51 protein-coding genes (1 of these 51 running past the window's edge) are annotated in these 57,671 nt (G+C 57.3%); 29 read left to right on the forward strand and 22 right to left on the reverse strand.

Annotation, left to right across the window (positions count from 1 at the left end; genetic code table 11):
* Positions 1 to 226: 226 nt before the first annotated feature.
* On the reverse strand, positions 227 to 1,105 hold the full coding sequence (locus tag ACR0AP_RS13490; RefSeq protein WP_480507131.1) for a LysR family transcriptional regulator: 879 nt from the start codon (positions 1,103 to 1,105) through the stop codon (positions 227 to 229).
* Between the two features lie 96 nt (positions 1,106 to 1,201).
* Between ACR0AP_RS13490 and ACR0AP_RS13495 the strand changes: the two genes are divergently transcribed.
* Entirely contained in the window at positions 1,202 to 2,509 is a 1,308-nt protein-coding gene (locus tag ACR0AP_RS13495) for an aminotransferase class I/II-fold pyridoxal phosphate-dependent enzyme (protein WP_480507132.1), read from the forward strand.
* A 41-nt stretch (positions 2,510 to 2,550) separates the two neighbouring features.
* Here ACR0AP_RS13495 and ACR0AP_RS13500 read toward each other — a convergent pair whose 3' ends face one another.
* From ACR0AP_RS13500 to ACR0AP_RS13520, 5 genes are read right to left on the reverse strand one after another with little or no spacing between them, the layout of a single operon-like run.
* On the reverse strand, positions 2,551 to 3,570 hold the full coding sequence (locus tag ACR0AP_RS13500) for an Ldh family oxidoreductase (RefSeq protein WP_480507133.1): 1,020 nt from the start codon (positions 3,568 to 3,570) through the stop codon (positions 2,551 to 2,553).
* A gap of 11 nt (positions 3,571 to 3,581) precedes the next feature.
* The gene (locus ACR0AP_RS13505) at positions 3,582 to 4,211 is read right to left on the reverse strand and encodes a DUF3726 domain-containing protein (protein WP_480507134.1); all 630 of its coding nucleotides are present in this window, start codon (positions 4,209 to 4,211) and stop codon (positions 3,582 to 3,584) included.
* Positions 4,208 to 5,896: a hypothetical protein gene (locus tag ACR0AP_RS13510; RefSeq protein WP_480483865.1), complete on the reverse strand. Its 1,689-nt coding sequence runs from the start codon at positions 5,894 to 5,896 to the stop codon at positions 4,208 to 4,210. The genes ACR0AP_RS13505 and ACR0AP_RS13510 overlap by 4 nt, the downstream gene beginning before the upstream one ends.
* 4 nt (positions 5,897 to 5,900) lie before the next feature.
* The gene (locus ACR0AP_RS13515) at positions 5,901 to 6,875 is read right to left on the reverse strand and encodes a membrane dipeptidase (RefSeq protein WP_480507135.1); all 975 of its coding nucleotides are present in this window, start codon (positions 6,873 to 6,875) and stop codon (positions 5,901 to 5,903) included.
* Positions 6,875 to 8,317: an aldehyde dehydrogenase family protein gene (locus tag ACR0AP_RS13520; RefSeq protein ID WP_480483867.1), complete on the reverse strand. Its 1,443-nt coding sequence runs from the start codon at positions 8,315 to 8,317 to the stop codon at positions 6,875 to 6,877. Before ACR0AP_RS13520 ends, ACR0AP_RS13515 begins: the two co-directional genes overlap by 1 nt.
* Positions 8,318 to 8,420: 103 nt before the next feature.
* On the opposite strand from ACR0AP_RS13520, the gene ACR0AP_RS13525 reads away from it, so the two are divergent.
* The 3 genes from ACR0AP_RS13525 to ACR0AP_RS13535 all read left to right on the forward strand — a co-directional run bounded on the left by ACR0AP_RS13525 (position 8,421) and on the right by ACR0AP_RS13535 (position 13,882).
* On the forward strand, positions 8,421 to 9,326 hold the full coding sequence (locus tag ACR0AP_RS13525) for a LysR family transcriptional regulator (RefSeq protein WP_480507136.1): 906 nt from the start codon (positions 8,421 to 8,423) through the stop codon (positions 9,324 to 9,326).
* Positions 9,327 to 9,422: 96 nt separating this feature from the next.
* Positions 9,423 to 12,698 (forward strand): adenylate/guanylate cyclase domain-containing protein, encoded by a 3,276-nt coding sequence (locus ACR0AP_RS13530; RefSeq protein ID WP_480507137.1) that lies wholly within the window; start codon positions 9,423 to 9,425, stop codon positions 12,696 to 12,698.
* Positions 12,699 to 12,718: 20 nt separating this feature from the next.
* Positions 12,719 to 13,882 (forward strand): hypothetical protein, encoded by a 1,164-nt coding sequence (locus tag ACR0AP_RS13535; protein WP_480507138.1) that lies wholly within the window; start codon positions 12,719 to 12,721, stop codon positions 13,880 to 13,882.
* Here ACR0AP_RS13535 and ACR0AP_RS13540 read toward each other — a convergent pair.
* The gene (locus tag ACR0AP_RS13540; protein ID WP_480507139.1) at positions 13,879 to 17,478 is read right to left on the reverse strand and encodes a flavoprotein; all 3,600 of its coding nucleotides are present in this window, start codon (positions 17,476 to 17,478) and stop codon (positions 13,879 to 13,881) included. The genes ACR0AP_RS13535 and ACR0AP_RS13540 overlap by 4 nt on opposite strands.
* A gap of 316 nt (positions 17,479 to 17,794) precedes the next feature.
* On the reverse strand, positions 17,795 to 19,372 hold the full coding sequence (locus ACR0AP_RS13545) for a DUF5928 domain-containing protein (RefSeq protein WP_209507257.1): 1,578 nt from the start codon (positions 19,370 to 19,372) through the stop codon (positions 17,795 to 17,797).
* A gap of 143 nt (positions 19,373 to 19,515) precedes the next feature.
* Between ACR0AP_RS13545 and ACR0AP_RS13550 the strand changes: the two genes are divergently transcribed.
* A complete protein-coding gene (locus tag ACR0AP_RS13550) occupies positions 19,516 to 20,334 on the forward strand; it encodes a sulfotransferase family protein (RefSeq protein ID WP_209599235.1) in 819 nt (272 codons plus the stop codon).
* A gap of 128 nt (positions 20,335 to 20,462) precedes the next feature.
* Here ACR0AP_RS13550 and ilvD read toward each other — a convergent pair whose 3' ends face one another.
* A complete protein-coding gene (gene ilvD, locus ACR0AP_RS13555) occupies positions 20,463 to 22,295 on the reverse strand; it encodes a dihydroxy-acid dehydratase (protein ID WP_480507140.1) in 1,833 nt (610 codons plus the stop codon).
* Positions 22,296 to 22,403: 108 nt separating this feature from the next.
* On the opposite strand from ilvD, the gene ACR0AP_RS13560 reads away from it, so the two are divergent.
* The 4 genes from ACR0AP_RS13560 to ACR0AP_RS13575 all read left to right on the forward strand — a co-directional run bounded on the left by ACR0AP_RS13560 (position 22,404) and on the right by ACR0AP_RS13575 (position 25,365).
* Complete coding sequence (locus ACR0AP_RS13560; protein ID WP_209507254.1) at positions 22,404 to 22,964, forward strand: helix-turn-helix domain-containing protein; 561 nt, start codon at positions 22,404 to 22,406, stop codon at positions 22,962 to 22,964.
* The gene (locus ACR0AP_RS13565) at positions 22,964 to 23,233 is read left to right on the forward strand and encodes a CBU_0592 family membrane protein (protein WP_209507253.1); all 270 of its coding nucleotides are present in this window, start codon (positions 22,964 to 22,966) and stop codon (positions 23,231 to 23,233) included. The genes ACR0AP_RS13560 and ACR0AP_RS13565 overlap by 1 nt, the downstream gene beginning before the upstream one ends.
* 93 nt (positions 23,234 to 23,326) lie before the next feature.
* Positions 23,327 to 24,181, forward strand: a complete 855-nt coding sequence (sseA, locus tag ACR0AP_RS13570; RefSeq protein WP_480483877.1) for a 3-mercaptopyruvate sulfurtransferase — start codon at positions 23,327 to 23,329, stop codon at positions 24,179 to 24,181.
* On the forward strand, positions 24,181 to 25,365 hold the full coding sequence (locus ACR0AP_RS13575) for an amino acid aminotransferase (protein WP_480507141.1): 1,185 nt from the start codon (positions 24,181 to 24,183) through the stop codon (positions 25,363 to 25,365). The genes sseA and ACR0AP_RS13575 overlap by 1 nt, the downstream gene beginning before the upstream one ends.
* Before the next feature lie 71 nt (positions 25,366 to 25,436).
* Here the strand turns inward: ACR0AP_RS13575 and ACR0AP_RS13580 are convergent, their stop codons facing one another.
* A complete protein-coding gene (locus tag ACR0AP_RS13580; RefSeq protein WP_480507142.1) occupies positions 25,437 to 26,762 on the reverse strand; it encodes an ammonium transporter in 1,326 nt (441 codons plus the stop codon).
* Positions 26,763 to 26,795: 33 nt separating this feature from the next.
* The gene (locus ACR0AP_RS13585) at positions 26,796 to 27,134 is read right to left on the reverse strand and encodes a P-II family nitrogen regulator (protein WP_209507249.1); all 339 of its coding nucleotides are present in this window, start codon (positions 27,132 to 27,134) and stop codon (positions 26,796 to 26,798) included.
* 259 nt (positions 27,135 to 27,393) lie between these two features.
* Here ACR0AP_RS13585 and ACR0AP_RS13590 point away from each other — a divergent pair, with 259 nt between their 5' ends.
* A complete protein-coding gene (locus tag ACR0AP_RS13590) occupies positions 27,394 to 29,568 on the forward strand; it encodes a transglycosylase domain-containing protein (protein WP_480507143.1) in 2,175 nt (724 codons plus the stop codon).
* 74 nt (positions 29,569 to 29,642) lie between these two features.
* On the opposite strand, the gene leuB is transcribed toward ACR0AP_RS13590, so the two are convergent.
* Positions 29,643 to 30,746, reverse strand: a complete 1,104-nt coding sequence (gene leuB, locus ACR0AP_RS13595) for a 3-isopropylmalate dehydrogenase (protein ID WP_480507144.1) — start codon at positions 30,744 to 30,746, stop codon at positions 29,643 to 29,645.
* A gap of 91 nt (positions 30,747 to 30,837) precedes the next feature.
* On the opposite strand from leuB, the gene ACR0AP_RS13600 reads away from it, so the two are divergent.
* Positions 30,838 to 31,365 (forward strand): redoxin domain-containing protein, encoded by a 528-nt coding sequence (locus ACR0AP_RS13600; protein ID WP_480507145.1) that lies wholly within the window; start codon positions 30,838 to 30,840, stop codon positions 31,363 to 31,365.
* Positions 31,366 to 31,368: 3 nt separating this feature from the next.
* Here ACR0AP_RS13600 and ACR0AP_RS13605 read toward each other — a convergent pair whose 3' ends face one another.
* Positions 31,369 to 32,262: a LysR family transcriptional regulator gene (locus ACR0AP_RS13605; RefSeq protein WP_480507146.1), complete on the reverse strand. Its 894-nt coding sequence runs from the start codon at positions 32,260 to 32,262 to the stop codon at positions 31,369 to 31,371.
* An 84-nt stretch (positions 32,263 to 32,346) separates the two neighbouring features.
* Here ACR0AP_RS13605 and ACR0AP_RS13610 point away from each other — a divergent pair, with 84 nt between their 5' ends.
* Positions 32,347 to 33,249 carry a Rossmann-fold NAD(P)-binding domain-containing protein gene (locus ACR0AP_RS13610; protein WP_480507147.1) on the forward strand — a complete coding sequence of 301 codons (903 nt, stop codon included), beginning with the start codon at positions 32,347 to 32,349 and terminating at the stop codon, positions 33,247 to 33,249.
* On the opposite strand, the gene ACR0AP_RS13615 is transcribed toward ACR0AP_RS13610, so the two are convergent.
* From ACR0AP_RS13615 to ACR0AP_RS13640, 6 genes are all read right to left on the reverse strand, one after another.
* The gene (locus ACR0AP_RS13615) at positions 33,246 to 34,274 is read right to left on the reverse strand and encodes an endonuclease/exonuclease/phosphatase family protein (protein ID WP_480507148.1); all 1,029 of its coding nucleotides are present in this window, start codon (positions 34,272 to 34,274) and stop codon (positions 33,246 to 33,248) included. The genes ACR0AP_RS13610 and ACR0AP_RS13615 overlap by 4 nt on opposite strands.
* Positions 34,271 to 35,101: a hypothetical protein gene (locus ACR0AP_RS13620; protein WP_480507149.1), complete on the reverse strand. Its 831-nt coding sequence runs from the start codon at positions 35,099 to 35,101 to the stop codon at positions 34,271 to 34,273. Before ACR0AP_RS13620 ends, ACR0AP_RS13615 begins: the two co-directional genes overlap by 4 nt.
* A gap of 333 nt (positions 35,102 to 35,434) precedes the next feature.
* Complete coding sequence (gene leuD / locus ACR0AP_RS13625) at positions 35,435 to 36,040, reverse strand: 3-isopropylmalate dehydratase small subunit (RefSeq protein ID WP_480507150.1); 606 nt, start codon at positions 36,038 to 36,040, stop codon at positions 35,435 to 35,437.
* A 41-nt stretch (positions 36,041 to 36,081) separates the two neighbouring features.
* A complete protein-coding gene (locus ACR0AP_RS13630) occupies positions 36,082 to 36,624 on the reverse strand; it encodes an HdeD family acid-resistance protein (RefSeq protein ID WP_209507240.1) in 543 nt (180 codons plus the stop codon).
* A 37-nt stretch (positions 36,625 to 36,661) separates the two neighbouring features.
* On the reverse strand, positions 36,662 to 38,065 hold the full coding sequence (leuC, locus tag ACR0AP_RS13635; protein WP_480483887.1) for a 3-isopropylmalate dehydratase large subunit: 1,404 nt from the start codon (positions 38,063 to 38,065) through the stop codon (positions 36,662 to 36,664).
* Positions 38,066 to 38,108: 43 nt separating this feature from the next.
* Complete coding sequence (locus ACR0AP_RS13640; protein ID WP_245220657.1) at positions 38,109 to 38,204, reverse strand: isopropylmalate isomerase; 96 nt, start codon at positions 38,202 to 38,204, stop codon at positions 38,109 to 38,111.
* A gap of 115 nt (positions 38,205 to 38,319) precedes the next feature.
* Here ACR0AP_RS13640 and ACR0AP_RS13645 point away from each other — a divergent pair, with 115 nt between their 5' ends.
* The 4 genes from ACR0AP_RS13645 to ACR0AP_RS13660 all read left to right on the forward strand — a co-directional run bounded on the left by ACR0AP_RS13645 (position 38,320) and on the right by ACR0AP_RS13660 (position 41,198).
* A complete protein-coding gene (locus ACR0AP_RS13645) occupies positions 38,320 to 39,672 on the forward strand; it encodes a mechanosensitive ion channel family protein (protein WP_480507151.1) in 1,353 nt (450 codons plus the stop codon).
* Between the two features lie 164 nt (positions 39,673 to 39,836).
* Complete coding sequence (gene rsfS, locus ACR0AP_RS13650) at positions 39,837 to 40,196, forward strand: ribosome silencing factor (protein WP_209599225.1); 360 nt, start codon at positions 39,837 to 39,839, stop codon at positions 40,194 to 40,196.
* Positions 40,197 to 40,240: 44 nt separating this feature from the next.
* Positions 40,241 to 40,711: a 23S rRNA (pseudouridine(1915)-N(3))-methyltransferase RlmH gene (gene rlmH, locus ACR0AP_RS13655; RefSeq protein WP_480507152.1), complete on the forward strand. Its 471-nt coding sequence runs from the start codon at positions 40,241 to 40,243 to the stop codon at positions 40,709 to 40,711.
* 1 nt (position 40,712) lies between these two features.
* On the forward strand, positions 40,713 to 41,198 hold the full coding sequence (locus ACR0AP_RS13660; RefSeq protein ID WP_480507153.1) for a flavodoxin family protein: 486 nt from the start codon (positions 40,713 to 40,715) through the stop codon (positions 41,196 to 41,198).
* A gap of 3 nt (positions 41,199 to 41,201) precedes the next feature.
* Here ACR0AP_RS13660 and ACR0AP_RS13665 read toward each other — a convergent pair whose 3' ends face one another.
* On the reverse strand, positions 41,202 to 41,549 hold the full coding sequence (locus ACR0AP_RS13665; RefSeq protein WP_480507272.1) for a hypothetical protein: 348 nt from the start codon (positions 41,547 to 41,549) through the stop codon (positions 41,202 to 41,204).
* 35 nt (positions 41,550 to 41,584) lie between these two features.
* Positions 41,585 to 42,295, reverse strand: coding sequence for a DUF599 domain-containing protein (locus ACR0AP_RS13670; RefSeq protein ID WP_480507274.1), 711 nt, complete (start codon positions 42,293 to 42,295; stop codon positions 41,585 to 41,587).
* Between the two features lie 80 nt (positions 42,296 to 42,375).
* Between ACR0AP_RS13670 and ACR0AP_RS13675 the strand changes: the two genes are divergently transcribed.
* From ACR0AP_RS13675 to ACR0AP_RS13705, 7 genes are all read left to right on the forward strand, one after another.
* Positions 42,376 to 43,815 (forward strand): FAD-linked oxidase C-terminal domain-containing protein, encoded by a 1,440-nt coding sequence (locus ACR0AP_RS13675; protein WP_480507154.1) that lies wholly within the window; start codon positions 42,376 to 42,378, stop codon positions 43,813 to 43,815.
* A gap of 48 nt (positions 43,816 to 43,863) precedes the next feature.
* Complete coding sequence (locus ACR0AP_RS13680) at positions 43,864 to 44,964, forward strand: FAD-binding protein (protein ID WP_480507155.1); 1,101 nt, start codon at positions 43,864 to 43,866, stop codon at positions 44,962 to 44,964.
* A 4-nt stretch (positions 44,965 to 44,968) separates the two neighbouring features.
* Positions 44,969 to 46,282: a glycolate oxidase subunit GlcF gene (gene glcF, locus ACR0AP_RS13685; RefSeq protein ID WP_480507156.1), complete on the forward strand. Its 1,314-nt coding sequence runs from the start codon at positions 44,969 to 44,971 to the stop codon at positions 46,280 to 46,282.
* 120 nt (positions 46,283 to 46,402) lie between these two features.
* On the forward strand, positions 46,403 to 47,194 hold the full coding sequence (locus ACR0AP_RS13690; RefSeq protein ID WP_480507157.1) for a trypsin-like serine peptidase: 792 nt from the start codon (positions 46,403 to 46,405) through the stop codon (positions 47,192 to 47,194).
* Positions 47,191 to 48,006, forward strand: a complete 816-nt coding sequence (locus ACR0AP_RS13695; RefSeq protein WP_209507230.1) for a trypsin-like serine peptidase — start codon at positions 47,191 to 47,193, stop codon at positions 48,004 to 48,006. The genes ACR0AP_RS13690 and ACR0AP_RS13695 overlap by 4 nt, the downstream gene beginning before the upstream one ends.
* 122 nt (positions 48,007 to 48,128) lie before the next feature.
* Positions 48,129 to 48,596 (forward strand): Hsp20 family protein, encoded by a 468-nt coding sequence (locus ACR0AP_RS13700; protein ID WP_209599221.1) that lies wholly within the window; start codon positions 48,129 to 48,131, stop codon positions 48,594 to 48,596.
* A gap of 170 nt (positions 48,597 to 48,766) precedes the next feature.
* The gene (locus tag ACR0AP_RS13705; RefSeq protein ID WP_480507158.1) at positions 48,767 to 49,693 is read left to right on the forward strand and encodes a DMT family transporter; all 927 of its coding nucleotides are present in this window, start codon (positions 48,767 to 48,769) and stop codon (positions 49,691 to 49,693) included.
* A gap of 170 nt (positions 49,694 to 49,863) precedes the next feature.
* On the opposite strand, the gene ACR0AP_RS13710 is transcribed toward ACR0AP_RS13705, so the two are convergent.
* Complete coding sequence (locus ACR0AP_RS13710) at positions 49,864 to 51,339, reverse strand: NAD-dependent succinate-semialdehyde dehydrogenase (protein WP_480507159.1); 1,476 nt, start codon at positions 51,337 to 51,339, stop codon at positions 49,864 to 49,866.
* A gap of 286 nt (positions 51,340 to 51,625) precedes the next feature.
* On the opposite strand from ACR0AP_RS13710, the gene ACR0AP_RS13715 reads away from it, so the two are divergent.
* The 6 genes from ACR0AP_RS13715 to ACR0AP_RS13740 all read left to right on the forward strand — a co-directional run.
* Entirely contained in the window at positions 51,626 to 52,705 is a 1,080-nt protein-coding gene (locus ACR0AP_RS13715) for a coiled-coil domain-containing protein (protein ID WP_267365200.1), read from the forward strand.
* A complete protein-coding gene (locus tag ACR0AP_RS13720; RefSeq protein WP_480507160.1) occupies positions 52,702 to 52,986 on the forward strand; it encodes a hypothetical protein in 285 nt (94 codons plus the stop codon). Before ACR0AP_RS13715 ends, ACR0AP_RS13720 begins: the two co-directional genes overlap by 4 nt.
* Complete coding sequence (locus ACR0AP_RS13725) at positions 52,979 to 54,097, forward strand: hypothetical protein (RefSeq protein ID WP_480507162.1); 1,119 nt, start codon at positions 52,979 to 52,981, stop codon at positions 54,095 to 54,097. The genes ACR0AP_RS13720 and ACR0AP_RS13725 overlap by 8 nt, the downstream gene beginning before the upstream one ends.
* Before the next feature lie 55 nt (positions 54,098 to 54,152).
* Complete coding sequence (locus ACR0AP_RS13730) at positions 54,153 to 56,084, forward strand: AAA family ATPase (RefSeq protein WP_480507164.1); 1,932 nt, start codon at positions 54,153 to 54,155, stop codon at positions 56,082 to 56,084.
* Entirely contained in the window at positions 56,081 to 56,413 is a 333-nt protein-coding gene (locus ACR0AP_RS13735) for a hypothetical protein (protein ID WP_480507166.1), read from the forward strand. Before ACR0AP_RS13730 ends, ACR0AP_RS13735 begins: the two co-directional genes overlap by 4 nt.
* 175 nt (positions 56,414 to 56,588) lie before the next feature.
* A protein-coding gene (locus ACR0AP_RS13740) for a DUF6638 family protein (protein ID WP_480507168.1) crosses the window boundary here: on the forward strand, positions 56,589 to 57,671 show its 5' portion. It continues 255 nt past the right edge of the window; 1,083 of the gene's 1,338 nt are visible here — the first part of the coding sequence; it begins with the start codon at positions 56,589 to 56,591; its stop codon lies beyond the right edge, outside the window.

A 57,671-nucleotide genomic window follows, 5' to 3' on the forward strand; every position in this document is an offset into this window, starting at 1 on the left:
TCCTTGATCATTCCAATAATCTGTTCGTCTGAAAATCTGCGTTTCATGGTCCATCCTTTTCTTGGACGGATTACTAACACCTCGATGGCCTGATTTCAGGGGGTTGGGTCACCTCTCACCGCAACCAAATTCCCAAAATCCCGTTCAATCTACAAACAGTCCACTGGACCGTTGGCTTAACGATCAAACCTCGAATACCTCATAACCTGATGGTCATTGGTTCCGCTCAACGGGACAACCAGGCGACAATCTGGTCCGTTTCCGGTCTTCTGCGAGTGCGTTGTGGCATTTGGATCACCAGAGATCGGTCGGTTCGGAAAGACCTGGTATGTGCAACTGTCAGCTCGCCAGAGGCTAGGGCGTCTTCGATCAGGCACAGGTGTCCCATAAGTATACCCGCGCCGGCCTTCGCCTCCTCAACAGCAAGACTGTAGAGGGAGAATTGAGCACCGCCTTTGACATTATGCAGGTCATAGCCAGAGTGCTGGGCCCATTTGGTCCAATCTTCACTCCACACCAGATCGTGCAGCAACGGTAAATCCCGAAAACCGTTTGTGGGGCAAATATGGTCCATTAGCGCCGGGGCACAAACCGGCACGATCTTGTCAGGGCAAACGACCACCTGATTGGCCGTGTCGTCCGGTGGAGCGAAGAAGATCGACAGGTCGAACAGTTCGCGCCCAAGGCTTGGCGGCGCTTCCATTGCGGTGACGGAGAAACTGATGTCGGGAAAATGAGATCGGATCTGGCGCAGCCTTTTGGGGAGCCAAAGCTGAGCAATGGCAGGCAAGGCAGCGATATTAAAATCTGCATTGGGTTTCAGGCTGCGCAGCGCCCGGGTCGCGTCGGCCAATTGGTCAAAAGCCCGGGTAAATCCAGCGACCAGCGATTGCCCCTCGGGTGTGAGTTCGACGCCCTGCGTTTGACGCCGGAAAAGGGGTGCTCCGGCCCAGCCTTCCAGCGTTTTGACGTGTTGCGAGATTGCACCCGGTGTGACGTTCAACTCTTCTGCCGCTGCGACAAAGCTGATGTGGCGCGCCGCCGCCTCGAAAGCGCGCATTGCGTTCAGTGGGGGCCCTTTGGGGCGCTTTGGGGAAACGCTCATCACCATAGCCTTAGTTTTTCTACGCCAAGAAATAACAAATCTGCTTTGCGAAGTCACGCAGCAGCAGTCACAGTGGAAGAAACAGGAGGATGTCAGATGACACTTGCACATAGAGACTGGGTGCCTGCCGCAAGCGAAACGCTGGTTCAGAATATCGCGACAAAGACAGCATCGGCATCGTCTGGCGACCTATTGGACCGGATCGTGCATCTGGCAGAGGAAAACCGCCGTATTCACGAGGAAGAGTGTTTCAACCTCAACCCCGCGACCAATGTCATGAACCCCAAGGCCGAGGCGCTTTTGTCGTCGGGCATCGGGTCGCGGCCTTCGCTGGGCTATCCCGGTGACAAATATGAAATGGGGCTGGAAGCAATCGAAGAAATCGAAGTCATCGCGGCCGAGCTTTGTGCAGAGGTCTTTGATGCCCGATTTGCAGAGGTTCGTGTGCCGTCGGGCGCAATTGCAAATCTTTATGGCTTCATGGCGACCTGTAAGCCGGGTGATACAATCATTGCGCCACCCGCAATGATCGGCGGCCATGTGACCCATCATACTGCGGGCTGTGCAGGGCTGTTCGGGCTGCGCACGATCGAGGCACCGGTTAACACAAATGGCTACACAGTCGATCTGGACCAACTGCGCGACCTGGCGCGGGCTGAGCGCCCCAAGCTGATCACGATCGGCGGAAGTCTGAACCTTTTTGAACACCCTGTTGCCGAGGTGCGGGCCATTGCGGACGAAGTTGACGCGAAAGTCATGTTCGACGCCGCGCATCAGTGCGGGATAATCGCGGGGCGTGCCTGGTCGAACCCGTTGAACGAGGGCGCGCATTTCATGACCATGAGCACCTATAAAAGCCTTGGTGGACCAGCAGGTGGATTGATCGTGTCGAATGATGTCGACATTGCCAAATCATTGGATGCTATTGCTTTTCCCGGGATGACAGCCAATTTCGATGCCGCCAAAACGGCCGCGCTTGCGGTTACCATGCTGGATTGGAAAGACTTTGGTCAGGCGTACGCGAACGAGATGATCGCACTGTCAAAAGCACTGGCCGCAGCGTTGGATGCGCAGGGTGTTCGCGTCTTTGAGGGTGCGGAAGGCTTCACCAATTCGCATCAGTTCGCGGTTCTGGCAGAGCCCTATGGCGGAGGGCAGGCGGCATCGAAGAAGCTTCGCGAAAGCGGGTTTCTTGCATGCGGCATCGGATTGCCTGTCAAGCCGGTTGAAGGGGACTTGAACGGGTTGCGGATTGGCACTCCTGAATTGGTTCGCTGGGGCATGACCTCTCGAGATGCTGATCGCCTCGCCGATTTGATCAGGCGAGGACTGGACGACGCGCCTGTCGCTTCGGAAGTCTCTGCCTGGCGTAGTGAATTCGACACGCTGCATTTCGTGAACTAGGCGCAAGCGGCCACCACATCCGCCCGGTCTGGTGGCTGCTCTTAACTGTTTTCCTGAATTATCGCGTCAATTCTGGCCAATGTAGCAGTGTTGACGGCGACACCTTTTTGACCTGCGGCAAGGCGACATGCACGGCGCCCATCTCCGGGCAGGTGCGCGCCGTCCTGATCTCTGATCGACGCGACCAGATCCGATATTGCGGTTGAAAACAGTCCATTTGACGAAACCGCAGGGTCAATAGCGATGAAGAACTGCCCGGTTTTCGGTGGACCCCCGACCGTTCCCGAGAACGGAGAGGCATGCAGCCCAAGAGTAGATCCTGTCAAAGCCGCCGCCATGATTTCAGTCAGCAAAGCGATACCCACACCTTTGTACCCGCCGGATGGGGCCATGCTTCCTTTCAGACCGACATTCGGGTCTGTTGTCGGGTTTCCGTCCGGGTCCAGTGCCCAGCCGACCGGGATGGCCTTGCCTTCTCTGGCGTGTTTCATCACTTCGCTTTTGGCGATGGTGCTGGCGCTCTGGTCAATCAGCAACGCGGGTTGCCCGTCTGGACCCGGTACCGCAACAGAGAACGGGTTGGTGCCGACAACGGGCTTCGATCCACCCGAAGGTGCAATGGATGCTGGTGCATTGGTGAATCCAAGACCAACCAGACCCGCCTGCGCCAGTCGATACGTGTGATAACCCAACACACCGCAATTGTAGCTGTTGGTGATCGCAAGGGCCGCGATGCCCTGTTCACGAGCCGCCGGGATCAATGCATCAAAGCCCATTTCAATGGCTGCATGTGCGAACCCGGTCGCAGCGTCTACCCGGATAAGGCCGGGGCGCGGCGTTTCCAGCGTCGGTACTGCCTGACCGTCGACTTTACCGCATTGTACATGTTCACAGTAAATCGGAATGTAAGCCAGACCATGGCTGGCCACCCCATCCGCTTCGGTTGCCGCCGTGGCCACGGCCAGAGGGCGCGCGTTTTCTTCACTTGTGCCAGCGGCAACCAACGCGGTGAAGGACAGCTTTTCGATTTCGGCAAGCGACAAGGTTTGGGTCTCGGTCATCTGATGATCCTTCAGTCATTGTCCGACAGGCCGGAACCAGCGCCAAGCAGTCGGGATTCTTCGGTTGCAGGGGCATATGTACGGTGCGCCATGGAGTTGAGGATCCGCCACACCTCTGCATTTGGAGCGGCACGGCTTTGCAGAGGACGACTGTTTTGAATGTGGCCGCCCTCAGTTATTTCAACATGATCAGCGCGGTCTAAATTGCAGTCTGCGCAGCTTAAATGAACACCATCAGTTGTCGCAGAATACCCGTCGAAGGTGACTTTTACTGTCTTTCCCAGCTTTTTGGCCCCCGCAGCGACAAAGGGCAGCAACAGCAGCGGTGCTGCGAGATTTGAAATCGCAATGGTGCCTTGGGACAGGACGGTCGGGGAATCCGATATCACAGCTCCGGTCATCAGGGGGCACAGGTCTTGTTCGCCAACCCATACTCCGTTCGGAAGCACAGGAATGTGGCGTTCCAGACAGGGCGCATATTCACGTTTGAGCAGTTGGGCCAGAATAGCGGGCCCGTCGAACCCTTGGGCGCTTAGCCAACGGGTGGCCTTTGCAGCCTCTTCCGCCACGCCCCAGGCATATCCGGCCCCGCGGGTTGCACGTTTGGCGGTTGCTTCGACTTCGTTCAATGAAAAAGTCATTGTGCAACCTCCGGATAAACCCACAAATCTGAGTTTGCGGTATTTAGCTCATCAGGGTAGGGGGCGCCGGCATACATGCAGATGCGGACCCAGCGATCTGAACGAGGGTCGAAATGCGTCGCGCCAAAGAAGGACAGCTTTGCGCGCAACATATCGATGGGCATCACTTTCGCGCCGATTGTGTTGTCATGAATCTCACCATATGGCGCGATACGGCTGATTTGGGCGCGGCGCACGGTGTGGCGGTGCTCGGGGTGGCGCAAAAGAAATTCTGCTATCGGCGCATCATCCGGCCAGTCTTGCAGAGCCCTGAAAGCCATCGCCGCATCACGCGCGGGCGCGAGCGGTTGTTCATAGTCCGCAATTGGTTCTTCAAACCGTTCACCCAGTCGGGGTTCAAGTTTCTCTTCGGAAACGTACCAGGCGCGCGCGCAGTTTTTCGGATCACTCCAATCAAGATCCAGCGCCCAGTCAAAACTGTTCCGGATCAAGGTACGCACCCCTGACACCGGCATTGTTCCATCAATAACCTGTGCAGCCGTGTTTGTGTCCGCCATGCAGCTGGACAGCCCATCCACGACATCTCCGTAAGGCTCAAGGATCAGCGAGGCCAGCAACTCCTGGCCTTCTTCGCTGAGCGCGGTTTCCGACCATCGGATCATGCGATCCCACGGATGGTCTCGTGTCAGGTCGTCTGTAGCCAGAAATACGTCGATCGAATTCAGGTCGTCCTTCAGTGCCGCCAGTTTTTCCACCTGTATCGGATGTTCGGATTGCCACCACGCGATTGACTGTTTGCTGCGCGCGAATACGTCGCGAAAGACGCACGCGTCTTTTTCGGTCGCTGTCTTAATTGACCGCACGCGCGAGATGGCCTCTTCCCGCGCCATGATCCAGTTGTTGAACAGAACGGGATGGTTCACGATGAACGGCGCCATTCCCAGTCCTGTGGAATTTCCGATGCCCAGCCAGCGTGCGATTTCAGGATCAAGCTCGGCGGTTTGATCCCCACCTTTGACCTGCGCCATATATTGCACCAGATCGCGTACAAAAATCCGGGTCAGGTACACCGACAGCATTTCGATCTGGAAGGGACCGCTGACCTCATCCCGGTCCGCCGTTTTCTCACGATCCGCAGCGCCGAATTTGCCCGACCCGTAAACAGCCGTGGTCCTCATCAGATAGCCGACCTGATAAATCTGTTCCAGGTCCGGTTGTTGGCCCGCAGCCAGACGATCCACCACATGAGCCCAGAGTCGCACGGAACGGTTGGCGCGTGACAGTGACAATTCGGTTTCGCTGACACGCCCTGCCTCTTGCAGCGGTACGTTCCGCGACAGCCGATCAATGTCTTCTAGCGTCGGGATACCGTCGAACAGCGCAAAGGTGGCGTCCCAGGCTTCGGCAATAACCCGGTCTGACCGTTGATCGGCAGGCAGGTCATGGGCAAATGCTACCAGCGAATAGGCGCGATCGGGGCCTTGCGCGGTATAGACCGCATGGCCGACACCTTTGTCGTCAATTTCGAATGCAGGTCGCGAGAAGCTCCAGTTTTCATCGGCCATGCGGCGTGTCAGTTGCCGCATAAAGCTGAGCCGGCATTGATGCAATGATCCCAGCCGTGACAGCCGCATGACCGTAGCGGTGTCACGTCTGGCGATCTCTGTCTGCGCGTGTGGTTCCATTTGGCTACCTTTGTGGGACGAAGTTCTCGGCAAAGAACCGATACCAGTTCCTGCCCATGATCCCGGCCACTTCGTCATCGTTCAGGCCGGTCGCGCGTAACCCTTGTTCGATGTTTCCAAAGTCTCGGTTGTCCTGAAACCAGCCCGGCATTGGTGGAAACCCCGGAGCAGAGGCCGAGCCTTCGCCATAGTCGATTTCTTTTGTCCACCGCCCCACACGCATCCATTCAACGATACTGTCAGGCTGATCCTGGCACAGGTCAGTGCCGATCCCCAGATGACTGGCCCCGTATTTGTCCGCAGTGCGGGCGATCATCTCGCAAAAGCTTTCCAGTGTGCAATCTGACTTGTCCTTCAAGTGGTGAGGGTAGACCGAAAAACCCAGCATCCCACCGTTTTCCGTCACGGCGCGGATAACATCATCTCGTTTGTTGCGCAGGGCCGGGGACCATTCGTGCGGATTGGCGTGCGTAATCGCGATGGGCCGGTCCGAGATTTCAGCCGCCTCGATCGTGGACCGGTCTGCCGAATGGCTCATGTCGACCACAAGGCCCACGCGGTTCATCTCTTTGATGACCTGCTTGCCCATGCGGGTGATGCCGGTGTCTTCGGCCTCATAACAACCGGTCGCCAGCAGGGATTGGTTGTTATAGGTCAGTTGCATGAACCGCGCGCCCAGATCGTGCAGGATTTCGACCAGACCGATATCATCCTCGATTGGAGACGGATTTTGAAACCCAAAGAACACAGCTGTCCGCCCGGTTTCGCGCGCGGTATCGATGTCGTTGGCCCACCGACCCTTCATGATCAGATCCGGATATTGCTCGAACCAGCGGTTCCATTTCTCGAAATTTAGAACCGTTTCGCGGAAATTCTCATGATAGGAGATGGTGACATGGATCGCGTCCACGCCCCCTTCGCGCAATTGGCGGAAGATCCTTTCCGACCAGTTGGCATATTGCAGGCCGTCGATCCGCATCAGACCGGGCCTGCGCTGATATAGGCGGTTTTGACCGTTGTATAGAATTCAGCCGCTGCCTTACCCTGTTCGCGCGGCCCGTACGAGCTGTCGCCCCGGCCACCGAAAGGCACGTGGTAATCGGTGCCAGCGGTGGGCAGGTTAACCGTCACAACACCGGTGCGCGCGTTGCGGCGGAAATGGGTGGCGCGGGCCAGCGATTTGGTCACGATGCCCGAGGTCAGGCCGAAATTGGTGTCGTTGACCACACTCAGCGCCTCGTCATAGCTGCTGACCTTGATGACGGATGTCAGGGGCGCAAACATTTCTTCGCGGTTGATGCGCATGTCGTTGATGGTGTTCAGGAACACGCCCGGCGACATGTAGAACCCGTCATGAGGCATCTCCAGGCGCTGACCGCCACAGGCCAGCTCGGCCCCTTCGGATTTGCCCAGATCGACATAGGCGAGGTTTTCATTCAACTGCTGCTGGCTGACGACGGGGCCCATCTGCACGCCTGCTTCCAGCGCGTGACCCACTTTCATTGCCTGCGCACCGGCAACCAGTTTCTCGACAAAGGCATCGTGGATGCCCGCATGAACCACCAGCCGCGACGAGGCGGTGCATTTCTGACCGGTCCCGCCAAAGGCCCCGCCCAGTGCCAGTGTCACCGCCAGATCCAGATCGGCGTCGTCCATCACGGCCAGCGCGTTTTTGGACCCCATTTCCATCTGCACCTTGGTCAGGTTCTGGATTGCTGCGGCGGCGATGCCTTTGCCCACGGGTACAGACCCGGTGAAGGAAATCGCATTGACCTTGGGGCTTTCCACAAGGCGCTGACCGACCGAACGGCCCGAGCCCATCACAAGGCTGAACAGACCTTTCGGGATATCCTGACGTTCGATGATTTCAGTCAGGGCCACAGCCGAGGCGGGTGTGATGTTGGCGGGTTTCCACACCACCGCGTTGCCATAGCACAGCGCCGGAGCAATTTTCCACGAAGCGGTTGCAGTGGGGAAGTTCCACGGACTGATGATCGCAACTACGCCAACAGCTTCGCGGCGCACATCCACTTCGATATCGGGGCGCACGGAATCGGCGTTTTCACCGATCTGGCGCAGACACTCGGCGGCGTAATACGTGAAGAACTGACCGGCGCGGTAAACCTCGCCCTTGCCTTCGGCCAGCGGCTTGCCTTCTTCGCGGCTGAGCAGAGTGCCGAGTTCCTCGGCGCGGGCCATCAACTCGTTGCCGATGGCGTTCAGGACGGCCTGTTTGCGCTCCAGCCCGTAGGCGGCCCATTCGGCCTGCGCGACGCGCGCCTGATCCAGAGTCGCCTCAAGCTGATCGGCGCTGGCTTGTGTGAACATGCCAACCAGATCGCTTAAATCCGAAGGATTGCGGTTTTCAATTTCGCTTTCGCCGGCCAGCCATTCGCCGGCAATCAGGTTCAGTTTGGTCACGTCAGGCCCCAAATTCGCAAATTTCGATTTGGGTCAGGATGGAACTTTCGGCTAACATCAGTCAAACTCAAATAACTTTAGGAAACTTCAGAAAGTTTGAAGTATGGCGATGAAAATCGAGATGCTGCGGTGTTTTTGTACCGTGGCCCAAACCGGAAACCTTGCCGAGGCTGCGAGCCGTCTGGGTCGGACGCAATCCGCCGTCTCAATGATGCTGAAGCAGTTTGAAGATCATCTGGGCAAGAAACTATTTGAAGGTGAACGGAAAAATCACCTGTCGCCGCTGGGTCAGCAGGTTCTGGACCTTGCTCTCAAACAAGTGCGCGATTTTGATCAGACTGTTCAGAACATAGAAATGGCGGCGCAGGCGGAACAAGGGTTGATCCGCATCGTATCCGTGCCGTCGGTGGGGGCCTTGGTCTTTCCCGCCTTGCTGGGACATATGACATCACGCTTTCCCGGGTTGAAGATCGAGTTGCGAGACGGGGATTCGCAACAGGTTCTGGACGCCGTTGCCGGGGATAAGGCGGACATCGGCATTGCATCCGGTCATCATCCCCTGAACGGGGTCAGTGCCGAGCCGCTGTTTCAGGATCGGTTCGGACTGGTCGCAGCTATTGATCATCCGCTTATGACACGGGCCAAACCGCCTGAAATCTGTGACCTGATGGCGGCGCCCTTCGTGCGAAACGCCTTGTGCGACTTTATCGAGTCCGCGCCTTTCCGAGAGATCCTGGACAGGGCCGAGGTTACCATTCACAACACGCATTCCCTGATCACGACTGTCAGGGCAGGCCAGTGGATCACGGTCCTGCCGCAGACCGTCGCACAGTTCATCCCGGATGCGGTCGCCTTTCGTCCGATTTCAGATTTGCCAGACAAGCGAGAGGTATATATTTACCGTCGGGAAAGAGCCCGCTTCCGCGAGATCACCCAGGCCTGCTGTTCGTATATCCTGTCGAGCGGTTTTGGAAACGCTGGCTTGGTGCAGGAGCCAGTTTTGGATTAACCCTGCTCAAAAGCATAAATTAAATAGGTTCTAGCAGACTCGAAGCGGCGCACATGCTAGGTTCCTGAATGAAGTGGGGGACTTCAGAGGGGCAACATGTCTCAGGACCTGAGGGGCTGGCTGAGCGCAATTGGATTAAACGAGTACGCGCAGGCCTTCGCAGACAACAAAATCGATTTCTCCATCCTGCCTGATTTGACGGCCGAGGATTTGATCGAAATTGGGGTGACGGCCGTCGGTGATCGGCGGCGGCTGCTGCGCGCCATCGAACAGATTGATGCCAGCCAAACCTCAGCAGAACCTGAATCTGCTGCACAGCTCGAGCCCGCGCGGCGACAGGTTACTGTGATGTTTGCCGATCTGACCGCATTCACGAAACTATCCAGCGAGCTGGATGCTGAAGATCTGCATGCGCTGCTGAATCAATTCTTTAGCAAAGTGGACAATGTCGTCGAAAAATACGGTGGTCGTATAGACAAGCATATCGGCGATGCGGTCATGGCCGTCTTCGGAGCGCCGATTTCACACACCAATGATACCGAAAGGGCCGCGCGTGCTGCTGCCGAGATACATGCAGCTCTGCCGACCTTGTCACCGCCGCTTTCCTGCCACATCGGTATTTCCTCGGGTCAAGTCATTGCCAGTACGACCGGAAGTCAGTCGCATACGGAATACACCGTTACAGGAGACGGGGTGAATCTGGCGTCCCGCCTGACGGATATTTCCGCGGGGGGTGAGACTCTGGTTTCACACGACATTCAGCGCGCGTTGGGGCCGCTATTCGTGGGCGAATCCATTGGTGTGAAGGCCATCAAAGGGCTGAATGATCCCGTTGAAATTTGGCGTCTGGATCGATTGGCCCGGAACATTCGCACACGGCGTCACAAATTCATCGGGCGCGAGCGGGAATTGTCGGTGTTTTCGGCCACATTTGACCGATGCAAGCGCCACGGCAAGGGCGAAGTCCATGTGATCCTGGGTGAGCCCGGGATCGGGAAAACTCATTTGTCCGAGCAAGTCGCTGAGCTGGCATCCGGCCAGTCCTACACGATCCACAACGGTGTCGTGATGGATTTCGGCGCGCGCGAAGGGCATTCGGCCATTCAGATGGTCGCCCGCAGCATTCTGGGTCTTGACCCGTCGGATGGCGCGGAAACAGTTGCCGCAGCGGCTAGGGACGCAATCGCCAGGGGCTGGGTCAGCCCCCCGAACGCCGCGCACCTCAATGCGCTGCTTGAGCTGGAGCAGGATTCGGGTCTGGCTGAGGTGTTTGCGGTGATGGACAATAAAACCCGCCTGCGCGGACGGCGGCAGGTCATTGAAGAGTTGCTGTCGGCCAGCAGCCAGGAAGCCCCCTTGCTGATCCAGATCGAGGACATCCACTGGGCCTCGCCCGAGATCCTGATGACCTGCTCTCATATAGCGGCGGCAACGCGGAATATCCCTTGCGTGTTGATGATGACAAGCCGGGCCGAAGGCGATCCGATTGACCGGGACTGGCAAATGGCAACCGATGGCGCGCTGGTGTCCAAGATGGAACTGGCGCCGATGGGGGAAGAACAGGCCAGACTGTTGGTCGAAGAATTCACGGCCATCGACCCCGAGTTGCTGGACACCTGTGTCAAACGCGCCGGGGGCAATCCGCTGTTTCTTGAACAGTTGTTGCGCAATACGGATGTACTTACCCAACAAAGCGTGCCCGGCAGTATTCAGGGGATCGTTCAGTCCCGACTGGATGCACTTGATCGAACCAGCCGCGCCGCCATTCAGGCAGCATCGGTATTGGGGCAGCGGTTCTCGCCAGAAGTTCTGAACTTCATTCTGGGTGAAGGGCATCTGGATACGACCAGCCTGATCCGATCCGCGCTGGTCCGAGAGGCAGGGCCTGACCTCATGTTCGCCCACGCGCTGATCCGGGATGGATCCTATGCGACGTTGGTCAAATCCGAGCGCGCGCGCCTGCACAGGCAGGCCGCCAAGTGGTTCGAGGATCGCGATGCGACCCTGTGCGCACAGCATCTGGACCGGGCCGGGGCGAATAACGCCGCGCAGGCGTATCTGGAGGCGGCAGACAAACTGATCCAGGCCTTCAGATTCGACGATGCCAGCCCATTGATCGAACGCGCCCTGGAACTGCCGTCCCCTGCAGGTGTCCGGTTCGACCTGCTGTGCGCTCGTGCTGAGACGCACAGGCTTCAGGGTCTGTCCGGCGACGCACTGCGTGAATTTCGGGAAGCTGCCCGGGTTGCCGAAACCGATGAGCAAATCAGCCGCGCGCATATCGGGCTGGCGCAGGCCGCACGGCAAGCCAGCCTGTATCAGGATGCCCTGGAGGCACTCGATATGGCTGAATCCGCCGCCGAGCGTTGCGGGTCAGAGCGGGATGTGGCTCAGATCAGCTACGTGCGCGGTAATGTTTATTTCCCTCTGGGCCGGGACAAGGAAGCGCTGAGCGCCAATGAACGCGCCCTGACGCTTGCCCGCAAACTTGGCTCTGCCCGCCTTGAGGTAGGGGCGCTAAGCGGATTTGGTGATGCAAACTTCATGAAAGCCACCATGAAGACAGCGACAGGCTTTTATACGCAGGCTGTTGAGCGGGCGCGCGAAAAAGGGCTGGTCCGCGATCTGGCTGCCAATCTGCACAATCTCAGCGTCGCGCGCAGTTACACCGGGGACGTCGCACAGGGCAAGGCGGACGCCATTGAGGCTATTGAAATCTCGCAAAAGTACTTTGCCTTTGTTCCGGAATGCGTTGCACAGACCTGCCTGGGCGTGGCCGAGACCTTTCTGGGCAACCTTGATCAGGCGCTGGACGCGTTCATTGTTTCAGCCGAAATTGCGGAACGCGTCGGGGCAAAACGTCTTGAGGCGCAGGCCCTTGAACACCTGGCGCGAACACAGGTTTATACCGGACAGTCAGACCGCGCGCATACGACTGGGCGTCGCGCGGTTGAAATCGCGCTTGAACATGGGCGGAACTTTGTAGGGCCCAAGGCTCTGTCGGCTCTGGCAATGGCCGAGACCAACCCTGATGAGCAAACGCGCTTGTTGAACCTGGGGTCTGAAATCATTGCCGAGGGATGTGTGGGGCACAGTCACCTGCACTTTTACTCGGATGCCAGCGCCGTCATGCTGGCGCGCGGCGATTGGGACGCAGCAATTGAATATGCAGATGGGCTTGCAGCCTTCACCACCACCGAGCCTTTGCCGATGGTCGATCTGTCCATTCGCCAAACACGACTGCTGGCTGAAAGCGGACAGCAGAACACTCTGCCCAAACAGCACGCGGAATATGCTGACCTGAAAACGCAATTTGCAACGATGGGCGTCACGCAATCCCTTGTGGGTTCAGTGGGGTTTCTGGCTGATTAGGCGACACCGCAGGAGGCTGAATGAGTGTAGAAAGAAAGGTGTGGCTGATTTCTGGCTTGCTGACCCTTGGGCTCGCCGGTCTGTTGCTCAGGCTTTGGATCGACTTGAACCATTTTGAGGGGGATCCAACGCAGCTTCCGGATCAGGCATCGGTGGATGCCTTTCTGGATGAGCTGGACTCAGCACCAGATTACCGCGTCAAAACGGGGATATTCATCAAATCGTTCAGCTTTCTTGGTGCTAGCGACGTTCAGGTCACCGGCTACATCTGGCAGCATTACGTCGAAGGTGAACATGACAAGATCCGTCCAGCCGAGGGCGAGATCGGTTTCCTTCTGCCCGAAGCGGTCGATACAGCAAATGGCCTGATCGAAGAGGCCTATCGGCTACCGCAACAGGATGGCCTACTGATCGGGTGGTACTTTGAACAAACCCTTCGTCAGAGCTTTGACTACACCCGTTACCCCTTTGATCACAAAACGGTCTGGGTGCGCGTTTGGCCCGCATCTTTTGACGTCAATATTGCGCTGGTTCCCGACTTTGAGGCTTATACCGCGACCGGGCCGGATGATATTTTCGGCATCGACAGTCAGATCGTGATGGGCACGTGGGAACGCGAGAACACCTATTTCGACTATAAGCTGTCAAACCTGGATACGACGTTGGGCATCACGCAGAACACCTATCAAACCAACATGCCCGAACTGCATTATAACTTTGTCATCAAACGCAATTTCGCAAACGCGTTTATCGTGCACATGGTCCCGCTGCTTGTCGTGACAATGCTGCTGTTTGGGGCGCTGATGACCGTCACACGCCGCGAGGGGCTGGCCGATCGGCATGACTTCAGCACCTCCAGTGTGATTGGAACATGCTCGGTTCTGTTTTTCGTGATCCTGCTGGCCCATGTGCAGCTGCGCGAAGGGTTCGCGGGCTCTCCCGTGATCTATATGGAGTCGTTCTTTTTCCTTATGTACTTCATGCTGCTGGCAGTTTCGGTCAATACATACCTGTTTGCGTCTGACGTAGAGTCGTCGTTTCGAATTATCCACTATCGGGACAACCTTATTCCCAAGGCCGGGTTCTGGCCGTTCGTGCTGCTGTGTATGGTCGTGATTACGGCCTATAACCTTAGCTCCAAGGAAAGCCCAAAACCGCCACAAGTCAGCGCAGTGGAAAACTAGAGTGCCGGCTCAAATCCGGGCTTGGGTTCACCCTGCGCCATATCCAGCGTGTAGTCGCTGATGACTTCGGATTTGCCGTCACGCCAGTCTTGCAGGTATTTTTCAGGATCGGCGATCACATAGGCGTAAGCGGGTTTCATCACCCCGTCCACAATCACGTTGATCTTTTTGCGGATATAGACGTTCTTGGGTGAGCCCGGACCATGATAACCTTCCAGTTTGTCCAATTCGTGCAGGCCCGATTCCGTCACCCGGTAAACCTCTCCGCTTACTTGTTTGCCCATGCCCTGCTGATCGACAAGGGTTGCCATTCGGTGCAGGAAGCCACAGTTCGGATTGTCGCAGAAGGGTTCATTTGGAACGATCAGCGGCATTGGTTGCCGCGTGCGGGCAGGCCCGACAAAGTCATTCAAGACCCGGCTGTGAGCCTCATGGTTCGGGAACCCCTGTTTCAGGGAGCCGTATGTGAAATACAGATAGGTGGGTTCCTGAACGGCAATAAAGGTTTCGTCACGTCCCTGTTCCACATCTTTTATCTTAAGATTGTGATCCTGCGCCCAAGCATCCAGCATGGTCCGGATTTCGGGTGCGATATCCACGCCCTGAACAAATTCAATGCACGAGGTTGCATCCATGCCTTTGGCGCGCAACAGGATGTCGACCATCCTTGGGGCTTTGTTCATCACAGCCACATGCAATGCCGTGAAACCGTGGTCGTTGACGATATTGACGTCGATATCGCGGTCAATCAAATCCTGTGCCGCTTCATAATCTGGCTTGCCCAGATCGTGACCGCCTTCGTTCAACTCTCCTTCGCCACCGGCCGCATAATGCAGCAATGAATCGCCATGGGCCTCGTCCACGATATTGATGCCCACGACACCTTCATCGATGGCGCGGAACACACGTTTCCATTCATTGATATCATCAGCGGCGGCAGCCTCTCGGGCCCATTTGCACACGCGGTATTTCTGGTCGTCCAGTTCTTCGAACGCTTCGCCCAGTGCTTCCATGATCTGGTCAGGTGTGGCCATCATGCCAATCCCCATCCGACCGTTTGACAGCCGGCCTTCCCGGGGACCTATGAAATCAATGCCCAGTGTCTTCAGTCTTGCGACATTGTTCTGGGTGGTGATGTTGTTCCACATATTCGTGTTACAGGCCGGGCACAGGATCACGGGCTTCTTCTGGTACTGCCACGCCACAAAGACCGAGGTCAGAAGATTATCGGCGATCCCGTTTGCCACTTTGCCCATGGTGTTGCAGGTGATAGGAGCGACGATCACGCAATCGGCCCAGTCGCATAGCGCCAGGTGCGACGCACGCACCGGCATGTCGAATTCCATGTAACGGAAGTTCCATTCATCATCGTCGCGGTAATAGTCGTTATGGGTGATCTTGGCGTCGATCCGTTCAGCGCCGAAGTCCCGAAAGAACTTTTCGGCCGAAGTGGAAGGGATCAGTTTGACATTGTGTCCGGCGTCGACGATGCGCTCAACCAGTTCGGGGATCTTGTCTGCCGCTGATGATCCGCAGGCACAAAGCAGCACGTTGCGTTTGCCGCTGCTTACCTCGTTCATCACACCTTTGGGATAGCCGAACATGTTCTTGTTCAGGCTGGGCGTCTCTTCAAGCTTGGAAACGGGAAGACCCGCTTCGATCATGCGGTCCTGAAGGTGACCCGCCTTGATCATGTCTACAATGTCTTCCAGCTTTTCGCCTTTGCTGATGCACTGGCCTTGGAAAAACAGGTAGGGAACTTTGGGTTTTTCACCTAAAGATATCAGCTGACGTCGCATCTTTATCGCGTTGGGGTCGCGACCGCCCACATCCACCTGCTTTACGCTGGTCGCACCGATGTTTGAAAGAACACTTCTGAGCATGTAGGACCACGGGTCTTCATCTTCATAAAACAGAACCATGGGGTTGTTCCTGATAATGCTGGCGACATCTCCGGGGTCTTCGGGCGGCTCAACCGTTTCGATCACCAGCAACGCCGGGTTTTCCAGATCGCGCAGGCCGCGGAAGATGTTGCCGCGAGGGGCTTGCCAGACCTGTGACGTTGCGGGGCTCATGTCGACGATCGTCACAAGGTCGGTTGCTTCATCATATGCGATACACAGGCACCAGAATTCTTCGAGCAACGCGGTTTCCCGGTAAACGTTTACCGGTGGGCGGATGGCTTCGATCCCGGTTACCCGATTAAAGTCGATATTGATCATCAGGTGACGGTCCGTGTTGGCGTCCAGGCCCTGTAGTTGCATCTTGAACCAGTCTTCGGGGGTAAGGATCGATGTGTCCTCGCGCGTTCCGAAACTGCGAAGTGAACTGCTCAGGTGTATGTTTTCAGCCGCGTTCAGATATTTCTGGGCCATGTTGTGCATGTCCGCGGCCGTGGCCACCCGTGAGACAACATCCGTGAAAGAGGCTTCGGTGGCCCGCAGCAGCTCGTCTTCGTCCACCTTGTCATCGCCGTGAATGGCCAGGCTTTCCACCAACACCCCCAAGGAGTTCATGTTCGGAGTGGCGCGGCGGAACAGGTTGCGCCGTTTCTTGGGGTCTTTTGCCAGATAGAGCGTGCTGTCGACATAGTTGCATCGTTGCTTGAATGTCTTCAGATGCGTCTTGACCGCGGCACGCGCCGAGAAGCGCAAAATGCCACGCGACCGCATCGAGGTTCCGTCACGGTCCGACATCGCCTTCCAAAGCCGGTCTGCGGTTGTAACCCAAAGCTTGCCGTATTTCTCAGGATGTACGTCCATCATGTGCACCAGCCCAGTGCTTGGGTTGCACTTGGCGATTACGGCAAAATGCCCGCCCGGCATATTCGCTTTGCCATGGGCGACGCCGACCTGAAAATTCGCCACAAGAATATCATTGTCACCACCCAGCCGGTTGGATTCGTCAATCGCATCCAGCAACAGCTGCACGTTTGTCGTGTCCTCGTCCATGAAATAGGCCTGAACCTGAACACTGTCCCGCAAGCCCTGCGAATGAATGTAGGTACAGGCGACGTCAAACAGCTCACCCAGTGAGATACCGTCATTGACGACGAAAGACGAAGGCAGCGCGCATTCACGGAAAATGTCGTTCACTTCGCAACTGAAGCCCAACGCGGACATGCTGAGGGCGGCAGCCGTCACGCTGCAACAATTGATCGGCTGCTGGAAGTTCTGCAATTGAACACTGACCAGATCGCCGAACATCGTGGCGAAGCAGGGTTGCCGGATTTCCTCTGGTATCTGACGCCAGTTCTCGCTGGACAGAAAAGCCACCCGCGATCCGTCCAGCGCGAGCGCTTCGAGGCTGACGGGAATGTCTGATATCTGAAGGTGCTCTTCATAGAAATAGTCACCGACATCCGCGCTGGCCAAAGGATTACCGTTCTGCCGCAGCTGAACCACACCGCGCAGAACAACATACATGCCGCTTGCTGGCAGAACCGTGTTGTCGGTCACCTCGATACATTCGAAATGACGGTTGATGACTGACGGGTCGGCAATCTTGGCCTCGCCCGGCAGAACCTTGTATATCAGGTTCCAGTCTGCGTCATTTGGGATATATGATCTGGATGTTTCAATTTGATCTATAAGCACAACTGTTCCCCCCGGAGTTGCGTTTCAAATGTCTAATTGCGGCCAGCAGGGGCTTTCGGGTTTTCGATGCGCAGATACCCGTCATTCAGAATTAAGGACGCGTCTGTTTTTGCCTGTCACTGGCCAGGGCCGGCCTGCCAAAGTAAAAAGCATAAGCAAATTGGCCCAATTGGCTGCACAGTATCCGATTTTTGAATAAAAATCACGATGGCAGTGATGTTGGGTTTTAGGCCATCCTCTCCGACAGGCAAATATGCGGTGGACCCTACGCACCGAAGGGGCCGGAAAGCTGTCGGATTTCAGGCTGATCTGCCGTTTAGTCGGCGAACAGGTAGTCCAGCCGCATCACCGCGCTGGCCTTTTCTTCGTCCACCCCTAGAAACTCGGAAATGACAGCTACGTTTTCGGCGCGCTGGGCGGTTTCCCGCAGTCGCAGGTAATTGTCCAAACCGGCGGCGCGGATTTGTTGGGACTCGTAACTCAGATCGTTGCGAAGTGTCGGCAGCAGACGGGAAACAGTCTCAACCGGGCTGTTTTCCCCCGCCAATCCGACGCGGCGCGCATGTCCGATCAGGTATTCGTCCGAGTATTCGCATTCGATCTCAAGCACATGGGTTTTGGCCTGATCACCGCAGAAATCCTGAACAACGTCCAGGTTGGCCGGGTCGAGGCACAGAACCAACTGGTCTGATCCGAAACTTTCGAAAAGCATTCGTACAACGGCCCGCCGATGGCGCGAGCGCTTAGTCAGCGTCGTCTCAATACCGCCCAGATCAGGCAGTTGGGTATCCTCTTCGTTAAACAAGTATTCGACGCAAGGGATATCTGTTTCAGACGCGATCTGATCGACCAGCCTTTTGGCAACATGCCACTTCTTGCTGACGATCACGAACAGCTCTCGGTCAGGGCCCAGAACACTTTCGGCCTCCCAGAAACGTTGCCCGAACCGGCGCCCGATGCGCCCCCGGCCAGCCAGAAACGCATACAGGCTGCGCCCCTCGTTCGAGATGGGAAAGTCGATGCCCTCACTCGCGTAAAGTGAGCCGAGACGCTCTTTCAGCTCATGTGCCTCTGGGCTGATCTTGCGGGCAAACAAATAGTCCTGACCCAGAAGCATGTCATAGTGATCGTTGTAGAACGTGACGGGCATTCCATAATCCGAAAACATCAGAAATGTCGGTGTACGGTTTTCGATTTCGCCCTTCGGGATCAGGTGACGAACCAGCGTTTGAAAGAAGGTTTCATCGGGTATCCAAGTGGTCGAAAAAAACCGGATTATGTCCCTACGCTGCTGCAGAAGATCCAGGATCATCTCGACCGTTCGGCGGCGAAGACACCACCATTGGCTGCCAATCATCACCTGAAGGTCTTCAGGAATTTTGCGCGTCAACCCAAAACGCTTCTGCGTTTCGTAGGCGGTGTAGAATAGTTTGGGCTGGGCACGTTCATTGAAATAATGGCGATAGATCAGCCGGTCTTCTTTCATGCCGGTCTTGATCCAGTCGCTTTCGAAAAAGTCGTGGCTTTCAATGAAATCCTTGTCGTGATTATCCAGAAACCGATGGGTGTATTCTGCCGTTTTGATCGCCATGCAATCACCGGACAGCATGTAAAAATGCGTGGCGCGTGGGAAGGTTTCGACAGCAGCCTGCAAGGCGTTCAGCGTGGCCTGCACCAGCGACCACTCTCCCCAGCCGCATTTGATGCGCCTTTTTGCAAAGGTCACGTTCGGATTTTGAGCCAGCGCGGAACGGATGCGCCCGTAAGCTTCGGGGCTGGCGCTGGCGTCAAAGTGGATCGCCATGCAATCGCCCGCAGCAGTCAGCTGTTCAGCCTGTGCAATGATTGCATCAGGGTCCTTATGGCACAACAATATATAGGCAATCTTAGCCATCGAGGTTAGGTAATTTCCGTTTCTGCCCGGTTTCAACCGTGATACTGAGGATGAGCGATTGAATAAACAGAATAATTTTGGTTCCTTGTTATCAAAAGCTGGCATATCGGTTTGAGACCAGACCAGCGTAGGAGGCACAGCAGATGGGTTTTCCCGGTACCTGGATGACCGAGAGCGAAAGCATGGTGTACCGCGTCGTGCCCAAATGCGCCTGCTCGACCATTGGGCAGATCATGTATTATTCGGATCACGGCCAGTTCTTTGACGGCGATATCCATGACGCCAAGGATGGTATGCACAAATGGGCCTTTGATCAGAGCCAGGACCTGATTTCCAAAAATGTGCGCGATCACGCCTCGTATTCCTTTACCTGTGTGCGCAACCCGTACACGCGTATTCTGAGCTCGTTTTTTGACAAGATCTGCGGGATCCAGCGTAACGGCAAACGGTATCGTGGCAATCTGGTGCCAACGCTGATCTACAATTACGGGATCGAAGTGGGCGGAGACGATGGCAAGGGAGAGTTTGACCAGATCGCCAGCTTTCGCCGGTTCCTGTTGTTTGCGCGTGATACCATCCGCTGGCGACGCCCGATGGACCCGGATATTCACTGGTCTGCCATGTCTGGTCACGTGTCGACCTTCATCGTGAACGGCGGTCGTTATGATCGGATCTTCTGGACCGAAGCGTTCAACGATGGGATGCAGGGGGTTCTGGATAATACCAAGCTGAAGCATTCAGTTTCGCTGTCCGAAATACCCCGATTCAACGAATCCGAAGGCCATGGACCCAAGCGCGCACATCCGGTTGAGGACTATTTCGACGACCTGTCGATGCATCTGGTCTATGAAATCTACAAGCAGGATTTCGAGTTGTTCAAATACGATTTCGAAAACCCGGCAAACAAGATGCCGATTGGCGAAATCGATCTGGACGAAATTCACGCCAAGCTGGGCGATTGATCTTAAGGCAGGATGCCCCATCCATCGTAAACGTTTCTTGCGAAACACCTGCTCTGGTTGGGTCCGAGAGCGCCTGTGGATGATCGGCTTACCGGTCCGCCACGTCAGCAGACCGATAATGCATAGGTTTAGACCTGACGCACGGCTCCTTTTGCCGCGCTGGTGGTCAGCTTGGCATAGGCCTTAAGCGCAGTAGACACCTTGCGTTTGCGCGGCGCAGCAGGCACCCAGCCCTTTGCGTCCTGTGCTTCGCGCCGGGCGGCGAGCTCTTCATCTGAGACGGCCAGATGGATCGAGCGGTTGGGGATGTCGATTTCAATTGTGTCGCCATTCTGGACCAAACCAATCTCACCGCCTTCGGCCGCCTCGGGCGAGACATGGCCGATCGACAGACCGGACGTGCCGCCCGAAAACCGCCCGTCGGTCAGCAGGGCGCAGGCTTTGCCAAGCCCCTTCGATTTCAGGTAGGATGTCGGGTACAGCATTTCCTGCATCCCCGGACCGCCACGCGGGCCTTCATAGCGGATCACCACAACATCGCCCTCTTTCACCTTGCCGGTCAGGATGTCGCTGACCGCCTGATCCTGGCTTTCGCATACATAGGCTGAGCCGGTGAATTGCAGGATATTGGCATCCACACCAGCGGTTTTCACGATACAGCCGTCACGTGCGATGTTGCCGAACAGAACCGCCAGACCGCCGTCCTGACTGAACGCGTGTTCCTTGGACCGGATCACGCCACCCTTACGATCGGTGTCCAGTTCCTTGAACCGGTTCGACTGGCTGAACGCCTGTGTGGTGCGCACACCGCCGGGGGCGGCCTTGAACAGTTCCTGTGCCTTGGGGTTGTTGGCGATGGTGATGTCCCAGTTGGCAATCGCCTCGCCCATCGTGGCCGAATGCACCGTGCTGCATTCGTTGTGCAGCAGGCCCGCACGGCTGAGCTCACCCAGGATCGAGAAGATACCACCGGCACGGTGGACGTCTTCCATATGCACATTCTCGGTGTTCGGTGCGACTTTGCAGAGGCAGGGAACGCGACGGCTGAGGCGGTCCATATCGGCCATGGTGAAGTCAACCTCGCCCTCATGTGCGATGGCCAGCAGGTGCAGCACCGTGTTGGTTGATCCACCCATGGCGATATCAAGGCTCATGGCATTTTCGAACGCATCAAAGGTGGCAATCTCACGGGGCAGAAAGCCTTTTTCGTCCAGATCGTAATGGCGCTTGGTGATCTCGACGATGCGGCGGCCAGCCTCAAGGAACAGTTCTTTGCGGTCTGCGTGCGTCGCCAGAGTCGAGCCGTTACCCGGCAGGGCCAGACCCAACGCTTCGGCCAGACAGTTCATCGAGTTCGCGGTGAACATGCCCGAGCATGAACCACACGTGGGGCAGGCGTTTTCTTCGATGTGCTGAACCTGTTCGTCAGTGAACTTGTCATCTGCGGCGGCGACCATAGCGTCCACAAGGTCAATCTTCTTGGCCTCCAGATCGGCGATGTCGATCTTGCCCGCTTCCATCGGACCGCCTGAGACGAAAATGGCCGGGATGTTCAGACGCATGGCGGCCATCAGCATGCCGGGAGTGATCTTGTCGCAGTTCGAAATGCAGACCATAGCGTCCGCACAATGGGCGTTGACCATATATTCGACCGAATCCGCGATCACTTCGCGTGAGGGCAGCGAATACAGCATCCCGTCATGGCCCATGGCGATACCGTCATCCACGGCGATCGTGTTGAACTCTTTCGCCACGCCACCTGCTGCTTCGACCTCGCGCGCGACCATCTGGCCCAGGTCCTTCAGATGCACGTGACCCGGCACAAACTGGGTGAACGAGTTGACGATGGCGATGATCGGTTTGCCGAAATCGTCGTCACCCATGCCTGTGGCCCGCCAAAGGCCACGTGCGCCAGCCATGTTGCGGCCATGGGTAGAGGTTCTGGATCGGTACAATGGCATGATGCTGTTTTCCCTGTTGCCTCGGGTTGCATAATTCGGGGTTCGTACGTTATAGCGCACGTAGCACATGTGCGTTATAACGTACAAGGTAAATCGCAGGGCGCGGGTATGGCTATGGACGACATTACGCTGAAATTACGGGATGTGCGGACAGCCTCGGGGTTGAGCCTGTCCAAAGTCGCCGAGATGACCGGGGTCAGCAAAGCCATGCTGGGTCAGATTGAGCGCGGCGAATCGAGCCCAACGATCGCCACGCTTTGGAAAATCGCCAAGGGTTTTCAAATACCGCTCAGCGGGCTGATCGACACGACGCTGGGCGATCCATCGGTCTTTCAGACCGTAACCTTTCCCGGCAGTATCGAGGTCAAGATCGTCTTTCCCTTCGATCCCGCACTGGGTGCCGAAACCTTTCACGTGAACCTTGACGCAAACCAAAGCCACGAATCCCCGGCTCATGCCGCCGGGGTGACCGAGGAAGTGTTTGTCCTCAGCGGTACTTTGGAAATCCTGCGTGGCGAGGAATGGGTTCCCTTGCAGGCCGGGCAGGGGTTGCGCTTTGCTGCGGACCTGCCGCACGGATATCGCGCCGGTTCGCAGGGGGCTGCGTTTCTGAATATGCATCACTACGCCCAACACACAGAAACTCCTGAAATTGGTAAGGCACCTTAATGACTGCCATTTTTGACACTCTTACCATCGTGGATGCCATCGGCTCATTCGGGGCGCTGATCGTGGTGGCCGCGTATTTCGCGACGCAGATGCGGATGATGAATTCCGATGATCTGGCCTTTCCGGTGATCAACCTGCTGGGGTCTGTCCTGATCGTCTTTTCGCTGCTTGAGAATTTCAATCTGGCTTCGATGCTGATCGAAGGCTTCTGGATTGTGATCAGCATCATCGGCATCATCCAGCATTTCCGCCTGCGCAAGGCGCGATAAATCCAGAGGTTCACAAGCGCTAGCGCTATCCAGCCTTGAACGCCCATGCCACGGGGTATAGGGAAACCCCAAGCTCGCTTAGGGGAGGCTTTGATGCAGGACGATCCGAAAACCCTCGTATCCACCGAATGGCTGGCCGCGCATATGAAAGACCCGGATCTGCGGATTCTGGACGGGTCGTGGTATTTGCCCGCGCAAAACCGTGATGCCAAGGCCGAATATGATGCCGGGCATATCCCCGGAGCACGGTTCTTCGATATTGATGAGATATCAGATCACCGTTCCGACCTGCCTCATATGGCACCACCGGTCGAAAAATTCATGTCACGCCTGCGGGCCATGGGTGTCGGTGATGGTCATCAGGTTGTGGTTTATGATGGTGCCGGGCTGATGTCCGCAGCGCGCGTTTGGTGGCTGTTCCGTCTTATGGGGCAGGAAAACATCGCGGTTCTGGATGGGGGGTTGCCAAAATGGCAGGCCGAGGGGCGCGAGATCGAGGATCTGCCTCCGGTCATTCGCGACCGCCACATGACTGTTCGCGTGCAAAACCAGCTTGTCCGGGACGTCACGCAAGTTTCCGCCGCCGCCAAGCTGGCAGATCACGAGATCATCGATGCCCGCTCGGCCGACCGGTTTGCCGGAACCGCACCCGAGCCGCGCGAAGGGCTGCGTTCGGGCCATATTCCCGGCTCGCGGAATGTGCCCTTTGGGCAGTTGTTGAACGCCAACGGAACAATGAAGTCGCCCGAGGACTGCCGCGCCATATTCGAGGCTGCAGGTGTCGATCTGTCGAAACCGGTGATCACCTCTTGCGGGTCTGGCGTCACGGCCGCGATTCTCAGCCTTGCGTTGGAACGCATGGGCAAGAAAGACCACTCGCTTTATGACGGCTCCTGGGCTGAATGGGGTGCCTTCCCGACCCTGCCCGTCGCAACCGGAGAGAACTGATGTTCGAGAACCTGAAACCGCAGCCCGCCGACAAGATTCTGGCGCTGATGCAGATGTACCGCGAAGACCCGCGCGATCAGAAGATCGATCTGGGTGTTGGTGTCTACAAGAATGCCGAAGGCGTGACGCCGGTGATGCGCGCGGTGAAAGCCGCCGAACAGCGCATCTGGGAAGAACAGGAAACAAAGGCCTATACCGGTCTGGCCGGTGATCCGGCCTATGCGGATGTGATGATCGGTTTGATTTTGGGTACTACTGTGCCACGCGGCAACATCGCCGCAGTGGCGACACCCGGCGGCACCGGTGCCTGCCGTCAGGCGTTCGAGTTGATCCGGATGGCGAACCCTTCGGCACGTGTGTTTGTGTCGAACCCGACCTGGCCCAACCATCTGTCGATCCTGAATTATCTGGGGATGGAAACGGTTCAGTATCGTTACTTCGATGAAGACACTCGGGGCGTTGATTTCGATGGGATGATCGCAGACCTGAAAACCGCCAAAGCGGGTGACGTGGTTTTGCTGCATGGCTGCTGCCACAATCCGACCGGTGCCAATCTGAATATGGTGCAATGGCAAGAGGTCGTGAACCTGATCAATGCGCTGGGCCTCGTTGCGATGATCGACATTGCCTATCAGGGTTTTGGTGACGGTCTGGAAGAGGATGCGCAAGGCGTGCGACTGGTGGCTTCATCGGTAAAGGAATGTCTGATTGCGGCGTCCTGCTCGAAGAATTTCGGCGTTTATCGTGAACGCACCGGGTTGCTGATGGCGATCAGTGCGGATGCGGGGCAGACGGCCTTGAACCAAGGTACACTGGCGTTCCTGAACCGCCAGAACTATTCCTTCCCGCCCGATCACGGCGCGCGGGTGGTGACCACGATTCTGACCGATGACGCGCTGCGCGCCGACTGGTCCGCCGAGTTGGAAGAGGTCCGCCTGTCCATGCTGGGCCTGCGCCAGCAATTGGCCGACGAGCTGCAACGCCTCAGTGGCTCTGACCGCTTCGGCTTCATCGCCCAGCACCGCGGCATGTTCTCGCGCTTGGGTGCGGCCCCGGAACTGGTCGAGAAACTGCGCGTTGAACACGGTATCTACATGGTCGGCGACAGTCGCCTGAACATTGCCGGGCTGAACGCAGCGACTGTGCCGATTTTGGCCAAAGCAATAGTGGATGTCGGGGTGTAGACGCAGACGCGACATTTGAAACGAAAACCCGGGCGCGAACGCCCGGGTTTTTTGTCAGGTGAAGGCAAGGCTTAGCCTTTCGAGAATTCGGGGTATGCTTCCATTCCCAGTTCAGCCATGTCGAGGCCGTTGATCTCATCTTCTTCGCTGACACGGATGCCGACGGTGGATTTCAGGATCGTCCACAGGATCAGTGCGCCGACAAAGGTGAAAACGCCGTATGCGACGATGCCCAGAAGCTGCGCGCCCAGGCTTGCGTCACCGTAGAAGACGACGGCAATGGTGCCCCAGATGCCACAGAACAGGTGGACCGGGATGGCACCGACAACATCATCGATCTTGAACTTGTCCAGCATCGGGACCGCGAAGACCACGATGATACCACCCACGGCACCGATCCACAGGGCACCGAACAGGGTTGGGGCCAGCGGTTCGGCCGTGATCGAGACCAGACCCGCCAGCGCGCCGTTCAGCACCATCGTCAGGTCGGGCTTCCTGTACAGAACCTGAGTCAGGATCAGCGCTGCAACCGAGCCCGAAGCAGCCGCCATGTTGGTGTTGGCAAAGATGCGTGACACGTCCGATACATCACCCACTGTTCCCATCGCCAGCTGCGAGCCGCCGTTGAATCCGAACCAACCCAGCCACAGGATGAACGTTCCCAGGGTCGCCAGCGCCAGGTTAGAGCCGGGCATCGGGTGAACTTTGCCATCTTTGTACTTGCCGATCCGCGGACCCAGGATAAGGGCCCCTGCCAGCGCAGCCCAGCCACCGACCGAGTGTACGATGGTCGAACCGGCAAAGTCTGAGAAGCCCTTGGCATCCAACCAGCCGCCACCCCATTTCCACGAACCGGAAATCGGGTACATGATGCCTGTCAGCACGATGACGAAGATCAGAAAGGGCCAAAGCTTGATCCGTTCCGCCACGGCGCCGGAAACGATGGATGCGGTCGCGGCCACGAACACAAGCTGGAAGAAGAAGTCTGAACCGACCGAAGCATAGTCCAGTGCCGCATCCGCCGGCGCAACACCAACCGCATCAAGCGTTGTGGTCGAGAAGAACGGGCCAAGCCAGCCCGTGATGGACCAGCCGTCGCCTGGATACATCAGGTTGAACCCGATCAGCCAGTACATGATTGCGGCAAATGAAAACAATGCCACGTTCTTGATCATCTGCATGGCAACGTTCTTGGATCGTACCAGACCGCCTTCCAGCATGGCGAAACCTGCGGCCATGAAGAAAACAAGAAAGCCCGCCATCAGAAACAGCAGCGTGGTAAAGATATACTGGGTGTGCAGTGCCGCTTCGCCGGTTGCGGCGGCCTCTTGCGCAAGACCCATCTGCGGCAGCGCAACAATGGCGGCGGCAGGGATGAGAGATTTCATCAGGTTCATTGTCAGTCCTCGAATGATTGTGAGTGGGCGCGCTTACAGCGCGTCCTCGTTGGTTTCCCCGGTTCGCACACGCATCGCTTGTTCGACATCGAGGACAAAAATCTTGCCGTCACCGATCTTGCCGGTTTTGGCGGTTTTAGTGATGGTCTCGACGATCTGGTCGGCCATTGTCGCAGGCACCACGATCTCAAGCTTGATCTTGGGCACGAAGTTCACCGCATACTCGGCCCCACGATAGATTTCGGTGTGACCGGACTGCGAGCCGAAGCCCTTGATTTCGGTCACCATCATGCCGCGCACGCCAGCCTCGGTCAGTGCTTCGCGCACCTCCTCCAGCTTGAACGGCTTGATTGTCGCAATGATCAGTTTCACGTCTTTCCCCTCTGATTGTCCGGTGGGACCGGCTTGTTTGCACCTGCAGAAAAAAAGCGCGCCGCGGCGCAGTAAGAAACGCTTTCGGGGCCAAAACCTGTCGGAAAATAATGCGAAGTTGCACAATTTTTGCACAACGCAGCCGTTGCGACTAATAATTGAGCACTATAGAGAGGGGAAGTTCCGGAAAATCGGACCTCTACATACCGTGGTTGTCGAGGTATGGTGACCAAAAAGTATAACCGGGCAGAGTTTGAGCATGACTGAGTCCAAGCGCCGCAAGCCGACATTGGTCGCGGATAGACGGTACCCTTCAAAGGGCCGAAAACCGGCGGCGACCAAAAGCACGGCGGGCAAAAAATCGACGGCGCGCAAAACGGCCACGCGCAAAACCACACGCAGGAAAACCCGCACGTCATCAGCGGGCAAAGGCGGTGGTATCTTTCGCCGTTTGTTCCGATGGATCTGGCGGCTGATCTGGGGCCTGACCTGGCGTGTCGGTGCGATTTCGGCCATGCTGCTCGCGCTGGCGGTGGGTATCGTCTACGCCACGTTGCCGGATGTGGATGCCTTGCTGGATGGGCGTGCGCGGGGTTCCGTGACTTTGCTGGATCGTGACGGCAAGGTCTTTGCCTGGCGTGGCGATCAGTTTGGTGGCGTGATCACGGCCGATACCGTGTCTCCGCATCTCAAGAACGCAGTCATCGCAACCGAAGACAAGCGATTTTACCGGCATTTCGGGGTCAGCCCGCGTGGCGTCGCCAGCGCGGTCAGCATCAACCTGAGCGAAGGGCGCGGGCCTTTGTCAGGGCATGGCGGGTCCACCATCACGCAACAGACCGCGAAATTGTTGTGTTTGGGTGTTCCTTATGATCCCAGTGATTGGGACTCTGAGGCCGCGTATGAGGCCGACTGCCGTCAGGGCTCCTTGTGGCGCAAGGCCAAGGAAGCCGTCTATGCGCTGGCAATGGAGGTGAAATACTCCAAGGACGAGGTTTTGACGATCTACCTGAACCGCGCTTTTCTTGGCGCAGGCGCGCGTGGGTTCGAAGCCGCGAGCCAGCGCTACTTTGGAAAATCTGCCGCCGAGGTTTCGCCCGCAGAGGCCGCGATGCTGGCTGGTCTGCTGGTTGCGCCTACACGCTATGCGCCGACCAACAACCTGCAACGGTCTCAGGATCGGGCGCGGCTGGTGATCGGTCTGATGGAGGATCAGGGATATCTGACCGCCGCACAGGCCAGCGAAGCGCGTACGCGCCCGGCGCAACTGTCTGAAGCGGCTGCTGCCCGAGCGGGTGGCTATTTCGCAGATTGGGTTGTTTCGGAACTTCCCAGTTATTTTGGTGATAACACAACCGAAGATGTTGTGATTCAGACGACTTTGGATCAGCGGATTCAGCGATCGGCGGAAGAGGCTTTGCAATTCATCTTTCAGGAAAAGGTGCGCGAAGGCTCCAAGGCGCAGGCGGCCATCGTGGTCATGTCCGCGGACGGAGCGGTAAGAGCCATGGTCGGCGGCCGAGAAACACGGGTTGCCGGGGTGTTCAACCGGGCCACCATCGCCAAGCGCCAAACCGGTTCGTCCTTCAAACCTTTTGTCTACGCCACCGCGCTGGAACTTGGCTATTCGCCGCTGGATACGGTGATGGATGAACCTTACTGCGTGGACATTCCCGGGTCCGGTCAATGGTGCCCCAAGAACTATACCAACAAGTACTACGGGCGCGTGTCACTGGCGGATGCGCTGAAGAACTCGCTGAATATTCCGGCGGTGAAAGTTGCCGAGATTTCGGGTTTGGATAACGTCCGCACCGTGGCCAGTGGTTTTGGCATTGCCAGCGATCTGGCGCAAGGTCCGGCCTTGGCGCTGGGCGCGTCGGAAAGCACGCTGATTGAGATGACGGGGGCTTATGCAGGTATTCTGAACGGCGGCTCTGCCGTTGAACCTTATGGCCTGACCGAGTTGAAGCTGCTGGGTGATGAAGCACCTGTCATGGTTACGACAACCGGTATCGGTGAACGGGTGATCAACGACGCGGCTGCCAAACAGCTGACATGGATGATGGAACGTGTGGTGTCCGAAGGCACAGGTGGACGGGCCAAGTTGCCCGGCTGGCAGGTGGCGGGCAAAACGGGCACAACCCAGGCGGCGCGGGACGCATGGTTCATCGGGTTTACTGCGGATTATGTAACCGGTGTTTGGATGGGCTATGACGACAACACGCCCCTATCTGGTGTGACCGGCGGCGGTTTGCCCGCGGAAATCTGGAGAGAAACCATGCTGCGTGTCACCGAAGGGATGACACCGACACCCTTGCCGATGATGGCACCAGCGCCGCCGGTTCAGGTCGCACAGCCACAACCGCGTCGAAAGCGCGGAGGCTTTGCCGATGATATCAACAATCTGCTGAAGAATATTTTCGGCGGAAACTAGAGCCGTCTTTGATGGAAAAAACGAAAAAGGCGGTGCATCGGGCACCGCCTTTTGTCATTTCGCTGTTTCGTGTTTCAGACGCTGGCATCCAAGGCCGCAAGGATCGCGTCGCCCATTTCAGTGGTTGATACGGGCTGAACGCCCTCATCTGCAAGCAGGTCGCCGGTGCGTACCCCATCGGCCAGTACTTTCTCGATCGCGGCCTCCAGACGATCCGCTTCTTCGCCCTGATCAAAGCTGTAGCGCAGGGCCATAGCAAAGCTGAGGATACAGGCGATCGGGTTGGCTTTGCCCTGACCGGCGATATCCGGGGCCGAGCCATGGACGGGTTCATACATTGCCTTGGGCCGACCATTAGCCATCGGCGCGCCCAGAGAGGCCGAAGGCAACATGCCCAGCGACCCGGTCAGCATCGCGGCGCAGTCGGACAGGATGTCACCGAACAGGTTGTCGGTCAGGATCACATCAAACTGTTTCGGTGCGCGCACAAGCTGCATCGCGCCGTTGTCGGCGTACATATGGCTCAGCTCAACTTCGGGGTAGTCCGCTGCGACGCGGGTGACGACTTCGCGCCACAGGATGCCCGATTCCATGACGTTGGCTTTTTCCATCGAGCACAGCTTTTTGTTGCGGCGCATTGCCAGTTCAAAAGCCGAGCGCGCGGCGCGTTCGATCTCGGATTCGGTGTAACGCTGGGTGTTGATGCCGACGCGTTCGTTGCCTTCCTCGAAGATGCCGCGCGGCTCACCGAAATAGACGCCCGACGTCAGTTCGCGGACGATCATGATATCCAGACCGGCAACGACGTCTTTCTTCAGCGACGAGAAATCGGCAAGCGCGTCAAAGCACTGGGCCGGGCGCAGGTTCGAATACAGGTCCATTTCCTTGCGCAGGCGCAGCAAACCACGCTCGGGTTTCAGGCTGAAATCCAGATCGTCGTATTTAGGACCGCCGACAGCGCCCAGCAGAACCGCGTCAACCTCTTGCGCTTTTGCCATGGTCTCATCGGACAGAGGCTTGCCGTGGGCGTCATAAGCGGCACCGCCCACCAGATCCTCGCTCACGTCAAATTGAAGACCGCGATTGGCACCGAACCAATCGATGATTCTGCGCACTTCGGCCATAACTTCTGGGCCAATTCCGTCTCCGGGCAGGATGAGGAGCGAGGGGTTGGGCATGAAGGGTCTCCTTGCGTTTTGTTGCACAGGCCCTAGCGTCTGCGCAGCATCGGGTCAATGAGACAGACCTGTCAGAACACAAGGAAAACACATGCTGACACCTGGAAATCGGGTTCCTGCGCTAAAAATCGAAACTGTCGCCCATGGCAGCTTCGATCTTGACGTGGACAAAGGCGAAAACGGGGCGCTGGTAATTCAATATCGCGGGCTGCATTGCCCGATTTGCATCAAGCAGATGGCCGAGGTAGAGGCGGCGCGGGACGATTTCACGGCGCTGGGTGTCGAGGTTATCATGATCACCACCGATACCGCCGAACGTGCCGCTGAAACCGCCGAAAAAGCCGGAGCGTCGCGCTTGCGTGTGGGTCACAGCTTTCCCCTGTCTGCTGCGCGGGAGGGTTGGGGTCTTAACATCTCGACCAAGCGCGAAGGCAGCGCCGAACCGGATCTGTTTGCCGAGCCGGGGCATTTCTACATCGCACCTGACCGGACGCTTTATTTTGCGTGGCAACAGACCACGCCTTTTGGACGTCCGTCGATGTCGGATATCGCGGGTGGTCTGAAGTTCACTTTGGGCAATAACTACCCGGCGCGCGGAACTTATACCGGCCCGCTTTGACGCTCAAAGAGCGGCTTTGAGCCCTTCTGCCAACAAATCCCAGACCCTGCGGATACGTGGGGTCTGGCGCATCGCCTGCGGTGCAGCCAACCACACGGGTAGAACCGGGATTTCAACATCCAGTGGCAAGATTTCGACATCCGGGTCGGCTTCGGCCATCTGGACCTGGCTGAAGCCAATGCCGCATCCCGCGCGGATCAGTTCCCAATAGGCGCTTTGCAGATCGCAGCGGGTCGCAAAACTATCGCGACTTGCGGGCCATCCTTTTTCGCGCATGGCCTTGATGATTTCCTGATTGGCGTCAAAACCCACAAGGTCGTGGGAAAAAAGTTCCTTGGGTGTTGTAGGGCGCCCCTTACGATCAAGATAGGACTTGGCCGCGCAAAAGCATAGTGGCACCTCCCCCAGATATCGCGAGATGATATCCATCTGCGCGGGGCGATACATGCGAACGGCAATATCCGCCTCGCGGTACAGCAGGTTTTCCGTGGTGTCAGTGGCGACCAGCTCAAGTTGAATGGCGGGTTCCTGCCTTCGGATATTCGCCAGAATCGGTGGCAGCAAGTGATGCGAAGCGAAGACCGAAGCGGTGATGCGGACCGAGCCTTCAAGCTGCTGCGACTGCCCTGCGGCGGCAAGGCTGAAGGCAGTCATGGCGCTGTGCATTTGCTGCGCCATCGGCAAGAGCTGGGAACCTGCCACGCTCAGTTTCAGGCCACGCGCGTGCCGGTCGAACAAGGATACGCCCAGTTCGGCCTCAAGGCTTTGTACTTGCCGTCCCAATGTGGGCTGGCTGCGATCAAGGTGCCGTGCAGCGGCAGACAGAGACCCGGTTTCGGCCACGGCCAGAAAGCTTTGGATCAGAGACCAATCCGCATGTGTCAGTGCTTTATCCATTCAAAAATGAATACACATTCTGCATTTCGCGGCAATTCAATACGTACATTGAATGGGTAGATTGGTCTGAAACAGGAGGCATCAATGACACAAACTGCACTGATACTCGGCGCGTCGGGCCGGTTTGGGCGCAATGCTACAAAGGCGTTTCGAAATGCAGGCTGGGCCGTGCAAACGTTCCGTCGCGGGTCCGGATCTCTTTCCCAGGCGGCAAAAGGGGTGGATGTCATCGTAAACGGATGGAATCCGCTCTATCCTGATTGGGCGCGTGAAATGCCCGACCTGACCAGACGTGTGATAGATGCCGCGTCCGAGACCGGAGCCACCGTACTGGTTCCAGGCAACGTCTATGTGTTTGGAGCGGACACGCAAGGCCCATGGTCCGGGAGTACACCGCACTTGGCCACCAATCCGCTTGGCCGTATCCGGATCGAGATGGAGGAGGCGTATCGCGCTTCAACCGTCCGTACGATCCTTCTGCGTGCGGGCGATTTTATTGACACAAAGGCATCAGGAAACTGGTTCGATCAGGTCATGATCAAGCATCTGTCGCGCAATCAGTTCGTGTATCCCGGAGATCCAGAAGCTTTGCACGCCTGGGCCTATCTGCCTGATTTGGCCCAAGCTGCCGTCGCGCTGTGTGAAATTCGAAAGGATCTGCCGCGGTTCTGCGATGTTCCTTTTGCTGGCTACACTCTGACCGGAACTCAGATCGCGCAGTCTTTGACGAGAGTGACCGGACGCGACATATCCGTGAAGCCGATGCAATGGTGGCCATTGCAGCTGGCGCGACCATTCTGGCGCATGTCTTCACACCTGATTGAAATGCGGTATCTGTGGCAGGTGCCACACCAGTTGGACGGATCGTACCTGACCGAGTTACTGGGTTCTGAGCATCAGACCGATCTGGATGATGCATTGCGTTCTGCAATCTCACCTAACCTGGTGACTTTGTCCTATGCGACCCCAGAGTCGATCATGCCTTAAGGCAGGGTGACGTCAACCCAGACCAATCGGTGCCTGCTGGCACGTAGGGCAGATTCGTAAAGCTTGTTGCCTTTTTCCGGCCACGTCACACCGGCATCCGAAATGCGCAGGTCGGCGGACGGCAACACATAATCCACGCGCATTTCACCCGTGGCCTTCCAAGCGACCGTTGAGGTCGAGCCTGAAGGGTCTTTCGGCAGCGGGTCTTGCAAACGGGGATGGGTCAGAAGGGACTGAATGGCCTGTTTACGGCCCTCTCCACGCGTTGGATCAAGGTTGGCATCGCCGGCGATCACAAAGGCACCTTCGGGGACTGGCTCCAGTTCACCGTTCAATATTACGGACCAGAGCCGGATCTCATCCTGATTGCGCAACCCGTTTCGATCCTCGGGCCCATCGAAAACGGGCGGCGCCGCATGAAAGGTCATGAGATTGAGCCGCCCATACGGGGTTTCGATCGGTACAACCCAATGTGCAGTCGAAGACAAGCGTTGTATCTGATGTGCCGCGTCAGACGGGAAGGGTTGCCCGTTTACGCCAGGCAGGGTGGCGCCCGGTAAACTGCGCCACAACAGCGCAGAATAATCCTGAACCTCAGCTGTGATAATTTCGTATCGTGATAACACCGCCAGCCCACCTTGACCTGTGAACTGGCCCCAGCCTTGGGCGTCGCCGGGGCCTTGGGCCTTGCTATCGCCGTCCAGGTCAAGCGAGGTTTCCAGCCCGGCATTGGGTTGTGTGGCAAGGTAATATCCGTAATCAAGCCCCGCGTTGCGCAGTTTCCCGGTCAGGGCTGTTACAGCGGTATTGTTTAGGTCCCAGTCGATACCCTGAAGGACGATAATGTCAGGGCGCGCGGTTGCAATAACGTCGACAACGGCCAGAACTTGCGCGTCATCGCGTTGAATGTCGCGAAGAAGTAGGCCGGGACCTTTTCTGCTGAGCTCGGTGTTATAGGTGGCGATACGCACGACCTCTGCCTGTGCCGCAAAGGGCAACAATAGCAGACATAGGATGCGGATCATGCGGCCTGCGTTGACTCGCTGGTCGAATAGGCGCGGCGTTTTTCCATGATCAAGCCCGCGATCCTGAGGGTCGCCATGCCGCGCATGATCATGCTGGCGGGCAGGAAAGCCCATGCGCTCATGGTCCAGATCAAGGTCTGTGGGTTCCCGAGAGAGATCGGGGCGATCACACTGCTCGTCAACTTGATGATCGCCGGAATGAGGAATGGCAGCAGAATGCCGATACAGATGTTCAGGCGGCCATCCCTTTGAAGGCGCGTAACGACATCGCCCCCTTTGGTCGGGTCAAACAGCGGCAGGTTTGTCCACACATTGAAGGCGCCATTTCCGGTTGGCCATCCCCGAACCCTGACCGCATAGGCAAAGCTGACAATCGTGACCAAAGCCGCGACATAAGCCACGCTGGCTGTGATGCGGACCAGTTCGATCAGGGCGTGGCCGGCATCCGGGGGCAACATCAACACGATGAGGCGCACCGGAGAATAGGGGAAGTCCACCACATTTGCGACAGCCAAACCAACCGAATAAGAGAACGTGGTCAACTGCGTTGGTTCAAAAGCGTTTTTGCAGATCAGCGTCAGAAAGGTGACCATCGACATCAGGCCGACAAACCGAAGGCGATTGACCGGGGGCGCGTCGCGGAATTCGATGAAGCTGGGAAAGGCGGAATTGTATTCGGCAAAGGTCAGGATAAACGCGAGGATCGCGAGAAAGACCAGTATCTCGGTCCCGTTCGTAGATGAGACAGGCAGGTACAACGCAGGTGTCAGCACCATAAGTGCAACAAGTATACCGCGTATCGCCGCCCCTGTTGTGCGCGCAATCACTATCCGAACCCTTTTTCAAACCGGATCAGCCGATCTTTGTCGACTTGTTTCCAACTTGTGCCCGTCGCTTCGTCTGACGTTGACGGATGCCTCTTCAGCGTCAACATGAACGATAAGCGGCATTTTGCTCAAGCCGAGGTGCAGAAAACACGGGATTTCGGGCAAAAAGATGGCGCAACTGGTGCGGTATTGCATCATTTTCGACGCAAATCCGACGTGTATCTCAAATTGATACCCACATGTTGTGGTTTTCGAAAAATCAACCCCAAGAATGCGAGCGGGGCCGCCTTGGCGACCCCGTCAGGTTGAGTATCCACAGATTCGTCCCCAGAATCACACCCAGGGACGGGCCTGACTGGCGTGATCCTCGAACTTGTCGATGTGATGATCTTTTTCCATCGTCAGCCCGATATCATCCAGACCATTCAGCAGGCAGTGCTTGCGGTGAGGATCCATTTCGAAATCGATCACGACGCCGTCCGATGTGGTGATCTGCTGGTCTTCCAGATGTACGGTCATGCGGGCGTTTTCGCCTTTATGCGCATCATCCATCAGGATCGCGTGGTGTTCTGCCCCGACAACAATCGGCAGAATGCCGTTCTTGAAACAGTTGTTGAAGAAGATGTCGGCAAAACTGGTCGAGATCACGACCTTGATGCCGAAATCCTTGATCGCCCAGGGCGCGTGTTCGCGTGAGGACCCACAGCCGAAATTGTCGCCAGCAACCAGAATCTCGGCCTCGCGATAGGCGGGCTTGTTCAGGACGAATTCTTCATTCTCCCGACCGTCATCGTGATAACGCATCTCGTCGAACAGAACGACACCCAGGCCCGACCGTTTGATGGTTTTCAGGTGCACTTTCGGGATGATCATATCGGTGTCGATATTGATCAGCGGCATTGGGGCGGCCACCCCGTGGACTTTTTCAAACTTATCCATGTTCATACTCCTGCGGGAGAGGGCCGCGCCCAGACACCGCGTTAAGCTTGTTTCGTTTCTTTTGGTGCGTCCTTGACGAAGAACGCCATGAAGACAAGGCCGAGCCCGTTAAAGATCATCTCGATCCCCAGCAGGATGCCCAGCAATTGCAGCAGCACCGAAGGGTCCATTGCAGCAAAGCGCCAGATCAGGATCGCAAGAACAATCGACATGATGCCCGAGACCAGCGTCGCCCAGAAATACTGTGTTCCGCGCATCTGGAACGACAGGATCACGCGGGCAATGCCGCCAGCCATGAACAGGATCAGGCAGACGGTTGCCAGTGTCAGCGTTCCTTGCAGTGGGTGATCCAGAAAGGACCAGCCCAGAAACAGCATCACGACACCCATGATAAGTGACAGTATCTTGTTGCCGGTCCCTTCAACTGTGAAGCCGCCAACAACCTGCAATGCGCCCGAAATCAACAGCAATACACCTGTGACCACCGTCACGGTAATTGATGCCACGACCGGTGCGCCCAGCACAAAGATGCCGAACACGATGGACAGAAGTCCAAGCAATAGCCATTTTGTCCAGTCACTCATGTCTTCAATCCCTCAAATATCCAGTTATGAGGGTAGCTTACATCATTTCACGAACGTCTGTCAGCCGTCCTGTGATTGCCGCTGCGGCGGCCATTGCCGGGCTTAGCAGGTGGGTACGCCCGCCCCGGCCCTGACGGCCTTCAAAGTTGCGGTTTGAAGTCGCGGCGCAGCGTTCACCCGGTTGCAACTGGTCGGGATTCATCGCCAGACACATCGAACATCCTGCCAGACGCCACTCGAAACCGGCTTCTTTGAAGATATCCGCCAGACCTTCTTCTTCGGCCTGCGCGCGGACGAGGCCCGAGCCCGGAACGACCATGGCGCGCATGCCGTCCTTGATCTTTTTGCCTTTCAGAATCTCGGCGGCGGCTCGCAGGTCCTCGATCCTGCCGTTGGTGCACGAGCCGATAAAGACGGTGTCGATCTCAACTTCGCTCAGCTTCTGGCCGACTTTCAGTCCCATATACTCTATGGAGCGGCGGGCTGCATCGACTTTGCCGCCTTCGAAATCCTCGGGGTTCGGGACGGTTGCGGTGATCGGCAGAACGTCCTCGGGGCTGGTGCCCCAGGTCACGACCGGCGCGATGTCTTCGCCGCGCAGAGTGATGACCTTGTCGAAATGCGCGTCTTCGTCGGTGTAAAGCGTTTTCCACCATGTCAGAGCCGCTTCCCACTGCGCCCCTTTCGGCGCGTGCGGGCGGCCTTTGACATAGTCGAACGTTGTTTCATCCGGCGCGATCAGGCCGGCACGAGCCCCGCCTTCAATCGCCATGTTGCAGACGGTCATGCGACCTTCCATCGACAGATCACGGATTGCTTCGCCGCAATACTCGATGACATAGCCGGTACCGCCAGCAGTGCCGGTCTCACCGATCACAGCCAGAGTAATGTCCTTGGCGGTCACGCCCGGTTGCAACTTGCCGGTGATTTCCACCTTCATGTTCTTGGACTTCTTCTGGATCAGCGTTTGCGTGGCCAGAACATGCTCAACCTCAGACGTGCCGATACCGTGAGCCAGCGCGCCGAATGCACCGTGAGTCGCTGTGTGGCTGTCGCCGCAGACAACGGTCATACCCGGTAGGGTCCAACCCTGTTCCGGGCCAACGATGTGGACGATGCCCTGGCGCACGTCATTCACCGGGTAGTAGTGAATGCCGAAATCCTTGGCGTTCTTGTCCAGCGCCTCGACCTGAATGCGTGATTCCGGGTTTTCGATCCCGTTCACGCGGTCCGGTGTGGTCGGCACGTTGTGGTCCGGTACAGCGATGGTCTTTTCCGGCGCGCGCACTTTACGGCCTGCCATGCGCAGCCCTTCAAAAGCCTGCGGGCTGGTAACTTCGTGCACCAGATGGCGGTCGATATAAAGCAGGCAGGTTCCATCATCGGCTTCGTGCGCGACATGGGCATCCCAGATCTTGTCATAGAGTGTCTTGGGGGACATCGGTCCTCTCCCGTATGTAATGAGAAATAGCTGGCGAGTTGGCTCAGGCGACGGATAGGCGCGCCAGAACGGTGCGGGCAGCGCCAAAGAACCGTTCACGCAAGCGCGCGCGATCTTCCAGATTCTGAAGTTGGGCCACATTGAGTCTCATGCGGTTCAGATATACCGCGCCCTTCCGGCAATCAAGGTTCAAAACCAGTGTCAGGCTTGCATCGCCCCGCTTTGCTGTCCAAGCTGACCCGCAGGAGACGTGCATGAACCAAGACCTGATCCCCAGTACGCTGACGGACCTCTACAACAACATGGTTGCGGCTTTTTCCGCGCAGTTCGCGCGGCTGCTTGATCTGATCGTCACGCCAGGTTGGCGACAATATCAACTGCTCATCATCCTGTTACTGTGGGCGCTGGCTTTGCTGCTGAAGTTTCTGACTCAGTCCAAATGGGATAGTTGGGCCCGTTCACGTACAGGATGGCCGAAATGGCGGCTGCGAATTCTGGTGCAGTTGATGCGGCGGTTGGCGCTGCTCTACTTCATCCTGCTTTCCTGGGCAATTTATCTGATCATGCAGCAACTCACCTGGCCATCGCGCAGCTATATCATAGGGGTGATAGCTACGTTGGCGGCGGCGTGGCTGGCGATAGCACTGGTCGCGAGACTGGTCCAAAACCGCACGCTTCGCCGGATTTTCAAGTGGGCAATGTGGATTTACGCAACGCTTGTCGCGTTGAACCTGACGGATGATGTCGCGGGTTTTCTTGATGGTGTCGCGATTTCCATCGGGGATCTGCATATTTCGGCCCTTGGGATTCTCAAGGCCACATTGCTGATTGGCATCCTGCTGACACTGGCCCGTATCGGCACGCGCGCAGCCGAACGCGCATTGCAAGGCAATGACGACATAACGCCGTCCATGCAGGTGCTGTTGTCAAAAGGCATACAGGTTCTGCTTTACGGGGCAGTCTTTATGGCTGCGATCCGCACGTTGGGGTTCGATCTAACCGGCATCGCGCTTTTGTCCGGCGCCATCGGCGTGGGTATCGGGTTCGGTTTGCAAAAAGTGGTGTCGAACCTGATATCGGGGATCATCATCCTGATGGACCGCTCGATCAAGCCGGGCGATGTGATCTCGTTGGGGGATACGTTCGGTTGGATCAATTCGCTTGGCGCGCGATATGTGTCGGTCGTAACACGGGACGGGCGCGAGTACCTGATCCCAAACGAAGATCTGATTACCAATCAGGTGGTGAACTGGTCTCATTCCGACCGGTTCGTGAGATTGGATCTGGATTTTGGTACCAGCTATGACGACGATCCGCATAAAGTGCGCGCAACCGCAATCAGAGCGGTAAAGGCGGTTGCCCGGGTCCTGAGCGGCGGCAAACATGAACCGGTTTGCCACATCACCGGGTTTGGTGACAGCAGCGTGGACTATGTGCTGAGGTTCTGGATCAGCGACCCGACAAAGGGGCTGACCAATATTAGGGGCAATGTCTATCTGGCGCTTTGGGACGCATTCAAGGAAGAAGGTATCTCGATCCCCTTCCCGCAGCGCGAAATCCGGTTGCTGCCGGACGGCGCAACTGCGCAACAGATCATCACAGAGTAAGCGTCTGTGGACGCACTGCAGCGTGCATTCATTGAAATGTTGCATTCCCCTTGCTACCTTATTAGTACCCCGGCGCCGGGGTTTCACGGCGCGCAACAAAGGAGGACTATGTCCTGTCTCTACATACACAGGCGGGTTTGCCCGCCGATGATGGGGTCAACATAATGGCCCACTCTCAGTCAATCAGCGACAAGCTGCTTGAACGTATCCTTTCCTCACTTTCCGATGACAAGGCCGAAGACGTGGTGCAGATCAACCTGCAGGGCAAATCATCGGTTGCGGATCACATGGTGATTGCCTCGGGTCGGTCGACCCGTCAGGTTTCGGCCATGGCGGAAAAGCTGACGGATCGCATCAAGCAGGAATTCGGTTTCACCTCGAAGGTCGAAGGCAAGGATACCGGCGACTGGGTGCTGATCGATACGGGCGACGTCATCGTCCATATCTTCCGCCCCGAAGTGCGTGAATTCTATCAGCTGGAAAAGATGTGGCTGCCTCAGGGCGGCAGCGCCTCGGCGAACTGAGGCGCCATCCCGGCCTGCATTAACAGGCCGGAGGCGAGAGAGACATGCGTATCAGCATAGTTGCGGTCGGGCGATTGCGCGCCGGACCCGAGAAGACACTGCTTGACGATTACCTGACCCGATTTGACCGGACCGGCCGTGCGCTGGGCCTTGGGCCTGCGCAGGTGATCGAGGTTGAAGACAAAAAAAACGCAGGGATGGCAGCCGAGGCCGCGCTGCTGCGCAGGGCCCTGCCCAAAGGGGCAGTGTTGTGCACGCTGGATGAACGGGGGCGGGTCATGTCCTCGCCCGATTTCGCGAAGAAGCTGGGTGATTGGCGCGATGCCGGTCGGCAGGACCTGGCGTTTGTGATCGGTGGTGCGGACGGAATTGACCCAGTTCTGCGGACCGAGGCGGATTTTTCCATTTCATTCGGGTCGATGGTCTGGCCCCATATGCTGGTCCGTGTGATGCTGGCCGAGCAACTTTACCGGGCCGCGACCATTCTGTCAGGTGGCCCCTACCACCGGGTCTGACATGGCGCAGCTACTGATTGTCTACCACTCGCGCACAGGCGGTGCCCGGCAGATGGCCGAAGCCGCGGCCGAAGCGGCGCGAGGTGAGGCTGACACAAAGCTTATGCCTGCCGATCAAGCCGGGCCGGAAGATCTGTTGGCTGCCGATGGCTACATCTTTTGCGCGCCTGAAAATCTGGCGGCAATTTCGGGTCTGATGAAGGAATTCTTCGACCGCTGCTACTACCCGGTACTGGGAAAAATAGAAGGCCGACCCTATGCGCAGATGATTTGCGCAGGATCGGATGGCGAGAATGCCGCCCGTCAGATCGCACGAATAGCCACTGGTTGGCGATTGAAAGCTGTTCAGCCTCCGCTGATCATCTGTACTCATGCGCAAACGCCCGAGGCCATTTTGGCCGAAAAGACAATCCCGCAAGACCAACTGGATCAATGCCGCGAGACAGGAGCCGCTTTGAGTGCCGGTCTGGCCATGGGAATTTTCTGAGGGTCAATCCAGGTTAACCACTGTGGTGCCTTCATTCCATCCATCGACGATGCACCGTGCCTGAATTTGCACCTGTGTCATGCCATCAGGAATGACCACCCCGCCCAGAGAGCGGGTAAAGGGTTGTTCGGTTTCGTGAGGATGGAGCAGGATGCGCATTCCCAACTCGTTTCCATCCATATCCAGAACACGCCAGCCGTCGGCGTAATGATCCCAACCCGTATCGGGATGCCGGATCGTCACATCGAACCGCCATGTATCACCGTTTGCACTGGTGCGGACCTGTTCGATTGTTGGCGGGTCGGCAAGGGCGGGGCTCGCCAACATGGCGCAGAGAATCAAGTATCGCATCGCACCAGTGTAACCAGTGGGATAGCGCATCGGTATCACGTATCTGTGCTGGCGGCTCGGGCCATGAGTATTTCCCGGGAGTGTGAGGCGAACTCGCGCCGATACAAGACGCCAAACGTGACCGCTGTACCCAAAATGAGCGCGACAGGTCCAAGAAACCATGCCAACGACGCCAGTGCAAAATAAGTGGCGCGCAGACCACGGTTGAAGCTGCGCGCGGCGGTGACACAGATCTCAGCCGCCTGACCGGCGCGGGGATAGGTTTGCGGGTCTTCGGGGTCATTGGGAACTGCAGCCATCAACACGGCGCAGTATCCGAAAAGGCGGTGCGCCCAGACATATTTCAGAAATGCGTTGGCCAGCAGCAATACGACGAAAAGGATTTTGATCTCCCAGACCATTGCCGGGACACTGCCGATGGCAAGGTCAATTGCGACGCCTGCCAGTCTTTCGGTATTGCCCAGCAGGGCCAGCCCGCCCCCGATGGCAATCATCGTGGTCGACGCGAAAAATGTACTGCCCTGCCGCATGGCCGCCACGACTTGCGCGTCGAACATGCGCGGTTGGCGGGTCACCATCTCGCGCATCCATTCGCGCCGATAATCGTCCATCATAAGGGCTACGGATTGCCTCTGCGGTGACGGATGTTCAATTTTCCACCCAATCCACAGCCAAGCAACCAGCAGCAGAAGCAGCGATGCATAGTCCAGAGGGGCAAAAAGAGCGGCACGTTCGATCCAGGTCATGACCGCGACAGTAAGGCCGGGCATGGGAACTTGCCAGCGCGATAAATTGGTAATATTACTTTACCAAAAGGAGGAGCGCCATGGAGATGCCAAAGCCAAGCCCGGATGTTCTGAGCCGGAAATCTGCGCTTGTTGCGCGGCTGTCGCGGGTTCTGCCCGAAGAGGCGATCATCCACGACCCCGCCGAAACCCGCGCTTACGAGTGTGACGCCTTGACGGCTTATAGATGCCCGCCAATGCTGGCCGTGCTGCCGTCAAGCACACAGCAGGTTTCGGATGTTCTGCGCATTTGTCATGACGAAAACGTGCCTGTGGTGCCGCGCGGGGCGGGTACTTCGCTGGCCGGTGGAGCCTTGCCGACTGCGGATTGCGTCATTCTGGGCGTCGCACGGATGAATGAGGTGCTGGAAATCGACTATGACAACCGCTTCATCAGAGTACAGACGGGTCGCACCAATCTAAGCGTTACCGGCGCGGTCGAAGAAGAGGATTTCTTCTACGCCCCCGATCCGTCTTCGCAGCTGGCTTGTGCCATCGCGGGCAATATCGCGATGAATTCGGGCGGTGCGCATTGCCTTAAATATGGGGTGACAACAAACAACCTGTTGGGCGTGACCATGGTCATGATGGATGGCAGCGTTGTCGAAATTGGTGGTGCGCATCTGGATGCACCAGGTCTGGACCTGTTGGGTGTCATCTGTGGGTCCGAAGGCCAGCTGGGTGTGGTGACCGAGGCCACGTTGCGTATTCTTCGCAAGCCCGAGGGCGCGCGACCGGTCCTGATGGGTTTCAATGACAATGAGGTTGCAGGGCAGTGTGTCTCGGACATCATCAAATCGGGCATATTGCCGGTTGCGATCGAGTTCATGGATACATTGTGCATCAGGGCTTGCGAGAACTTTGCCCATGCCGGGTATCCCGACTGCCATGCGCTGCTGATCGTCGAAGTTGAGGGGTCTGACGCTGAAATCGATTATCAGCTTTCGAAAATCATCGAGATAGCCAAACGCCATGACCCGGTTGAATTGCGCGAAAGCCAGTCGGCCGAGGAAAGCGCCAAGATCTGGTTGGGTCGGAAATCTGCATTTGGCGCCATGGGACAATTGAACGATTACATGTGTCTGGATGGCACGATCCCGGTGTCAGCCTTACCAACCGTTCTGCGTCGTATCGGAGAACTGAGTGAGGAGTTCGGGCTGCCGGTTGGAAATGTGTTCCACGCAGGCGACGGAAACATGCATCCGCTGATCCTGTTCGACGCCAACAAACCCGGCGATCTGGAAAAGTGCGAAGCTTTCGGGGCAGAGATCCTGAAGCTGTGTGTTGACGAGGGCGGCTGTCTGACCGGGGAACATGGTGTGGGGATCGAAAAACGGGATCTGATGTCGCATCAATACTCACCTGCCGACCTTGATGCGCAGATGGCGGTTAAGGACGTTTTCGATCCCAAATGGCTGCTGAACGCGGCCAAAGTGTTTCCGCTCGACGTGTCAGAGCCGCGGCGAATGGCAGCAGAATAAGGGGGCGCTGCCCCTTGCCCCCGGAGTGTTTTGGAAAAGATGAAGCCAATGAGACCTGAGACTGAGGCCGATCTGGCAAAGCTGGTGGCCGGGTTGGAAAACCCTGTATGCATTGTCGGAGGCGGGACGCGTGGAATTGCCGGCCCGTATGCGGAAATCGAAACCGGAGCTTTGCGCGGTATCACGCTTTATGAACCCGGGGCGCTGACCCTTGTTGCACGGGCAGGGACGCCCTTGGCCGAGATCACGGCGACGCTGGAAGCAGAGGGCCAGCACCTCGCGTTTGAGCCGATGGATCATCGCGGATTGCTGGGGACTCAGGGTGAACCGACCATTGGCGGCGTCGTCGCGGCCAATATTTCGGGCCCGCGACGGATACAAGCCGGGGCCTGCCGGGATTTTCTGCTGGGGGTACGCTATGTCGATGGGCGCGGGCAGGTGATCAAGAACGGTGGCCGCGTGATGAAGAACGTCACCGGGTACGATCTGGTCAAATTGATGGGCGGGTCCTGGGGTACTTTAGGAGTTTTGACCGAAGTTTCGCTGAAGGTGCTTCCAAAACCAGAACGGGTGGCAACATTATCTGTTGGGGTTCGGGATGCTGGCACTGCGGTTCGGGTTCTGTCCACCGCACTGAGATCTCCGTTCGAGGTAACGGGGGCTGCGTATGATCCTGACGCTGGAAAAGCCCTGCTTAGGGTCGAAGGTTTCGCGGGCTCGGTCGCATATCGCACAGGCAGATTGACGGCTGAACTGTCTAGGTTTGGTGAGATTACAGAGGAAGCAGGTGCAGACACGCTTTGGGCTGGTATCCGCGATGCTCATCCGTTTCAGGGGCAGGACGGGGATGTCTGGCGGCTTTCCGTAAAACCCGGAGATGCGGCCGAAGTTTCTGCGCGTGCTGAAGCGGATCAGTTGCTGTTTGACTGGGGCGGTGGACTTGTCTGGCTGCGCGTCCCGAAGGGCACGGATCTGCGCGCGCGTCTAGGTGTGTTTTCTGGCCACGCGACAGTTGTACGAGCGGATGCAGAAACAGTCGCGCGACTGGGACGCTTTCAACCGGAGACCGCGGCCGTCTCGACCCTGACAAATGGATTGCGCGCGAAGTTTGACCCACGTGGTTTGTTCAATCCAGGGCTGATGGGATAGGTTTATGCAGACATCATTCACTGAACGGCAGCTGCAAGACCCGGCAACCAAGCGCGCAAACGAAATTCTGCGAAATTGCGTCCATTGCGGATTCTGCACGGCGACTTGCCCGACTTATCAGGTTCTTGGCGACGAGTTGGACAGTCCGCGCGGGCGCATCTATCTGATCAAGGATATGCTCGAAAACGAGCGGCAGCCCGACGAAAAGACGGTCAATCATATCGACCGGTGCCTGTCCTGCCTAGCTTGCATGACCACTTGCCCATCAGGTGTGCACTACATGCATCTGGTCGATCATGCGCGTGAATATATCGAGGCGAATTACAAGCGCCCTTTGACGGATCGCATTTTGCGTTGGGTTCTGGCGCAGATCCTGCCCTATCCGATGCGCTTTCGCTGGGCCCTGATCGGGGCTAAACTGGGTCGCCCGTTTCGGTTTCTCATGCCAGATGCCCGGTTGCGTGCCATGCTGGACATGGCGCCCAAGAACATTCCGTCGGTCAGCCGTAATGATGATCCACAAAGCTTTGCGCCCGAAGGCGAGCGGAAAAAGCGGGTGACCCTGATGACGGGCTGCGCGCAGAAAGCGCTGAATACCGACATAAATGACGCCACGATCCGTCTGCTGACCCGGCTGGGATGTGAGGTTGTGGTGGCTGAGGGTGCTGGATGTTGTGGAGCACTGACCCATCACATGGGAAAGGTGAAAGACAGCCATGCAGCCGCAATCGCTAATATCAGAGCCTGGGTTCGCGAGATGGACGGCGACGGATTGGACGCCATCGTGATCAACACCTCGGGTTGTGGGACGACGGTCAAGGATTACGGGCATATGTTCCGGAACGACACGCTCTCGGATGCTGCTGCACGGGTCTCGGGTATCGCGATGGATATCAGTGAGCTGGTTATGCAACTGAATTTGCCCGAAGGGCGTGATCAGGACCTCACAGTTGCGTATCACGCAGCGTGTTCGCTGCAGCATGGGCAGAAGATCAAGACCTATCCCAAAGACCTGCTGAAACGTGCCGGGTTCCAAGTGGTCGAGCCCGCCGACAGCCATTTGTGTTGCGGCAGCGCGGGGACTTACAACCTGATGCAGCCGGAAATCTCGGGTCAGTTGAAGCAGCGCAAAATCAAAACACTTGAGGCGAAGAAGCCCGATATCATCGCCGCAGGCAATATCGGTTGCATGATGCAAATCGGGTCCGGCACCCAAGTGCCAGTCGTTCATACGGTCGAGTTGCTGGATTGGGCAACAGGGGGGCCGAAACCACCCGCGTTGCAACGGGCAGGAGATTCTGTTCCAATTTTGCGATAAGCCACTCTGATGCCGCCCCGCATCATTTCCTCAGGAAATTCACCTGAACACCGATCGCCCTATTTTTGCCCAACGGGGCACGTAGGACAAAAGCTTCAGAGTGAGTCCCCGGAGACCCGAGTGCGCAAATGGATTAAGGCGATTGTTCTTTGTGCTTTGCCGATGGCGGCTACAGCACAGGACACCAGGCTGGAAAGCCTGGAGACCTCGGATTCCGGGCGCGAATGGATGGCTGTCGGTCGTCTGGATATTGCCGGAAAAGGGTTCTGCACCGGAACGCTTGTGTCGCCGACCCTTGTGCTGACAGCGGCGCACTGCCTGTTCGACAAGGTGTCCGGGCAGCGGGTGAACCCGTCCGATATCGAATTTCTGGCCGGGTGGCGGCTGGGCCGCGCTTTGGCTTATCGAACGGCAAGACAAGCTGTAATTCACCCGGATTATCAATTCAGTGCTGAGTCGTCGACGGACCGTGTCGGCGCGGATGTCGCCCTGATCGAGCTTTGGCAGCCGATCCGCAACACATCGGTCATTCCGTTTGAATCAGGAGATCAGCCGCGCCGGGGCGCGGAAGTGGGCGTGGTGTCATATGCACATGACCGGTCAGAAGCGCCTTCGTTGCAACAGGTTTGTTCGGTCATGAACCGGCAGGCAGGCGTTATGATCATGTCTTGCGACGTCGACTTCGGGTCTTCAGGAGCACCGGTTTTTTCTTTTACAGGCACGCGCCCTCAGATCGTGTCGGTTGTGGCGGCAAAGGCCAGCATGGATGGCCAGAGCGTTGCGATCGGGACTGCGGTTGAACATTCGCTGCAATTGCTGCGCGACGAGCTGTCTGCCGGGCACGGATTTGGATTGTCGACCTCCGGTTCGGGGACGGGCAAGAACGTCGGTGCAAGGTTTGTCCGACCATGACCAAGGTCTTCATAAGCCTGCTTTTGGGCCTGAGTGTTCTGGCGACCGCATCCCATGCGCAAGCCAACAAACGCAAGCTGACAGACCGGGACGACCTTTACGGTTGGGAAGCAATTGGGCGGCTGGATGTGCGCGAAGCGTCCTATTGCACAGGTACGCTGATCGCGCAGGACATGGTGCTGACCGCTGCCCATTGTGCTGTGGACCGTCGTACCGGGGAAACATACGCGCCCGAAGACATCACGTTTCGTGCGGGTCTGAGCAACGGCAGCGCGTTGGCCGAGCGTCAGGTCACGCAGATTGCGGTTTTGCCCGGCTACGCTTCAAATAACCCGCTTTCGCACGAAGGCGTTCGGATGGATGTCGCCCTGATGCGGTTGAATGAGCCCATCCCGTATTCGATTGCCGATCCTTTCGTGTTGCACAGCGGGCGAGTTTCAGGAAACGAGATCAGCATAGCCTCATATGGGCGCGGACGATCCGAGGCGATCACGCGGGAAAGGTCGTGCCGCGTTTTGGATCGCAGGCAAGGCTTGATCACTTTTGATTGCGACGTCACCTTCGGGTCTTCCGGATCCGCCATTCTGGCAAAAAACGGTTCGCGCTGGCAGGTTTTGTCCGTGGTTTCAGCGGTAGGCACGAACGGTCGCAGAAAGGTGGGGTTCGGCATGGAGCTTGACGAGGTCGTGGCCGAGCTCAAGTCCATCATGCGGCGCGATGCGCCAAAACCAACGGCTACGATCCGCCGGTTACAGGCTGGGTCCGGTGCGTCCGGGTCTGGCGCGAAATTCATCAGCTCCGGCGGGGGTTGAACTCGGTCAAATCGCTTCCCATGTCACTGATATCGGATCGCCACAACGGGGTCCGTCATTAACATTGGTCCGTCCAGCCGGAGGGCCAGATCGTGAATCGCTCAAGACTGAGGATATGACACATGCGTACATTTGATTTTGCACCGCTGCACCGCGCCACCATTGGCTTTGACCAGATCGCCGACATGATGGATCGCGTTCTGACCAATGATGTGGCACAGCCAAGCTATCCGCCTTACAACATCGAAAAAACCGATGTCGACACCTACCGTATCTCGGTGGCCGTTGCCGGTTTTTCGGAAAGCGACCTTTCCGTTGAAGTGAAAGAAAACTCGCTGGTTGTTGCCGGTAAGAAGGCATCCGAGGACAAGAGCCGCAGCTATCTGCATCGCGGCATCGCAACCCGCGCGTTCGAGCGTCGCTTTGCTCTGGCCGATCATGTCCGTGTCACCGGCGCAAGCCATGAAAACGGAATGCTGAACATCGACCTGAAGCGAGAAGTGCCCGAGGCCCTGAAACCGCGCCGGATCGAAATTACCTCGGCTAAAGCCATCGAAAAAGACGTGGTTGACGCCAAGGCCGTGAACTGAGGCTTTGAAAGCTTGGCGGCAGTCTCCTCCTCCCGGACTGCCGCAACACCCGCGCCCCGCGTTCCTCCAGACGCGGGGCGTTGTTTTTTGATGTCAGCGCCTATGCTCATCAATGCGTCGGCCCGGTAAACTCGGCTACACTCATCGCGAACCTGTGCTAGAACTTGCAGATGTCGACGACATCCACGCAGACCAGACCGGCTATTCCGCAACCGCTTGCGGTTGTTGGCGTTCTTTTTGCTTCAATCTGTTTCGGGCTTGTTCCCTATTTCAGCAGGGGGCTGACTGAGCAGGGCGTTGCACCTTTCGCGGTCGCATTCTATCGCTACATCGTTCCAGCGGTTTTGTTACTGCCAGTGCTCATCGTACACCGAAAAGCCTGGCGCGAGATTTGTTGGGGTCTTGCGGTCGGAGTGGTGATGGGGCTTGGCTGGATTGGATATGTCACAGCCTTAAAGACACTGCCCGCATCGACGGTGGGCGTGCTCTATATGACATATCCGGTTTTCACGTTGATCATTGCGTGGGCTTTGTTCGCAGATACTCCCACAAGGCGCGCGTTTCTTGCGTCTGGCCTCATCATTCTGGCTGCCATCATAGCAGGCTCGCCAGCATCCGTTCCGGTCGAGCACATTCCTACGCTTTTAATCTCGCTGGCGGCGCCATTTGGTTTTGGCTTCGGGATTTCTGTTCTGGTCCACAGGTTGTCCCGAATTGCGCCACTTGCACGCATTGCTTCGGTGTCTCTGGGATCGGTTCTAGGGCTTTTGCCTTTGATGCTGAATGCAGACGTTTCCACGCTGCTTCCTGACGGTCAGTCCGATTGGGTTCTGATCATTGGAATTGGATTGGTCACGGCGCTTGTGCCGCAGCTTGTCTACACGATCTGTTCGCCGCTGATCGGCGCTTCTCAAACTGCGGTTGTCGGAAGCATTGAATTGCCCACGATGTTTGCAGTCGGGTTCTTTGCGTTTGGAGAAGCGATCACAACTGCGCAAGCTATAGCCTGTGCTTTGGTCTTAGGGGCGATTGCAATAACCAGAAGTCGGGTGACGCGCACCGTAACGACCGTGATAGCGAAAAACGAAAAGACGTAAGTTTGGGATCGTATCGAGCCCCATACGAAAAGTTCCTGCGATGCTTGCGCGTGGGGAATTCATGCTTGGTGAAATAAGTTTATTTCCCAGCCGCCACCGGTCCGTTTGACCCGAACAACGCCTCGCCTGCGGGCAGAATGGCCACCGCCCCAAGGCGATGGCCCGCCAGATCAGACCGACATGCAGACGTATTTCATCTCAAGATAGTCTTCCATGCCGTGATGGCTGCCTTCTCGGCCCAGACCGGATTGCTTGACGCCGCCGAACGGGCCTAGCTCAGTCGAGATGATGCCGGTGTTCACGCCGACAATGCCATATTCCAGCGCCTCGGCCACTTTGTAGACGCGGCTCAGGTCCTTTGCATAGAAATACGAGGCCAGTCCAAAGATCGTGTCATTCGCCATGGCGATCACGTCATCTTCATTCTCGAACTTGAACAGCGGTGCCAGCGGGCCAAAGGTTTCATCCTGCGCCACCATCATGTCCTGAGTCACGCCGGTCACAATGGTCGGCTGAAAGAACGTACCGCCCAGATCGTGAGGCAATCCGCCGGTCAGAACGGCGCCGCCCTTGTCCGTGACATCCTTGATATGCTCTTCCACCTTGGCGACCGCATCGGCATTGATCAGCGGGCCGGTTGTGGTGCCCTCGGTCAGACCGTCGCCGATTTTCAGGGCTTCAACTGCCGCTTTCAGTTTGGCAGCGAACGCGTCGTAAACACCGGCCTGTACATAGATGCGGTTGGCGCAGACACAGGTCTGGCCGTTATTGCGGAATTTGCACAGCATCGCGCCTTCGACGGCCGCATCCAGATCGGCGTCATCAAACACGATAAAGGGTGCATTGCCGCCCAGTTCCATCGAGCATTTCATGACCTGATCAGCAGCTTGCCGCAGCAGGATGCGCCCCACCTCGGTCGAGCCGGTAAAGGTCAGCTTGCGTACACCGGGGTTTTCGCAGAACTCCTTGCCGATCTCGCTGGCCTGGGAAGAAGGCACCACGTTGAACACACCAGCTGGCACGCCGGCTTGTTCCGCCAGAAGCGCCAGAACCAGCGCGGACAGTGGCGTTTCTGCCGCCGGGCGGGCAACAAAAGCACACCCCGCCGCCAGCGCAGGTCCTGCCTTGCGAGTGATCATGGCGTTGGGAAAGTTCCAGGGTGTGATCGAAGCCGCCACACCAATGGGCTGTTTCAGTACCATGATCCGTTTGTCGCGCTGATGCCCGGGGATGGTCTCGCCATACACCCGCTTGGCCTCTTCCCCGAAAAATTCGATGAAGGAGGCACCATAGCCGATTTCTCCGATGGCCTCAGCCAGTGGTTTGCCCTGCTCCGCGGTCAGGATCTTGCCCAAATCTTCGGCGTTCTCCATCATCAGGTCGAACCAGCGCCGCAGGATCACCGCTCGTTCCTTGCCGGTCAACTTGGCCCATTCCTTTTGCGCGGCTTCGGCCTGTGCAATTGCTCCGGCGACTTGCGCCCGGCTGACATCGGCCACTTTGGCCACCACATCGCCCCGGGCCGGGTTGGTCACGTCGAAAGTTCCGTTGTCACCGTCCACCCACTGACCACCGATATAGGCTTTGGTTACAAGCAAGTCAGGATTCTTCAGAATTGATTTCAGATCGGTCGTTGCGTCCAGCATGTCATTCTCCGCGCAGAAGTTGAGTTGCCGCACCCAATCAGGTGTTGAGGGCTTTGTCTATGTCCACCGATGCGGGTCGATCAGCCCAGATTTGATCAAATTATTTTCAGACCCAATCGTTGCAGCATAGTCGCAGCGTTGAGTTCTACGTCAGGTTGCGATCACGTGGCTTTCCTTTCCACCCCAAGTTTGCCAGAGTTTGCGTGATTTTTGGACTCAAGGGGATGTAAATGACCGTAACATTCCCTATCTTATTGGGTAATTAAAGAAAAAAAGGACAGCAGAGATGTCGAACCAGCAATTCGAAGCGCTTATCAAAGAAACGCAAACGAAAGTGCGCGAAAGCCAGTCGCAGATTGAGGGGCTGACATCGCGGATCGAAGCGGCGCGGGCCAAGATTGGAACGGCCGAGGCCGATATCGACATCGAAAATGCCACGCTTGAGGATGTTCACGCCCATACTGAGGTGATGAACGCCAACATCGCCGAGCTGATCATGGGTCTGGACGATGTTACCAACGCGTTTTCCAAGGATTTCGACGAGATGCGCTCGAAAACCGGGTGGGAGTCGTTTGTCGGCATCTTTTCCAAGGGAAAATCCGAGTCGCTCCGGCAAGAGCGGATGCGAACGGCCAATATCGACGACAAATTGCAGGACCTGATCGCCAAATCCGATGTGATCGTGAAGCTGTTGCAAGGGCAGCTGACTGTGCTGGAAGAGCAACGCGTAAAGGTCGAGGATAACCTGACAGGCACGCTGGACGATCGCGAGGCAACCGTGGCCGAACTGGAAGCACTGCGGGCCGAGATCCAGGGCATGGACCCGGCGATTATCACGCTGGAAAACAAGATCAGTGTCGAACAGGACGCCGCCGCGCGCACCCAGCTGGAAACTCAGCTGGCCGAGCTGAACAAGCAATACAACGCCAAGGTTCAGGAAGAGCAGGTCAAGCTGGCCAAATCCCAGACGCTGGAGCGCTATATCGAAAAGGGCAAGACCTGGGTCGATTCACTGCAGAACCAGGCGGCGACGCAGATGGTGCTGATCAACAAGCTGCAGACAGACACGCAACAGCGCGTCGTGCTGTATGACGCCTTGACCAAATCGCTGAAAACAGCGCAGCAGCAGGACGTGGCCCACCGCATAAACGAGATCGGCGTGCAGACCGACCAGGAGGCGCAGACGGCAATGGCCGCCATCGGCACCGCGACCAACCAGAAAATGGCCGACATGCTTGAGGCGCATGAGGATCACATGGTCTTTGCCCGCGACGTGCTGGAGAAAAAGGCCAAGGCGGATGAACGCTTTGCCCGTCGGTTCGCCTCGATTGTCGAGAAGCATGATAAGAATTTGTATGGCGGATGACTGATTTCGAGAAGAGAACACTAAAGCTGTTTGTCATTGCTTCAGCTTTTGTCGCTGCCATCACCTTGGCATTTGGCATTTCTTTCGAGAATGGAACTGCAATGGCGATTGGGTCACTGATCGCAGCCGTGGGTGTGCTGGTTGCGTTCCTCTGGCTTGCACAATTCTGTTCCGAAAAACTCAGAGACTACGGTTTGGGTGAAGGCACCGAACTACTGTTCGGCAAAGCCCATGCAAAGCGCGTGTTTGGCCAGAGCTACAAAAAGCCAGAGAATGACTAACCCCACCAAAGACCATGTTGGCCTGACCGACACTTTCGCCTCGCGCCGGTATTTCCGCAAATTCGAGGTGATCACCGTCCACCTGTTGCGCGTGGCGGCGACGATGGAGGCCGAGGGCGCGATTAGCAAGCAAGAGGTGCGGATCGTGTCGCGCTACCTCTCGGGGCTGCTCTACACCTTTCGCGCGCTTAGCATGAAATACCTGCTGGTTGGGCGCGATACGGGGCGGTTCTTTGGCAGCCTCGCCATGGACAAGCGCGACAGCGGGTTTCCGGTGGCTGCCGAGTTGCTGACCATGGCCAATGACGCGCAACAGGCGCAGGTGCATTTGGCGAATATGCCCTCGGAAGATGACCTGAAAACCGACATGGTCCGCACGATCATTGGCGACCGGGAAATTCCAACCAAGCTGCAATTTGCGCTGTCGCAAAGGCTTTATTACGAAGAGTTGCTTAAGGGTCAGTTGTTCTGGGCCCGCAACGATCCCGAATGTCACTGGATCGGGAATGAGGGCGAGCGGCGCAAGTTCATGATCCACTGGGCGGTCTATGACAGTCAGGTCAACCTGCCCGTCATATATCTGATGCAGCTGGAGGACACAGGCAAATCCGCCCTGCCCAAGGATCAACGCCGCTGGCCCGAAGTGCAGGCGCATCTGATGGCGCAGTCTTTGGGCGGGCTGAAACTGGTGACCATAGCCAAGGGCTTTGATCAGGATTTCGATGACCTGCACCCCAAACACCTGCGTCGCATCCATGTGGGGCCGATGTATTCTTCGGCGTTTACCGAACAATCCGGCCCCTTGCGGCAGGTGCTGGAGGATGCGCAATCCCCGCAAGGTCAGGATTGGGCGCTGGCCTGGACCACCGAAGAGCTGCACAGCGAAGAGGTCATCGAGGAACGCGCCGGCTGGTTTTCAACTGTCGAGCGTGAGGTTTTTGCGCTGGATCCTTTTGGCGGGCAGGGGGCCGAGACCGGGGCCACCCGTACCCAACGGTCGATCATCCTGCCACAGCGCCCGTTTCAGGTGCTGGCCGAACGCAACCCGCCGGGTTTTGCCGATGTGCGCAAGTTCGTCGTCAGCAATGCGGGGCAGGTTTTGAGGTACTAATTTTCGCCTTCGGCGAGAGTATTTTTGAAAAGATGAAGCAAGGGCGGTTTTTGAGATGAGTTTGACGTCAGATAAGATGGAATTGCGCGAAGACGACATTCGCAAGCATTATCCGGCAGCGACCGCTTTGCTGAGCGGGTTCGAACATGCGCCGCGGATCGCCAAAGCCGTGGAATCCACCGTTGAACGCTCACCAGGTGTTTCGACTGGTCGGCGGTTTCGCTCGACGACACCGGGGTTGGTGACACGCCGGACCGTGCGCGCAGACGGGGTGCATCTGGTTGAACGGATCGAAGCCTCGGACGATGGTGACGCCTTGGTTTCGCCGCCGCAGGCAACTGCACAACAGGCGATCCGCCGCGCCATCGCAATCGCTTTGGCCGTGGCCGACACTTATGCGGAACAGACCCCGCTTGCGGATCTGAAACGCGCAAACCTTGCCGGAGATCTGCCTGCCGCGCGGAAGACCGAGTTTTCAGAGGTTCTGACAGCCGAAGCGCTGATCACGATGCATACGTTCGGCAATGCGCTGGCCTATCTGTTGTCCTCGCATCTGGGTGAGACCACGGTTGATATTGGTGAGATCGAAGAGGTCCTGACAGACAACGGCCAACTTGCCCTGCACGGCGCGTTGTGGGAACTGGACCAGACGCTGGCCAAATACGCCTCGGACGATGCCCATCTGATCGCCGCCACCAGTGCCTATGCCGAGCAACTGATGGAGAAGTCAGCCCTGCGCGCAGGGTCCGCAGGTTATCTGGCCCCGTTCCAGAACGCAGCCTGGCATATCGAGGCCGACGATCTGACGATCCGGGGGTTCGAGCCGGCCTCCAAGGCCAAATCCACCACCTTGACCATGACGTTCAAGAAGCCGAACGAAGTGGTCGGCAACCATATCGCCAAATATCAGGCGATGAAGCTGGCCAAGATGGTGATGGCCTATGATTTCGACCGCCGCCTGAACCCGTTTGCGGAACTTGGCGGGTTCATCTTTACCTTCATGGGTGACGGAAAGCCGGGCACCGGTAAGACCACGCTGATCCAGATGATGGCCGGGCTGATCAACGAGTATTGCCAGAACGCAGGCTATCCGTTCCGCTATCAGAACCTGAGCACCGACAATATCGACAGCTATCAGGGCAAATCCGGCCAGAACGCCAAGGCGTTTATCAACACGATCATCGACCCCTCGGTCATCGGCTTTGGCACCATCGACGATATCGACCAGCTGGCGGGTAAGCGCGGCGACCGGCAGTCCTCGGCCGGGCAGTTGGAAATCACCGCCGTTCTGATGGAGAGCTTTGCCGGTGCCAACACCGTCGTGCGCGGCAACTGCACCTTTGGCATGTTCTCGAATTACCCCGAGAATGTGGACGACGCCCTGCGCCAGCGGGCGGGCGCGCGCTTCCTCGTGGACGGACCGCAAACGCGCGAGGATTACATCGATATCCTGCACCTGCTGATGGGCCGCAACCACGATATCCCGCTGGGCGCGCACGAAGCCTTTGCCGCGCAGGAAATCAAAAAAGCCGTCGCGGCCAGTTTCGAAAGCCACTCCCGCCCGCATGAGGACGCGCTTCTGCAGGTCTATGACCGGGTGTCCGGCGAGATCGGCCAGTTGGACACGATCGCCAAGCTGGGCACCTACCTCAAGGCGATCCAAGCCGCAGATGAGCGGTTCACCGGTCGCGCGATCAAGAACATCACCGACGCGGTCAAGGTCCGCGCGATGGACTTCGAACTGCCCGACGAATGGATGGAAACCCCCGACCTGTTCCTGTTCCGCGACTACGACACCAAGAAAGCGATGATCGAAGACCTGCGCCAGCCGATCACGGTTGAGATGGTGATCCAAGAGATCAACCGCTACGCCGACAGCGAATTCCGCTATGCCGACAAGAGCGACGAGGTCGCCATCGAAAACGCCGTCCGCGAAATGGGCCGGATGGAAGAGGCCAAGCGGCGGTATCTGGAGGGGAAGGGGTGACCTTTTTGATCGCGATAGGTCTACCGCTACTACTGGGTATTGCGGTTTCTATACCAATGGGCTCCCGCGCCTATCGCACGGCTCGTGTGTCCAAAGAGAATGGAAAGGAATGGCTGCTTCCATTCTTGGCCTATGGTGCGGCTTGTACTGTTTTAGCAGTTTTTGCCAGCTATGCTTTGATGGATGTCTTTGTCGACCGATTTGCTGTGGACGTTGGCAGTGCTAATCCCGCAAATGTTATGGTCTACTTTCAGCTACAATTCTGTTTGATTGCAGCACCCCTTGGTTTCGCGATCATTTTTGCCTTCGCAAAAGGACTGCGAGCATGAGTTTTGAATTCGTGAAATACAGGTTTCTGTTTGAGAGTGATATCGCGGCACAGCCGCGACGCGCCCGACCCGCCCACGTCGTTCCGAAGGCACGCCTTTGGCGTGACGGCGGGCGCGTTCCGTACCCACCCTCGGGCCGGGCGCATCGCTACCGTTGCGCGGGAAGGCAAATGTCATGATCCGCCTCATCGAAAAAGGCCTGATGTTCGGCAACCTTGTCCACATCTCCAGCCCGGCTCTGGTCGAGCGCTATAACCGAGCGCTGCAGCATCTGGCGGGCAAGACCACGGCGCTGACCGATTTCCATGTCGATATCTCAGGCTATTCGCCGGAGGTGGGGATTGAGTTGGAGGACGAGCTCTACCTCAACCCCAACGGGGTCAACCGGCAGTTCATCCTGCTGACGACCGAGCAGAAACGCGCGCCTTTGCTGAACGTCAAATTCTCGACCTCGCGCGATATTCTGCGCGAATTCATCGACATGAACGAGGCGCAGCTGTTTGCCCTGACCGCCACCGATGCGGTGGCCGGAGAGCTGGTGAACTCGGTCATCAGGCTCACCACCCCGCGCGATCTGCTGAACCTGAGCAAGATCGAGATCGAGGCCGACACCGCAGGCGGCACTCTGCGAAAGGCCACGCAGCTCGCGGATATGGTCGAACAGTTCAAAACCGCTGAGGACGCCTGGTTCGACGATGTGCTGATCGCCCGGATGATTGAAACCGCCAAGGAAACCGGCGATGTCACCCGCAACCCGGTGCACCTGAGCCATACCGCGTTTGAACAACGCAATTTCTGGACGGCACATTTCGGCGGGCTCTACTTGTTTCCGGATATGGATCACCCGGCGGCGATTTGCATGGGCGAAAAGCCCGACGATTTGCCCATCAAATACACATTCGACCCGTCACAGCGGAACCAGATTGCCAAGTTTCTGGATTATAACGACCTGGTCGAACCCATCGTCAAAGCGCGCGGCGTGGATGCTGCCGCGATCCTGCAGCAGAAGATGGATTTCCTGACCATCGATGCGGCTGCGGATGCCGGGGTCGATCTGACTGGACTGAACCGCAGTGATATGCGTCGGCTGGCGCGCAATCACTCGGATCGCTTGCCCGAAGCCTATCACGGCCTTGCGCAACTGTTGCGCTGGGCAAGCGACGGGGGGCCGTGGCCGCGTATCACGTCGGATCATCCGGCTTATTTCTACACTTTGCGCGCCGCTGACACGCCGAACCGTGATCTGGTGAACATGCTG

The organism is Ruegeria sp. AF7, assembly GCF_056541885.1.

Excerpts from the sequence above, each read along its gene's own strand:
- ACR0AP_RS13490 (WP_480507131.1), bottom strand. The coding sequence starts at position 1,105 with ATGAGCGTTTCCCCAAAGCGCCCCAAAGGGCCCCCACTGAACGCAATG.
- ACR0AP_RS13495 (WP_480507132.1), top strand. The coding sequence starts at position 1,202 with ATGACACTTGCACATAGAGACTGGGTGCCTGCCGCAAGCGAAACGCTG.
- ACR0AP_RS13500 (WP_480507133.1), bottom strand. The coding sequence starts at position 3,570 with ATGACCGAGACCCAAACCTTGTCGCTTGCCGAAATCGAAAAGCTGTCC.
- ACR0AP_RS13505 (WP_480507134.1), bottom strand. The coding sequence starts at position 4,211 with ATGACTTTTTCATTGAACGAAGTCGAAGCAACCGCCAAACGTGCAACC.
- ACR0AP_RS13510 (WP_480483865.1), bottom strand. The coding sequence starts at position 5,896 with ATGGAACCACACGCGCAGACAGAGATCGCCAGACGTGACACCGCTACG.
- ACR0AP_RS13515 (WP_480507135.1), bottom strand. The coding sequence starts at position 6,875 with ATGCGGATCGACGGCCTGCAATATGCCAACTGGTCGGAAAGGATCTTC.
- ACR0AP_RS13525 (WP_480507136.1), top strand. The coding sequence starts at position 8,421 with ATGGCGATGAAAATCGAGATGCTGCGGTGTTTTTGTACCGTGGCCCAA.
- ACR0AP_RS13530 (WP_480507137.1), top strand. The coding sequence starts at position 9,423 with ATGTCTCAGGACCTGAGGGGCTGGCTGAGCGCAATTGGATTAAACGAG.
- ACR0AP_RS13535 (WP_480507138.1), top strand. The coding sequence starts at position 12,719 with ATGAGTGTAGAAAGAAAGGTGTGGCTGATTTCTGGCTTGCTGACCCTT.
- ACR0AP_RS13545 (WP_209507257.1), bottom strand. The coding sequence starts at position 19,372 with ATGGCTAAGATTGCCTATATATTGTTGTGCCATAAGGACCCTGATGCA.
- ACR0AP_RS13550 (WP_209599235.1), top strand. The coding sequence starts at position 19,516 with ATGGGTTTTCCCGGTACCTGGATGACCGAGAGCGAAAGCATGGTGTAC.
- ilvD (WP_480507140.1), bottom strand. The coding sequence starts at position 22,295 with ATGCCATTGTACCGATCCAGAACCTCTACCCATGGCCGCAACATGGCT.
- ACR0AP_RS13560 (WP_209507254.1), top strand. The coding sequence starts at position 22,404 with ATGGCTATGGACGACATTACGCTGAAATTACGGGATGTGCGGACAGCC.
- ACR0AP_RS13565 (WP_209507253.1), top strand. The coding sequence starts at position 22,964 with ATGACTGCCATTTTTGACACTCTTACCATCGTGGATGCCATCGGCTCA.
- sseA (WP_480483877.1), top strand. The coding sequence starts at position 23,327 with ATGCAGGACGATCCGAAAACCCTCGTATCCACCGAATGGCTGGCCGCG.
- ACR0AP_RS13575 (WP_480507141.1), top strand. The coding sequence starts at position 24,181 with ATGTTCGAGAACCTGAAACCGCAGCCCGCCGACAAGATTCTGGCGCTG.
- ACR0AP_RS13580 (WP_480507142.1), bottom strand. The coding sequence starts at position 26,762 with ATGAACCTGATGAAATCTCTCATCCCTGCCGCCGCCATTGTTGCGCTG.
- ACR0AP_RS13590 (WP_480507143.1), top strand. The coding sequence starts at position 27,394 with ATGACTGAGTCCAAGCGCCGCAAGCCGACATTGGTCGCGGATAGACGG.
- leuB (WP_480507144.1), bottom strand. The coding sequence starts at position 30,746 with ATGCCCAACCCCTCGCTCCTCATCCTGCCCGGAGACGGAATTGGCCCA.
- ACR0AP_RS13600 (WP_480507145.1), top strand. The coding sequence starts at position 30,838 with ATGCTGACACCTGGAAATCGGGTTCCTGCGCTAAAAATCGAAACTGTC.
- ACR0AP_RS13605 (WP_480507146.1), bottom strand. The coding sequence starts at position 32,262 with ATGGATAAAGCACTGACACATGCGGATTGGTCTCTGATCCAAAGCTTT.
- ACR0AP_RS13610 (WP_480507147.1), top strand. The coding sequence starts at position 32,347 with ATGACACAAACTGCACTGATACTCGGCGCGTCGGGCCGGTTTGGGCGC.
- ACR0AP_RS13615 (WP_480507148.1), bottom strand. The coding sequence starts at position 34,274 with ATGATCCGCATCCTATGTCTGCTATTGTTGCCCTTTGCGGCACAGGCA.
- leuD (WP_480507150.1), bottom strand. The coding sequence starts at position 36,040 with ATGGATAAGTTTGAAAAAGTCCACGGGGTGGCCGCCCCAATGCCGCTG.
- ACR0AP_RS13630 (WP_209507240.1), bottom strand. The coding sequence starts at position 36,624 with ATGAGTGACTGGACAAAATGGCTATTGCTTGGACTTCTGTCCATCGTG.
- leuC (WP_480483887.1), bottom strand. The coding sequence starts at position 38,065 with ATGTCCCCCAAGACACTCTATGACAAGATCTGGGATGCCCATGTCGCG.
- ACR0AP_RS13645 (WP_480507151.1), top strand. The coding sequence starts at position 38,320 with ATGAACCAAGACCTGATCCCCAGTACGCTGACGGACCTCTACAACAAC.
- rsfS (WP_209599225.1), top strand. The coding sequence starts at position 39,837 with ATGGCCCACTCTCAGTCAATCAGCGACAAGCTGCTTGAACGTATCCTT.
- rlmH (WP_480507152.1), top strand. The coding sequence starts at position 40,241 with ATGCGTATCAGCATAGTTGCGGTCGGGCGATTGCGCGCCGGACCCGAG.
- ACR0AP_RS13660 (WP_480507153.1), top strand. The coding sequence starts at position 40,713 with ATGGCGCAGCTACTGATTGTCTACCACTCGCGCACAGGCGGTGCCCGG.
- ACR0AP_RS13665 (WP_480507272.1), bottom strand. The coding sequence starts at position 41,549 with ATGCGATACTTGATTCTCTGCGCCATGTTGGCGAGCCCCGCCCTTGCC.
- ACR0AP_RS13670 (WP_480507274.1), bottom strand. The coding sequence starts at position 42,295 with ATGACCTGGATCGAACGTGCCGCTCTTTTTGCCCCTCTGGACTATGCA.
- ACR0AP_RS13675 (WP_480507154.1), top strand. The coding sequence starts at position 42,376 with ATGGAGATGCCAAAGCCAAGCCCGGATGTTCTGAGCCGGAAATCTGCG.
- ACR0AP_RS13680 (WP_480507155.1), top strand. The coding sequence starts at position 43,864 with ATGAGACCTGAGACTGAGGCCGATCTGGCAAAGCTGGTGGCCGGGTTG.
- glcF (WP_480507156.1), top strand. The coding sequence starts at position 44,969 with ATGCAGACATCATTCACTGAACGGCAGCTGCAAGACCCGGCAACCAAG.
- ACR0AP_RS13695 (WP_209507230.1), top strand. The coding sequence starts at position 47,191 with ATGACCAAGGTCTTCATAAGCCTGCTTTTGGGCCTGAGTGTTCTGGCG.
- ACR0AP_RS13700 (WP_209599221.1), top strand. The coding sequence starts at position 48,129 with ATGCGTACATTTGATTTTGCACCGCTGCACCGCGCCACCATTGGCTTT.
- ACR0AP_RS13705 (WP_480507158.1), top strand. The coding sequence starts at position 48,767 with ATGTCGACGACATCCACGCAGACCAGACCGGCTATTCCGCAACCGCTT.
- ACR0AP_RS13710 (WP_480507159.1), bottom strand. The coding sequence starts at position 51,339 with ATGCTGGACGCAACGACCGATCTGAAATCAATTCTGAAGAATCCTGAC.
- ACR0AP_RS13715 (WP_267365200.1), top strand. The coding sequence starts at position 51,626 with ATGTCGAACCAGCAATTCGAAGCGCTTATCAAAGAAACGCAAACGAAA.
- ACR0AP_RS13720 (WP_480507160.1), top strand. The coding sequence starts at position 52,702 with ATGACTGATTTCGAGAAGAGAACACTAAAGCTGTTTGTCATTGCTTCA.
- ACR0AP_RS13725 (WP_480507162.1), top strand. The coding sequence starts at position 52,979 with ATGACTAACCCCACCAAAGACCATGTTGGCCTGACCGACACTTTCGCC.
- ACR0AP_RS13730 (WP_480507164.1), top strand. The coding sequence starts at position 54,153 with ATGAGTTTGACGTCAGATAAGATGGAATTGCGCGAAGACGACATTCGC.